The 56361-nt window shown below is 73.0% G+C and carries 52 protein-coding genes, 1 tRNA gene, 1 pseudogene and 1 riboswitch (1 of these 55 only partly in view); of the genes and pseudogenes, 27 read left to right on the top strand and 27 right to left on the bottom strand.

The window, feature by feature from the left end:
* Both ABZ354_RS07200 and ABZ354_RS07195 read left to right on the top strand, forming a co-directional pair.
* On the top strand, positions 1-1393 hold the 3' portion of the coding sequence (locus ABZ354_RS07200; RefSeq protein ID WP_358653855.1) for a helicase C-terminal domain-containing protein. It extends 1199 nt beyond the left edge of the window; the window shows 1393 of its 2592 coding nt (coding positions 1200-2592); its start codon lies off the left edge, out of view; its stop codon occupies positions 1391-1393.
* 288 nt (positions 1394-1681) lie between these two features.
* Entirely contained in the window at positions 1682-2065 is a 384-nt protein-coding gene (locus ABZ354_RS07195) for a cold-shock protein (RefSeq protein WP_358654323.1), read from the top strand.
* 26 nt (positions 2066-2091) lie between these two features.
* Here ABZ354_RS07195 and ABZ354_RS07190 read toward each other — a convergent pair whose 3' ends face one another.
* From ABZ354_RS07190 to ABZ354_RS07175, 4 genes are all read right to left on the bottom strand, one after another.
* Positions 2092-2955 (bottom strand): 1,4-dihydroxy-6-naphthoate synthase, encoded by an 864-nt coding sequence (locus ABZ354_RS07190; RefSeq protein ID WP_358653853.1) that lies wholly within the window; start codon positions 2953-2955, stop codon positions 2092-2094.
* Positions 2945-3682 (bottom strand): futalosine hydrolase, encoded by a 738-nt coding sequence (locus tag ABZ354_RS07185; RefSeq protein ID WP_358653851.1) that lies wholly within the window; start codon positions 3680-3682, stop codon positions 2945-2947. The genes ABZ354_RS07190 and ABZ354_RS07185 overlap by 11 nt, the downstream gene beginning before the upstream one ends.
* Entirely contained in the window at positions 3652-4125 is a 474-nt protein-coding gene (locus tag ABZ354_RS07180) for a DUF2771 domain-containing protein (RefSeq protein ID WP_358653849.1), read from the bottom strand. Before ABZ354_RS07180 ends, ABZ354_RS07185 begins: the two co-directional genes overlap by 31 nt.
* A 154-nt stretch (positions 4126-4279) precedes the next feature.
* Entirely contained in the window at positions 4280-5674 is a 1395-nt protein-coding gene (locus ABZ354_RS07175) for an MFS transporter (RefSeq protein WP_358653847.1), read from the bottom strand.
* 602 nt (positions 5675-6276) lie between these two features.
* Between ABZ354_RS07175 and ABZ354_RS07170 the strand changes: the two genes are divergently transcribed.
* Both ABZ354_RS07170 and ABZ354_RS07165 read left to right on the top strand, forming a co-directional pair.
* Complete coding sequence (locus ABZ354_RS07170) at positions 6277-7200, top strand: DUF3027 domain-containing protein (RefSeq protein ID WP_358653845.1); 924 nt, start codon at positions 6277-6279, stop codon at positions 7198-7200.
* A 426-nt stretch (positions 7201-7626) separates the two neighbouring features.
* Entirely contained in the window at positions 7627-9270 is a 1644-nt protein-coding gene (locus tag ABZ354_RS07165) for a DNA repair helicase XPB (protein WP_358653843.1), read from the top strand.
* 31 nt (positions 9271-9301) lie between these two features.
* Here the strand turns inward: ABZ354_RS07165 and ABZ354_RS07160 are convergent, their stop codons facing one another.
* Positions 9302-9487: a hypothetical protein gene (locus ABZ354_RS07160; RefSeq protein WP_358653841.1), complete on the bottom strand. Its 186-nt coding sequence runs from the start codon at positions 9485-9487 to the stop codon at positions 9302-9304.
* Positions 9488-9908: 421 nt separating this feature from the next.
* Between ABZ354_RS07160 and ABZ354_RS07155 the strand changes: the two genes are divergently transcribed.
* Positions 9909-11873: a UvrD-helicase domain-containing protein gene (locus ABZ354_RS07155; protein ID WP_358654321.1), complete on the top strand. Its 1965-nt coding sequence runs from the start codon at positions 9909-9911 to the stop codon at positions 11871-11873.
* 97 nt (positions 11874-11970) lie between these two features.
* Here ABZ354_RS07155 and ABZ354_RS07150 read toward each other — a convergent pair whose 3' ends face one another.
* Together ABZ354_RS07150 and ABZ354_RS07145 are read right to left on the bottom strand one after the other, a co-directional pair.
* The gene (locus ABZ354_RS07150) at positions 11971-12693 is read right to left on the bottom strand and encodes a copper homeostasis protein CutC (RefSeq protein ID WP_358653839.1); all 723 of its coding nucleotides are present in this window, start codon (positions 12691-12693) and stop codon (positions 11971-11973) included.
* Between the two features lie 86 nt (positions 12694-12779).
* Positions 12780-13457, bottom strand: a complete 678-nt coding sequence (locus ABZ354_RS07145; protein WP_358653837.1) for a maleylpyruvate isomerase family mycothiol-dependent enzyme — start codon at positions 13455-13457, stop codon at positions 12780-12782.
* 465 nt (positions 13458-13922) lie between these two features.
* Here ABZ354_RS07145 and ABZ354_RS07140 point away from each other — a divergent pair, with 465 nt between their 5' ends.
* The 3 genes from ABZ354_RS07140 (at position 13923) to ABZ354_RS07130 (ending at position 16597) form a co-directional block, all read left to right on the top strand.
* Complete coding sequence (locus tag ABZ354_RS07140; protein ID WP_358653835.1) at positions 13923-14468, top strand: hypothetical protein; 546 nt, start codon at positions 13923-13925, stop codon at positions 14466-14468.
* Positions 14469-14787: 319 nt separating this feature from the next.
* Entirely contained in the window at positions 14788-15477 is a 690-nt protein-coding gene (locus tag ABZ354_RS07135; protein ID WP_358653834.1) for a hypothetical protein, read from the top strand.
* A gap of 10 nt (positions 15478-15487) precedes the next feature.
* The gene (locus tag ABZ354_RS07130; protein ID WP_358653832.1) at positions 15488-16597 is read left to right on the top strand and encodes a GNAT family N-acetyltransferase; all 1110 of its coding nucleotides are present in this window, start codon (positions 15488-15490) and stop codon (positions 16595-16597) included.
* A 339-nt stretch (positions 16598-16936) separates the two neighbouring features.
* Here ABZ354_RS07130 and ABZ354_RS07125 read toward each other — a convergent pair whose 3' ends face one another.
* Positions 16937-17200 (bottom strand): DUF4031 domain-containing protein, encoded by a 264-nt coding sequence (locus ABZ354_RS07125; RefSeq protein ID WP_358653830.1) that lies wholly within the window; start codon positions 17198-17200, stop codon positions 16937-16939.
* A complete protein-coding gene (locus ABZ354_RS07120; RefSeq protein WP_358653828.1) occupies positions 17197-17619 on the bottom strand; it encodes a hypothetical protein in 423 nt (140 codons plus the stop codon). The genes ABZ354_RS07125 and ABZ354_RS07120 overlap by 4 nt, the downstream gene beginning before the upstream one ends.
* A 56-nt stretch (positions 17620-17675) precedes the next feature.
* Here ABZ354_RS07120 and ABZ354_RS07115 point away from each other — a divergent pair, with 56 nt between their 5' ends.
* The 3 genes from ABZ354_RS07115 to ABZ354_RS07105 all read left to right on the top strand — a co-directional run bounded on the left by ABZ354_RS07115 (position 17676) and on the right by ABZ354_RS07105 (position 20650).
* On the top strand, positions 17676-18629 hold the full coding sequence (locus ABZ354_RS07115) for a MurR/RpiR family transcriptional regulator (RefSeq protein WP_358653827.1): 954 nt from the start codon (positions 17676-17678) through the stop codon (positions 18627-18629).
* Positions 18630-18919: 290 nt separating this feature from the next.
* Complete coding sequence (murQ, locus tag ABZ354_RS07110; RefSeq protein WP_358653825.1) at positions 18920-19861, top strand: N-acetylmuramic acid 6-phosphate etherase; 942 nt, start codon at positions 18920-18922, stop codon at positions 19859-19861.
* Positions 19862-20080: 219 nt separating this feature from the next.
* Positions 20081-20650 (top strand): hypothetical protein, encoded by a 570-nt coding sequence (locus tag ABZ354_RS07105; RefSeq protein WP_358653823.1) that lies wholly within the window; start codon positions 20081-20083, stop codon positions 20648-20650.
* Positions 20651-20659: 9 nt separating this feature from the next.
* Here ABZ354_RS07105 and ABZ354_RS07100 read toward each other — a convergent pair whose 3' ends face one another.
* From ABZ354_RS07100 to thrC, 5 genes are all read right to left on the bottom strand, one after another.
* Complete coding sequence (locus ABZ354_RS07100; protein WP_358653821.1) at positions 20660-21793, bottom strand: NADH:flavin oxidoreductase; 1134 nt, start codon at positions 21791-21793, stop codon at positions 20660-20662.
* Positions 21794-22030: 237 nt separating this feature from the next.
* Positions 22031-23653: a chaperonin GroEL gene (gene groL / locus ABZ354_RS07095; protein WP_358653819.1), complete on the bottom strand. Its 1623-nt coding sequence runs from the start codon at positions 23651-23653 to the stop codon at positions 22031-22033.
* 389 nt (positions 23654-24042) lie between these two features.
* Entirely contained in the window at positions 24043-24246 is a 204-nt protein-coding gene (locus ABZ354_RS07090) for a cold-shock protein (RefSeq protein ID WP_010035953.1), read from the bottom strand.
* 414 nt (positions 24247-24660) lie between these two features.
* The gene (locus tag ABZ354_RS07085; protein WP_358653817.1) at positions 24661-24939 is read right to left on the bottom strand and encodes a MoaD/ThiS family protein; all 279 of its coding nucleotides are present in this window, start codon (positions 24937-24939) and stop codon (positions 24661-24663) included.
* Positions 24936-26225 carry a threonine synthase gene (gene thrC, locus ABZ354_RS07080; RefSeq protein ID WP_358653816.1) on the bottom strand — a complete coding sequence of 430 codons (1290 nt, stop codon included), beginning with the start codon at positions 26223-26225 and terminating at the stop codon, positions 24936-24938. The genes ABZ354_RS07085 and thrC overlap by 4 nt, the downstream gene beginning before the upstream one ends.
* Positions 26226-26243: 18 nt before the next feature.
* Positions 26244-26399: riboswitch (SAM riboswitch) on the bottom strand.
* Positions 26400-26577: 178 nt separating this feature from the next.
* Here thrC and ABZ354_RS07075 point away from each other — a divergent pair.
* The gene (locus ABZ354_RS07075; RefSeq protein WP_358653814.1) at positions 26578-27522 is read left to right on the top strand and encodes a glucosyl-3-phosphoglycerate synthase; all 945 of its coding nucleotides are present in this window, start codon (positions 26578-26580) and stop codon (positions 27520-27522) included.
* Positions 27523-27629: 107 nt separating this feature from the next.
* Positions 27630-29042, top strand: coding sequence for a trehalose-6-phosphate synthase (locus tag ABZ354_RS07070; RefSeq protein WP_358653812.1), 1413 nt, complete (start codon positions 27630-27632; stop codon positions 29040-29042).
* Between the two features lie 39 nt (positions 29043-29081).
* Here ABZ354_RS07070 and otsB read toward each other — a convergent pair whose 3' ends face one another.
* Both otsB and ABZ354_RS07060 read right to left on the bottom strand, forming a co-directional pair.
* Positions 29082-29951 (bottom strand): trehalose-phosphatase, encoded by an 870-nt coding sequence (gene otsB / locus ABZ354_RS07065; protein WP_358653810.1) that lies wholly within the window; start codon positions 29949-29951, stop codon positions 29082-29084.
* A gap of 27 nt (positions 29952-29978) precedes the next feature.
* Entirely contained in the window at positions 29979-30245 is a 267-nt protein-coding gene (locus ABZ354_RS07060; RefSeq protein WP_358653808.1) for a DUF3263 domain-containing protein, read from the bottom strand.
* Positions 30246-30448: 203 nt separating this feature from the next.
* Here ABZ354_RS07060 and ABZ354_RS07055 point away from each other — a divergent pair, with 203 nt between their 5' ends.
* The 3 genes from ABZ354_RS07055 to ABZ354_RS07045 all read left to right on the top strand — a co-directional run bounded on the left by ABZ354_RS07055 (position 30449) and on the right by ABZ354_RS07045 (position 33646).
* Positions 30449-31426 carry an ROK family protein gene (locus ABZ354_RS07055; protein WP_358653806.1) on the top strand — a complete coding sequence of 326 codons (978 nt, stop codon included), beginning with the start codon at positions 30449-30451 and terminating at the stop codon, positions 31424-31426.
* Positions 31426-32613: an N-acetylglucosamine-6-phosphate deacetylase gene (gene nagA, locus ABZ354_RS07050; protein WP_358653804.1), complete on the top strand. Its 1188-nt coding sequence runs from the start codon at positions 31426-31428 to the stop codon at positions 32611-32613. The genes ABZ354_RS07055 and nagA overlap by 1 nt, the downstream gene beginning before the upstream one ends.
* Positions 32614-32716: 103 nt before the next feature.
* Positions 32717-33646: a 1-phosphofructokinase family hexose kinase gene (locus ABZ354_RS07045; protein ID WP_358653802.1), complete on the top strand. Its 930-nt coding sequence runs from the start codon at positions 32717-32719 to the stop codon at positions 33644-33646.
* A gap of 217 nt (positions 33647-33863) precedes the next feature.
* Here the strand turns inward: ABZ354_RS07045 and ABZ354_RS07040 are convergent, their stop codons facing one another.
* Positions 33864-34841, bottom strand: a complete 978-nt coding sequence (locus tag ABZ354_RS07040) for a carbohydrate-binding protein (protein ID WP_358653800.1) — start codon at positions 34839-34841, stop codon at positions 33864-33866.
* Between the two features lie 121 nt (positions 34842-34962).
* The gene (gene cdgB / locus ABZ354_RS07035) at positions 34963-36624 is read right to left on the bottom strand and encodes a diguanylate cyclase CdgB (protein WP_358653798.1); all 1662 of its coding nucleotides are present in this window, start codon (positions 36622-36624) and stop codon (positions 34963-34965) included.
* Between the two features lie 455 nt (positions 36625-37079).
* Here cdgB and ABZ354_RS07030 point away from each other — a divergent pair, with 455 nt between their 5' ends.
* Positions 37080-37634, top strand: coding sequence for a flavin reductase family protein (locus ABZ354_RS07030; protein ID WP_358654319.1), 555 nt, complete (start codon positions 37080-37082; stop codon positions 37632-37634).
* Between the two features lie 178 nt (positions 37635-37812).
* On the opposite strand, the gene arfB is transcribed toward ABZ354_RS07030, so the two are convergent.
* Positions 37813-38241 carry an alternative ribosome rescue aminoacyl-tRNA hydrolase ArfB gene (gene arfB / locus ABZ354_RS07025; protein WP_358653796.1) on the bottom strand — a complete coding sequence of 143 codons (429 nt, stop codon included), beginning with the start codon at positions 38239-38241 and terminating at the stop codon, positions 37813-37815.
* 198 nt (positions 38242-38439) lie between these two features.
* On the opposite strand from arfB, the gene ABZ354_RS07020 reads away from it, so the two are divergent.
* Positions 38440-39015, top strand: a complete 576-nt coding sequence (locus tag ABZ354_RS07020) for a TerD family protein (RefSeq protein ID WP_358653794.1) — start codon at positions 38440-38442, stop codon at positions 39013-39015.
* Between the two features lie 201 nt (positions 39016-39216).
* Positions 39217-39717: a hypothetical protein gene (locus ABZ354_RS07015; RefSeq protein WP_358654317.1), complete on the top strand. Its 501-nt coding sequence runs from the start codon at positions 39217-39219 to the stop codon at positions 39715-39717.
* Between the two features lie 20 nt (positions 39718-39737).
* Here ABZ354_RS07015 and ABZ354_RS07010 read toward each other — a convergent pair whose 3' ends face one another.
* Positions 39738-40439: a pentapeptide repeat-containing protein gene (locus tag ABZ354_RS07010; RefSeq protein WP_358653792.1), complete on the bottom strand. Its 702-nt coding sequence runs from the start codon at positions 40437-40439 to the stop codon at positions 39738-39740.
* A 209-nt stretch (positions 40440-40648) separates the two neighbouring features.
* On the opposite strand from ABZ354_RS07010, the gene ABZ354_RS07005 reads away from it, so the two are divergent.
* The 4 genes and pseudogenes from ABZ354_RS07005 to ABZ354_RS06990 all read left to right on the top strand — a co-directional run bounded on the left by ABZ354_RS07005 (position 40649) and on the right by ABZ354_RS06990 (position 44716).
* Entirely contained in the window at positions 40649-41818 is a 1170-nt protein-coding gene (locus tag ABZ354_RS07005) for an NAD(P)-binding protein (protein WP_358653791.1), read from the top strand.
* Between the two features lie 365 nt (positions 41819-42183).
* A complete protein-coding gene (locus ABZ354_RS07000) occupies positions 42184-43716 on the top strand; it encodes an MFS transporter (protein WP_358653790.1) in 1533 nt (510 codons plus the stop codon).
* Positions 43717-43774: 58 nt separating this feature from the next.
* A pseudogene (locus ABZ354_RS06995) lies at positions 43775-44227 on the top strand (aminoglycoside phosphotransferase family protein); the annotation flags it as partial.
* A gap of 9 nt (positions 44228-44236) precedes the next feature.
* Positions 44237-44716, top strand: coding sequence for a GNAT family N-acetyltransferase (locus ABZ354_RS06990; protein ID WP_358653789.1), 480 nt, complete (start codon positions 44237-44239; stop codon positions 44714-44716).
* Positions 44717-44758: 42 nt separating this feature from the next.
* On the opposite strand, the gene ABZ354_RS06985 is transcribed toward ABZ354_RS06990, so the two are convergent.
* Positions 44759-44831, bottom strand: a tRNA-Thr gene (locus ABZ354_RS06985).
* A 670-nt stretch (positions 44832-45501) separates the two neighbouring features.
* Here ABZ354_RS06985 and ugpC point away from each other — a divergent pair.
* The 3 genes from ugpC (at position 45502) to ABZ354_RS06970 (ending at position 48157) form a co-directional block, all read left to right on the top strand.
* Positions 45502-46590, top strand: a complete 1089-nt coding sequence (gene ugpC / locus ABZ354_RS06980; protein ID WP_358653788.1) for a sn-glycerol-3-phosphate ABC transporter ATP-binding protein UgpC — start codon at positions 45502-45504, stop codon at positions 46588-46590.
* A gap of 295 nt (positions 46591-46885) precedes the next feature.
* A complete protein-coding gene (locus ABZ354_RS06975) occupies positions 46886-47338 on the top strand; it encodes a hypothetical protein (RefSeq protein WP_358653786.1) in 453 nt (150 codons plus the stop codon).
* 87 nt (positions 47339-47425) lie between these two features.
* Positions 47426-48157 carry a nucleotidyltransferase family protein gene (locus ABZ354_RS06970; protein WP_358653785.1) on the top strand — a complete coding sequence of 244 codons (732 nt, stop codon included), beginning with the start codon at positions 47426-47428 and terminating at the stop codon, positions 48155-48157.
* 109 nt (positions 48158-48266) lie between these two features.
* On the opposite strand, the gene ABZ354_RS06965 is transcribed toward ABZ354_RS06970, so the two are convergent.
* From ABZ354_RS06965 to ABZ354_RS06940, 6 genes are all read right to left on the bottom strand, one after another.
* Positions 48267-49976: a DoxX family protein gene (locus ABZ354_RS06965; RefSeq protein WP_358653783.1), complete on the bottom strand. Its 1710-nt coding sequence runs from the start codon at positions 49974-49976 to the stop codon at positions 48267-48269.
* A 139-nt stretch (positions 49977-50115) separates the two neighbouring features.
* On the bottom strand, positions 50116-51057 hold the full coding sequence (gene rlmB / locus ABZ354_RS06960; protein ID WP_358653781.1) for a 23S rRNA (guanosine(2251)-2'-O)-methyltransferase RlmB: 942 nt from the start codon (positions 51055-51057) through the stop codon (positions 50116-50118).
* Between the two features lie 98 nt (positions 51058-51155).
* A complete protein-coding gene (cysS, locus tag ABZ354_RS06955) occupies positions 51156-52556 on the bottom strand; it encodes a cysteine--tRNA ligase (RefSeq protein WP_358653779.1) in 1401 nt (466 codons plus the stop codon).
* 64 nt (positions 52557-52620) lie between these two features.
* A complete protein-coding gene (gene ispF / locus ABZ354_RS06950; RefSeq protein ID WP_358653777.1) occupies positions 52621-53142 on the bottom strand; it encodes a 2-C-methyl-D-erythritol 2,4-cyclodiphosphate synthase in 522 nt (173 codons plus the stop codon).
* Positions 53132-53884 (bottom strand): 2-C-methyl-D-erythritol 4-phosphate cytidylyltransferase, encoded by a 753-nt coding sequence (gene ispD, locus ABZ354_RS06945; RefSeq protein ID WP_358653775.1) that lies wholly within the window; start codon positions 53882-53884, stop codon positions 53132-53134. The genes ispF and ispD overlap by 11 nt, the downstream gene beginning before the upstream one ends.
* 363 nt (positions 53885-54247) lie before the next feature.
* Entirely contained in the window at positions 54248-54730 is a 483-nt protein-coding gene (locus tag ABZ354_RS06940; protein WP_003953493.1) for a CarD family transcriptional regulator, read from the bottom strand.
* A gap of 748 nt (positions 54731-55478) precedes the next feature.
* On the opposite strand from ABZ354_RS06940, the gene ABZ354_RS06935 reads away from it, so the two are divergent.
* Complete coding sequence (locus ABZ354_RS06935) at positions 55479-56171, top strand: DUF461 domain-containing protein (protein WP_358653773.1); 693 nt, start codon at positions 55479-55481, stop codon at positions 56169-56171.
* The last annotated feature ends 190 nt before the right edge of the window (positions 56172-56361 follow it).

Below are 56361 nucleotides of genomic sequence, written 5' to 3'. Positions count from 1 at the left end.
GGACGCGAAGGACCGCACCCTGTCGGCACTCGGCCCCGGCCTGGACCGCTCCGCGGCGCCCGAGGTACGGCACCGGGTGCTGACGCTGCTGGCCGGGCTGCCGGAGGGAGCCGCGGCGTCGGCCGGGTCGGTGCTGGCCCGGATGCACTGGGAGCGCCCGCCGCGCGGCACGCAACGCGACCACGACGACCTGCGCGCCCGCCTCGCCCGCTGGACCCTGACCGAGGCGGAACTCCTCGGCGTCACCGGCCGCGGCGCCCTGTCCGCCCAGGGCCGGGCCCTGCTGGGCGCGCCCCCGGCGCCGCAGGCCGGCGACCCGACCGGCGCCGGGGCACAGGACCAGGCCGGCGAGCCCGTAGGGCCCGGCGACAAGCTGCCCGTCCACCACCACAGGACGGTGGCCGCCGCCCCCGCCCCCTTCACGCCTCTGTCCTCCGCCGAACAGGCCGCGGCCACCGCCTCCGCCGCCCGCGTGCTGGCCCCGCTGCTGCCCGAACCCCTCGACCACGTACTGCTCCAGGCCGACCTGACGGCCGTCGCGCCCGGCCCGCTGCAACCGCCGCTCGCCGACATGCTGGACGTCCTCGCCGACGTGGAGTCCAAGGGCGGGGCGACCGTCTACCGGTTCACGCCGGCCTCCGTGCGCCGCGCGCTGGACGCCGGCCGGACCGCCGCCGACCTGCACGCCTTCCTCGCCGAGCACTCCCGCACCCCGGTGCCGCAGCCGCTGACGTACCTGATCGACGACGTCGCCCGCCGGCACGGGCATCTGCGGGTGGGCGCCGCCTCGGCGTACGTGCGCTGCGACGACGACGCCGCACTCAACGAGATCATGGCCGACAAACGCTCCGCCGGGCTGCGGCTGCGCCGCCTCGCGCCGACCGTGCTGGCCGCGCAGGCCGACCCGGCCGCGCTGCTGGAGGGCCTGCGCGCGATGGGGTACGCGCCGGCCGCCGAGTCGGCGGAGGGCGACGTGCTGATCGCCCGCGCCGACGCCCGGCGCACTCCGCCGCGCACCGCGCCGCAGCCGGTTCCGGAGGGCCCGCCGGTGCCCGACGAGGCGCTGCTGGCCGCCGCGTTGCGCGCCGTCCGGGCCGGGGACCTGGCGGCGACGGCCCCGCGCAAACCGGCCGACGGCGCCGCCCCCGGGGCGGGCGGCGACCTGCCGCGCACCGGTGCCGCCGAGACCCTCGCCACCATGCAGGCGGCCGTCCTCACCGGCGAGACCGTGTGGATCGGGTACGTCAACGCCGAGGGCGCCGCCAGCCAGCGCGTCGTCGCCCCGGTCCGCGTCGAGGGCGGCTACGTCACGGCGTTCGACCACACCGCCGACGAGGTCCGCACCTTCGCGCTGCACCGCATCACGGGCGTCGCCGAGCTGGCGGACGACTGACGCGACGGGACGGCACGACGAGCGGCCCATCGGGCACGGGCCGCGGCTCTCCCGGGACGTGACGAGTTGCCGGGGGCCACCGGGCATGTGCTGAGATGTGCCTGCCTGCCTCGCCCCTCGCGAGCACGTCCGCCGCCGACCGGGATGCTCTGCCCGGCTGGAGTGGGCGGGCTCGACGGAGGGTACAGAGCTGAGGAGGCTTCAGGGCACGGCGGGCAACAGCGAGCGCCGGATAGCCTGACCTGGGACTACAGTGGTTCGGCTGACTGGTGAGATGGGGTGCGTGCTTTGCCTACCGGCAAGGTCAAGTGGTTCAACAGCGAGAAGGGCTTCGGCTTCCTCTCCCGCGACGACGGCGGCGACGTCTTCGTGCATTCCTCGGTCCTCCCCGCCGGAGTCGAGACGCTCAAGCCGGGCCAGCGCGTGGAGTTCGGCGTGGTCGCCGGACAGCGCGGTGACCAGGCACTCTCCCTCACCCTGCTGGAACCGGCCCCTTCGGTCGCTGCGGCGCAGCGCAAGAAGCCCGACGAGCTGGCGTCCATCGTGCAGGACCTGACGACCCTTCTGGAGAACATCACCCCGATGCTGGAGAAGGGCCGCTACCCCGACAAGGCGTCCGGCAAGAAGATCGCCGGCCTGCTGCGGGCGGTCGCCGACCAGCTCGACGTGTAGGACAGCTGCCGGACGTCCTCCCGTTGTTACGGAAAGTCCAGCGCATCCCGGCCGAGGGGCGGCACCAGCCCCTCGGCCGCCGCACGTGTGAGCAGACCCCGCACGGCGGCGTAGCCGTTCGCGCCGAGGTCGGCGGTGAACTCGTTCACGTACAGCCCGATGTGCTGGTCGGCGACGGCCGGGTCCATCTCCTGGGCGTGCTCCATGACGTACGGGCGGGACGCCTCGGGGTCGTCCCAGGCGGCGCGCACGGAGGTGCGGACGGACTCGGTGAGCAGCCGCAGCGTGTCCTCGCCCAGCGAGCGGCGGGCGATGATCGCGCCGAGCGGGATGGGCAGCCCGGTGGTCCGCTCCCAGTGCTCGCCCATGTCGGCGAGCTTGTGCAGGCCGTAGTTCTGGTAGGTGAAGCGCGCCTCGTGGATGACGAGGCCGGCGTCGACCCCGCCGTCCCGCACGGCCGGCATGATCTCGTGGAACGGCATCACGACGATCTCGCCGACGCCGCCGGGCAGCGTGTCCGCGGCCCACAGCCGGAAGAGGAGATACGCCGTCGACCTCTCGCTCGGCACGGCGACCGTACGGCCGGTGAGGTCGACGTCGGGCTCGCGGGTGAGCACGAGCGGGCCGCAGCCCCGGCCGAGCGCGCCGCCGCACGGCAGCAGCGCGTACCGCTCCAGCACGTACGGCAGGACGGCGTACGACACCTTCAGCACGTCGAACTCGCCGCGCTCGGCCATGCCGTTGGTGATGTCGATGTCCGCGAACGTCACGTCGAGGGCGGGGGCGCCGGGCACGCGGCCGTGGGCGAGCGCGTCGAAGACGAACGTGTCGTTCGGGCAGGGCGAGTAGGCGATCCGCAGCGACGGCGCCTGCTGCTGCTCACTGGTCATGCGGCTTCCAACTCTCCAGTACGGGCGTGAGCTTCCCGAAGCCCTCCGTGAGCGCCGTGAGGGCGTCGCCGATGCGCCAGGCGGCGCGGTCGCGCGGGCCAACCGGGTTGGACACGGCGCGCAGTTCCAGCACGGGCACGCCGTGCGCGGCGGCGGCCTCGGCGACGCCGAAGCCCTCCATGGCCTCGGCGAGGGCACGGGGGTGGCGGGCGCGCAGTGCGGCGGCGCGGGCGGCGGTGCCGGTCACCGTGCAGACCGTGAGGACCGTGCCGGTGCGGGCTCCGGTGGCGTCGGCGACGGCCCGTACGAGGGGCCCGGGCGGGCGGTGGGTGACGACGCCGAAGCCGAGGTCGGTGACCGGCAGGAAGCCGTCGGCGGTGTCGGCTCCGAGGTCGGCGGCGGTGATCTCGTCGGCGAGGACGAGGCACCCGAGGGGCGCGTGCGGCGCGAATCCGCCGGCGATGCCCGCGCTGACGACCAGGTCGTAGGGGGCGCCCCGGAGGGCCGCGGCGGTGAGCGCGGCGGCGGTGTGGGCGGCGGCGCGCGCCGGGCCCACGCCGACGGCGAGGACGTCGGGGCTTACGGGCCCGTGGGCGATGCCGGGGGCGGGTTCGAGGGCGGGGAATGCCTGTGCCACCGCGTCCCGTTCGGGCGGGACCGCGGTGGCCACCAGGACACGGGGACCGGCGGACGTGGTCAGGAGTCCTTCTTCAGCTTGAAGGACCACAGGCCGGTCGCGTCCTTCTCGCCCTCCTTGATGGAGACCAGGGTCGAATTGCCCTGGGCGCCGTACTGGGCGTTGAAGAAGACGCTGCCCGGGATCGTGCGGTACGTCTTGGTGCTGGAGTCCGTGAGCGGCTGGCCGTTCATCAGGATGGTCCAGCCCTGGTCGGCGATGTCCGGGTCGACGCCGAAGCGGACGGTCTCGTCGGGGTCGACGGAGATCGACTCGATGCCCGTCTTCTTCAGGCACGTGGAGACGGCGTCGGTCTTCAGGACGTCGCCCGCGCCCCCGCAGGTGGCTTCCCCACTGACCGACGAACTGCCGACGGTCACCGTGGCCAGCGGGGTCGGCTTGTCACACGCCGAGAGGACGAGCAGTCCGGCGGATACGGCGCCGGCGGCGGCGACGGCGCGGCGGCGTCGCACAGCGGATTGCAACGAGGTCATGGGCGAAGGCTATCGGGCACACCCACCCGTCTCCCCACGAGGGGGCGGCGCGCCGCGTCCGGCGTGGGATTCGGGAGGCGCGCCGGGGACGGTTCGAGGCCGATCCGGGGGACGCGATCCCGGACGCCTCGCGAGAGGCGCCGGTCCCGTCCCGTCATACGACCCGGGCGTTCGAGGGGCCGCCTTGGCGTGCCGACGCGAGGAGGCCCCGTACGGTCGCCAGCCAGCCCGTGGCCACGATGGCCGCGGCGACCGACAGGCCCAGCGGGCCGACGAGCGGCAGGGCGATGCCGATGGCTCCGCCGAGCACCCACGACATCTGCAGCAGCGTCTCGGAGCGGGCGAAGGCGGAGGTGCGGACCAGTTCGGGCACGTTGCGCTGGATCAGCGCGTCCAGGGACAGCTTGCCGAGCGCCTGCGCGAAACCGGCGACGGCGGCCAGGCAGGCGACCAGGACCGCGCCGAAGAAGACGGCGGCGGTCACGGCCGCGCCGAGCACGAGCGCGACCACCGTCACGATGATGATCTCCGGCCGGCGGGAGCGCAGCCAGGCGCCCACGACGGTGCCGATGGCGTTGCCGGTGCCGGCGGCCACGCCCACTATGCCCAGGGACACGGCCGCGCTCTGGCCCGTCATGGGGTGTTCGCGCAGCAGGAACGCGAGGAAGAAGATCAGGAAGCCGGTCAGGCAGCGGATCGCGGCGTTGGCGGCGAGAGCGTGCGTGACGGCCGTACCGACCGTGCGCAGCCCCGGGCGCTTGACCGGCTTGAGATGCGGGCCGTGCAGATGCTCTTCGTCGGCGGCGAGCAGTGCGGTGTCCTCGCCCTTCGCGGAGTCCACCTTGGGCGGCAGCGTGAACGACAGAACGGTGCCCAGGACGAAGAGCACAAAGGCGCCGTAGAGGGGCCAGCGGGCGCCGACGTGTTGCAGCCCCGCGCCGACGGGTGCCGCGATGCCGGTGGCGAGCAGACCGCCGAGCGTGACCCGGGAGTTGGCCTTGACCAGGGAGAAGTCGGCGGGCAGCAGACGCGGTACGACGGCGCTGCGGACGACGCCGTACGCCTTCGAGGCGACGAGGACGCCCAGCGCGGCCGGGTACAGCTCGAGACCGCCGGTGACGACGGCGGCGGACAGGACGAGGGCGAGCAGGGCGCGGGCCAGCATGGCGGCGGCCATGGCCGCGCGGCGGCCGTGTGGGAGGCGGTCGAGCAGCGGGCCGATCACCGGGGCGAGCAGGGTGAAGGGCGCCATGGTGATGCCGAGGTAGAGCGCGACCCGGCCGCGCGCCTCGTCGGTGGGCACGGAGAAGAAGACGGTGGAGGCCAGGGCCACGGTGATCATGACGTCGCCGGCGCCGTTCACGCCGTGCAGTTCGATGAGTTTGCCCAGGCCCGACTCGCCCGCGCCGTGGGCGTGGGTGGCGCGGCGGATCTGGCGGGCGGGGCCGGTGACCGGGAAGTGCAGGGCACGGGCGACCGAACGGAACGGGCCACGCTCCCGGCCCGTACCGCCGACTCCGCCGCTCGCCCTGGTGCCCTTGACTGCCACCTCGTCATAGTGCCCCGAGAAGGCGGCGGGTAGTGCGGATACGGCGCGGATGGGGGTGTTGTCGCCGGTGATCCCGCCGCCGGGCCTGCTGGTGTGCGCCGGGGAGTGCCCGTCGGCGGGTGCTCCAGGGAGGGGGAGGGCGGCGGTGCACCCGGCGCGTCCCGACGGCCGGGCACCTCCGGCCGTCCCTGCACCCCCGCCCGCCCCTGCCGGCCGAGCCGGCCCCCTCGCCGGCCGGGTGGCGGGCTGACACCCGGACCGCTCGCGGCGGCCCCCGGGGCGGTTCTGGCGGTTTGGACTGCCCCGCCGGTGCCGGTGCAGGCGGCCCGGACCGGCCGTGGCGCGACGCCGGGGAAAGTCACGTACGGGTCGCCAACCGTCCCGTCGGTGTATGCCGAGCGCACGCGAACAGGTAGCGTGCCTGGTGCGCCGTGGTGAACGCTCTCGGCCGCGCGCCTGACGGCCATCCCGCAGAATGGATGACGGAGGTGCGCCCGAGCGCGATCGGGCGCGGACGTCGACGCGGCCCTTCGGTCCGCTCCGTCCGCTCCGCCGCCGGTGTGGCGCACCCGTGAGACGGCGTATGGAGAGAAGCGATACCTGTGAGCGCAGCGACAACGCGAAGCCGCACCCCTGACCGCCAGTGCGCCGAGGCCGTCGACCTCGCCCGCGCCGCCGCCGAGGAGGCCGCCGCGCCGGGCGTGGTCGGCGAGCACGTGGAGCTGGTCTCCGAGGGGGACCGGGTCGTCACGCACTTCTTCCAGTGCATGGAGCTCGGCTACCGCGGCTGGCGCTGGGCGGTGACCGTGGCCCGCGCGTCGCGCGCGAAGATCGTCACGGTGGACGAGGCGGTGCTCCTGCCCGGCCCGGACGCGCTGCTGGCCCCGGAGTGGGTGCCGTGGAGCGAGCGGCTGCGGCCCGGCGACATGGGTCCCGGCGATCTGCTGCCGACCGACGCCGAGGACCTGCGTCTGGAACCCGGCTGGTCCGGTGAGGACGAGCCGGTGGCGGACTCCGCCGTCTCGGAGGAGCTGGCGGAGCTGGCCGAGGCGGAGGACGCCGAGGTCACGGCCGGGCCTCCGGCGACGCTGCTGCCGCCCTCGCGCGGCTCGATCTCGGCCATCGCCGACGAATTGGGCATGGGCCGCGCCCGGGTGCTGTCCCGGTACGGGCTGCACACCGCCGCCGACCGCTGGGAGGAGGCCCACGGGCCCAAGACCCCCATGGCGCAGGCCGCCCCCGCCGCCTGTGTGAGCTGCGGTTTCCTCGTCCGGGTCGGCGGATCGCTGGGGCAGGCCTTCGGCGTGTGCGCCAACGAGTTCTCGCCCGCGGACGGCCGTGTCGTGTCGCTGGCGTACGGCTGCGGCGGGCACTCGGAGGCCGCCGTCATGCCCAGGCCGCCGCAGCCCGCGCCGCCCGTCATCGACGAGACCCGGGTGGACCCGTTCCCGCTGCGCCCCGCGTCCGACTCGGGGTCGGTGCCGGTGACGGAGGACCCCTCGACGGCGGAGCTCGGACACTCGTAACCCGGCGGGTCGCCCGGCGGGCAGCCGTACCGGCCCCTTCCCCGCGGGCGGCCTCGTGGGCCCTTGCCTGTGGGTGTCCCGTGGGGCTTCCTGGGGGCGTCTCGTGGCTTTCCCCTGCGCGTGTCCCGTGGGCCCTTCCCTGCGCGTGGCCGTGTGGGCGCTGCCCCCGCGAATGTCTCGTGGCCCCTTCCCTGCGGTAGCCGTGCGGGCTTTTCCCCGCGCGTGGCCGTGTGGGCGCTGCCCTGCGGGGTGGGCCTGTGGGGGCGGCTTTTCGGCCGGGCCCGGCGGCGGGGCGCCTCGGCCGGCCGCGCGGCGGCCCGTGCGCCTGTGGCGTACGCCCCATCGGGATCACCCACGGGTGGGGCACACTGGACGTTTGGCCGTTGGCCGTTTGGCCGTGCCGGGTATCCAGAAAGGCAGCCGCGCGTGAATGGTCCGCTCATCGTCCAGTCCGACAAGACCCTGCTCCTCGAGGTCGATCACGAGCAGGCCGGCGACTGCCGTCGGGCCATCGCCCCCTTCGCCGAGCTGGAACGGGCGCCGGAGCACATCCACACCTACCGGCTGACGCCGCTCGGCCTGTGGAACGCGCGCGCGGCCGGCCATGACGCCGAACAGGTCGTGGACGCGCTCGTGCACTACAGCCGGTACCCGGTGCCGCACGCGCTGCTCGTCGACATCGCCGAGACCATGGACCGCTACGGGCGGCTCAGCCTCGTCAAGCATCCCGCGCACGGCCTCGTGCTGAGCAGCACCGACCGGCCCGTCCTGGAGGAGGTGCTGCGCTCCAAGCGGGTCGCTCCCCTGGTCGGGAACCGCATCGACCCCGACACGGTGGCCGTGCATCCCTCCGAGCGCGGGCAGATCAAGCAGGTGCTGCTGAAGCTGGGCTGGCCCGCCGAGGACCTCGCCGGGTACGTGGACGGCGAGGCGCACGCGATCGACCTGAACGAGGACGGCTGGGCGCTCAGGCCGTACCAGAGGCAGGCCGTGGAGAACTTCTGGCACGGCGGTTCCGGAGTCGTCGTACTGCCCTGTGGCGCGGGGAAGACGCTGGTCGGGGCCGGTGCCATGGCTGAGGCGAAGTCGACGACGCTGATCCTCGTCACGAACACCGTCTCCGCCCGGCAGTGGAAGCACGAGCTGGTGAAGCGGACGTCGCTGACCGAGGAGGAGATCGGCGAGTACAGCGGGACGCGCAAGGAGATCCGGCCCGTCACCATCGCCACGTACCAGGTGCTGACGACGAAGCGGAAGGGCGTCTACCCGCACCTGGAGCTGTTCGACTCGCGGGACTGGGGCCTCGTCCTCTATGACGAGGTGCACCTGCTGCCCGCGCCCGTCTTCAAGTTCACCGCCGACCTCCAGGCGCGGCGGCGGCTCGGGCTGACGGCGACGCTGGTGCGGGAGGACGGCCGCGAGTCGGACGTGTTCTCGCTGATCGGGCCGAAGCGGTTCGACGCGCCGTGGAAGGAGATCGAGGCGCAGGGCTACATCGCGCCCGCCGACTGCGTCGAGGTCCGCGTCAACCTCACCGACTCGGAGCGCCTCGCGTACGCGACCGCCGAGACCGAGGAGAAGTACCGCTTCTGCGCCACCACCGCCACCAAGCGGAAGGTGACGGAGGCGATCGTCCGCCGCTTCGCCGGGCAGCAGATCCTCGTCATCGGCCAGTACATCGACCAACTGGACGAGCTGGGCGCTCACTTGGACGCGCCCGTCATCAAGGGCGAGACGTCCAACGCGCAGCGGGAGAAGCTGTTCGAGGCGTTCCGGCAGGGGGAGATCTCCGTGCTGGTGGTGTCGAAGGTCGCGAACTTCTCGATCGACCTGCCCGAGGCCACGGTCGCGATCCAGGTGTCCGGCACCTTCGGGTCGCGGCAGGAGGAGGCGCAGCGGCTCGGACGGGTGCTGCGGCCGAAGGCCGACGGGCACCAGGCGCACTTCTACTCGGTCGTCGCCCGCGACACGCTCGACCAGGACTTCGCCGCCCACCGCCAGCGCTTCCTGGCGGAGCAGGGTTACGCGTACCGGATCGTCGACGCGGACGAGCTGCTCACGGAGAGCTGAGCGGAGACGGGGCGGGCGGTGACCGCCGCGGTCACCTGGGGCGTACGCCCGCCTCCTCGCCGTACTCGCCGAGGACCACGACGTTGAACGCCGCGCCGACGAACACCCTGACGGCTCGCACGGCGTCGCCCAGACGGTGATGGTGGCTGCCCCGCAGTGCGGTGGCGCCGGAGGGACGGGAGCCTCCGGGAACGGGGGTGATGGTTGCTGCGCTCATGTCTCCATGGTGGGTTCGCGGGGGTGGCCCGGGCATCGGTCCCTGGACCGAACTCTCGGGGCCGTCCGTCCACCCGGGGACGGACGCCGCCCCCGGAGACGAGGAAGCCCCGACCCTTAGGGGTCGAGGGGCGAACGGGGGAAACTCGTTCGCCTCCCCCTCCGCCTCTGGCCTACAATCCCCGCTCTTGCCCGCCTCCTCCCACGGAGCGCCGCCGCCCGGACGGAAACCGGCCGGCACTTCCCGGCTGTCGTGCGGCCACGCGGCCCCACGCACGCGCTGCCGCACCGCCACACAGCCGGCCGCGACGTCATCCGAACCGCAGGCCCCCGGAGGCACCCCCTTGTCCACGCCCGTCGACGACGACCCCCTGTCCCGTGAGCGCCGGCACCTCGCCGCGTCCCGTGCCGCTCTGCGTGCCATGCGCGCGGACGTCGAGTCGCTCGACATCCGCGACGTCACCGCGAACTGGGTGAACGCGCAGATCCTCGAGCGGCAGATCCAGGACCGCATCAAGGCGCTGGCCGACCTCAGCGACACGCCCCTGTTCTTCGGCCGCCTCGACTACCTGCACGCGCCAGGCGCCGATCGGGCGGAAGGGGCGGAAGGGGAGCGCTTCTACATCGGGCGGCGGCACGTGCACGACGCCGACGGCGACCCCATGGTCATCGACTGGCGCGCACCGGTGTCGCAGCCGTTCTACCGGGCGTCCAGGAAGGACCCCCTGGACGTCGCGCTGCGCCGCCGCTTCGGCTACACGGGCGGCGACCTCACCGCGTACGAGGACGAGCGCCTGTCGGACCCGGCCGAGGCCGCCACCACGAGCAAGCTGCTCCAGCAGGAGATCGAACGGCCGCGCGTCGGCCCGATGCGGGACATCGTCGCGACGATCCAGCCCGAGCAGGACGAGATCGTCCGGTCCGGGCTGTCCGGCACGGTGTGCGTGCAGGGCGGCCCCGGCACCGGGAAGACGGCCGTCGGCCTGCACCGGGTGGCCTACCTGCTGTACGCGCACCGCGAGCGGCTCGCCCGCACCGGCACCCTCGTCATCGGCCCGAACAAGTCCTTCCTGCACTACATCGAGCAGGTCCTCCCGGCGCTGGGGGAGCTGACGGTGCAGCAGGCGACCGTGGACGACCTGGTGGCCCATGTGGAGGTGCGCGGCACGGACGACGCGACCGCCGCCGTGATCAAGGGCGACGCGCGGATGGCCGAGGTGCTGCGCCGGGCGCTGTACGCGCACGTGACGATGCCGGCCGAACCGGTCGTGGTCGTGCGCGGCTCCCGCCGCTGGCGGGTCCCCGCGTACGAACTGGAGGGCCTGGTGCGCCAGTTGCTGGACCGCGGCATGCGGTACGGCGCCGCCCGCGACGCCCTGCCGCAGCGCATCGCGCACGCGGTGCTGGTGCAGATGGAGCGGTCCGGTGAGGCACCCGACGACCGGGTGCAGGACGCGGTGGCCCGCAACGCCGCGGTGAAGGCGGCCGTCAAGGCGGTCTGGCCGGCCGTCGACCCGGCGAAGCTGGTACTGCGGCTGCTGACGGACGCGGACCACCTCGCCGAGCACGCGGACGGTGTCCTGACCGCCGAGGAGCAGAAGACGATCCTGTGGACGAAGCCGGTGCGGTCGGTCAGGGCGGCGGCGTGGTCACCGGCCGACGCCGTCCTGATCGACGAGGCCGCCGACCTGATCCGGCGCACGCACTCCCTCGGGCATGTGGTCCTGGACGAGGCGCAGGACCTCTCCCCCATGCAGTACCGGGCCGTGGGCCGCCGCTGCACCACCGGCTCGGCGACCGTCCTCGGTGACCTCGCGCAGGGCACGACGCCCTGGGCGACCCGGAGCTGGCGGGAGGCCCTGTCCCACCTGGGCAAGGACGACGCGGTGGTCGAGGAGCTGACGGCGGGTTTCCGCGTCCCGACGGACGTCATCGCGTACGCGTCCCGGCTGCTGCCGCACATCGCGCCGGGCCTGGCCCCGGTCGCGTCGATCCGCGAGAACCCCGGCTTCTTCGAGATCCGGGGGATCACGGGCACGGCCGAGACCGTCGCCGCCTGCGAGGAACTGCTGCGCCACGAGGGCTCGACGGCCCTGATCGCCGCCGACGCCCACGTCCCGGCGCTCGCCGAGGCCCTGACGTCGGCCGGGGTCCCGTACCTGGCCCCGGGCGAGGAGACGACTGCGGACGTCCGCCTGACCCTGGTCCCGGCGTCCCTCGCGAAGGGCATGGAGTACGACTACGTGGTCCTGGACGAGCCGCAGGCCGTGGTCATGGGCGAACCGGACGAGCCGACGGGCCTGCGCCGCCTGTACGTGACGCTGACCCGGGCGGTGTCCGGCCTGATCGTCACGCACAGGGCGCCGCTGCCGCCCCAGCTGGGCTGACGGAACCCGGGACCCTGGAGGTCCGGCCGCCCGGGGTCCGGGCCCCGGAAAGCCGGCCACCCAAAAGCCGGGGCACGGAAGGCGGGGCCTCCGGAGGTCAGGTCCCGTCCAGCAAGCGCCGCCACTGCGCCACGGCCTCGGCCGACACGGGGCCGTCCCAGCCGTCCGGCCGGGCGGCCCCGCCGATGTGGAAGCCGTCGATGCCCGCGGCCAGCAGTCGCGGCACGTGGTCGAGCCGCAGCCCGCCGCCCACCAGGAGCTGCTGCTCGTACCCCGGCTCCCCGCGCCGGGCCGCCTCGGCGAGCAGTGTGGGGAGCCCGTCGTCGACACCGGCCGGTGAACCGGCGGTCAGATATGTGTCGAGGCCGGGCTGGTCGGCGAGCTGCTTGCGCAGCGCGTCGCGGTCGGCGGCCCGGTCGATGGCCCGGTGGAAGGTCCACCGGCAGCCCTCCAGCGCCTCGACGACCCGTTCCAGAGCGGGCAGATCCACGTCGCCGTCCACGCCGCCCTCCGCGTCGGCCTCGCCGTCGGCGCGCAGGAACCCGAGGACGAACTCCTCGGCTCCCGCCGCCCGCAGCTCCCCAGCCACCGCCACGAGGCGCTCGACGTCCCCCGCCGCGAAACCGTCCGCGAGGCGCAGCATCACCCGCAGCGGGATGCCGACGGCCTCGCGGACGGCGGCGACGGTGCGGACCGGCGGGGTGAGCCCGTCGGCCGCCATGTCGGTGACCAGCTCGAGGCGGTCCGCGCCTCCGGCCCGGGCGGCGACGGCGTCCTCGACGTCGAGGGCGATCACCTCCAGGACTGCACGCTTGCTCATGGCACCCCATTCGTTGGACGGCCGATTCAAGGGACGACTACAGGTCTAGTCCAATTTAGACTACGCCGCCCGGCCGGAGATCGATTTCACCCCCCGTAGATGTTCAGCCGCGCCGCCTCCACCCCGGCCAGCTCGAAGCCGTCCCCGTCGACCGGCCGCCCCGTGCACAGCCGGACCAGCGTGGCGGCGCTGCCGAGGTAGCGGGCCGGCGGCCGCTCCCCGCTCGGCTCGCCCAGCAGCACCGGCTCGTCCGTGTCGTCCAGGTCGGCGTGCACGGCCAGATGTCCCCGCTCCCGCGTCACACGGGCCAGCAGCTCAAGCGCGTACGGCAGCCCCGCCCCGGTGTACGCCCCCGGCACCCCGAGGACGTCCCGCACGTCGCCGGCGTGCACCCATTCGCCGAGCGCGAGGCGGTCGAGCCGTCCGTCCCCCTTCGCGATGACCGGCCCGGCCCCGGTCATGCCGCGCTCCAGTTCGTCCACCACCCGCGCGTGGGTCCATCCGGCCCGCTCGGCGATGTCCCGGTCGTTCGACTCGGGCGAGAACACACCCGGTTCGAAACGGTTCTCCACCACCCGCGTCAGCGCGGCCGAACAGTGCGCGAGCACGTCCCGCACCGTCCAGCCGGGACACGCCCTGGTCATCCGCGCGAAGTCCGCGTCGCCCAGCGACCGCAGCCACGGAATCAACTCGTCACGCTCGACGGCCAGAAGCCGGCCGGGCAGTCCGGGGTCCCGTACGTCGTGCACGTCTGCAGAAGTCATGCGTTCACGCTAGAACACTCCTCCGGGCCCTCGCCCTCTCGCCACCGGCCCGGGGCACGGCACACGTCCGCGTCGACGGCCCGGCGCCGCCATCAAGCCACCGCGCGAGCCCGCCACCGACACAGAGACGCACGTCACGACCCGCCATGACCGGAATCCCGGCTTCCTTGTCCGAAAGCGCCGGTTGACGCACGTCGGGTCGCCGTCAGAATGGTTCAGAATCCGGCACCGGGTCCGCCCATGGCTTTCCCGGTGCGGCTCCGTTCGAGACGGCGAGGTTCGCCGGTCGCGCGTGGCGTTCCTGTGCACGTGCGCATGAGGTGACCCGGGAATACGGGTGCGGGCCCCTGTGGTGCGTTCGGGGCCGTCGGCATCCCGGGTCTTTCGGCACCAGGCATCGCGGCGGTACCCCTCGGCAGGTCATGCCGGAGCGGGTATGCGCCGCCCTCGACAAGGAGGATTGTCATGTTCACGCTAATACGCCGACTGGCGGGTGCCGCCGTGGCGGCGACCCTGGTCCTCGCGGTCCCGGTGACTTCGGCCGCCGCCGCCGGGAACGGTGACGTCCGCTCCGTCACCGCCCGGGCGACCCAGGCCGATACGCCGGTCGGCGGGTACCGGACCGGAGAAGACCCGAGCGCCAAGGAGCTTGCGCCCGCCCCCGAGGACGGCGGGGTCAGGGCATCCGCCTGGAACTACCACATCACCGCCTCCTGCGGCGGCCGGGAGAGCCAGATCCGCCAGGGCGCCAACTACTGGGGCGGCGCGGTCGAGACGGCCTCCAGCGGGACTCCGGTGGAGTGCACCGGCGGCTACGTCCAGGGCTGCGGCTCCGGCCTCGTGGTCGGCTGCAACTGGGGCGCGGGCGACAGAATCATGCTGTCCACGCTGGTGAACGACTTCGCGCTGCTCGCCGCGCACGAGTTCGGGCACAACTGGTACGGGCACTCCCCCGCCGGGTGCGCCAACTGGGCCAGCGCGTACGAGGTGATGCGCCCCACCATGTGCTGAGGCACGCCCTCACGACGGGCCGGCCGCGCGTGCGGCCGGCCCGTCCGGCGTCCCCGGCACGCGCCGCGGCGGTCGGGAACCGCCGCCGGGGCGACCCGGCCCGTCCGGCCACTGAGCGCCTTCGTCCGCACGCCACGTCGCGGCACACGGCACACGGCACACACGGCCGCATCGGCGGCCCGGCGCCGCCGCCGTCGGGCCACCGCGCGAGCCCGCCGCCGACCCCGCCACGCACGCCACGCCCCGCCGTGAGCGGAACTTCAACTTCCCTGTCTGCGAGGCGAGGCTCGCGGGAGCACACCGAGTGAACAATGGCCCCATGCCCGACCTCGACGCCCTCCGTACCCGTTTCGCCCGCGCCCTGGAAGGAGCCCGCGGGTCCGCCGACCGACTCGGCCCGCTCGGCCGGCACAGGGACCCGGACCCGGTGCCGTACGCCGACAACCTGCTGGAGCGCTGGCGGGAGCCGCAGCGCCGCTACCACACGCTCACGCACCTCACCGCCGTCCTCGATCACGTCGACGTGCTGGAGCCGTACGCGGACGACCCGGACCTCGTACGGCTCGCCGCGTGGTTCCACGACGCCGTGTACCGGCCCGAGCGCTCCGAGAACGAGGAGCGGTCGGCGCGGCTCGCCGAGCGCGCGCTCCCTGAGGCCGGGGTGTCCGCCGCGAAGACCGCCGAGGTGGCCCGGCTGGTCCGGCTGACCACCGGACACGACCCGGCGGACGACGACCGCGACGGCCAGGTGCTGTGCGACGCCGACCTGGCGATCCTCGCGGCGCCGCCGTCCGCGTACGCCGCCTACACGGCCGCCGTCCGCGAGGAGTACCACTTCGTGCCGAACGACGCCTTCCGCGCGGGCCGTTCCGCGATCCTGCGCCAACTCCTGGCCCTGCCCCGCCTGTTCCACACCCCGTACGGCCGGGAGAGGTGGGAAGTGACCGCGCGCCACAACCTCACCGCCGAGCTGGAAATCCTGTCGCCCGGACCGGAGACGGCCCCGTAACCTGCCCGGCATGGCAGACGCGGGCGGGAACACGGGCATGGCAACGGGCGCGGACCAGGTGGACGAGGCCGTCGCGAGCAGCGTGGCGCTGCTGCGGCGGGCGACGGAACAGGACTGGGCCGCGGTACGGGCCGGGCGCCTGGAGTGGGACTGCCGCCGCACGGTGATCCACGTCGCCGACGACCTGATCGCGTACGCGGCGAACCTCGCGGGCCGGGCGCAGTCCGCGTACGTGCCCTTCGAGCTCACCCCGGACGAGGGCACCGACAACGCCGGGCTCCTGGGCGTCGTCGAGGCGACGGGCGCCCTGCTCGCCGCCGCCGTGCGCACCGCCCCCCGCTCGGCGCGTGCCTTCCACCCCTATCCGTTCCGCAGCGCGAACCGCGAGGGCTTCGCCGCGATGGGCGTCGCCGAGGTCCTGCTGCACACGCACGACATGGCGCGGGGACTGGGTCTCGCCCACGAACCGCCCGCCGGCCTGAGCCGGTTCGTCCTCGAGCGGATCTTCCCGCACGTCCGTCCGGACGCCGACCCCTGGCAGACCCTGCTGTGGGCGACCGGCCGCGCCGACCTGCCCGGCCGCGAACCGGTCACCGAGTGGCGCTGGTGCAACAACCTCGTCGTCCCCGCCGACCGGCTCGCCCTGGAGGGCGTCACGCCCGCCTCCGCCGCCGATCTCGCCGCGGGCGGCACGGGCGGCTTCGACTGGCTCGGCGCGGGCCCGGCCGAGGGCACGCGCGTCGGTGCCGATCTCGTGGTGACCAAGCAGTACGCGACGGGCACGCACCGGCCCGAGTGGGGCATGTTCGCGCTCGTACGGCACGAGGACGACGTGGCGCTCGGCGCCCTCGGCTTCCACGGCGCGCCGGACGAGGCGGGCCGCGTCGAGATCGGCTACGACCTCGTGGAACCCGCCCGCGGCCACGGCTACATGACGGAGGCGGTGCGCGCCCTGTCGGCGTGGGCTCTCGCGCAGGACGCCGTTCGGGTGATCAGCGCCCAGGTCGGGGTGGGCAACCTGCCCTCCCAGCACGTGCTGGAACGCTCCGGCTTCCGGCGCCTGACGGAGGAGGAACACGAGGGGAACCACGCGTACGAGCTGCACGCCCTCTGCGGCTGAGGCCCGGCCCCGACCCGGGCCCGGCGGCCGGGCCGCGCACCGCATTGCAGGGGGAGTGGACAGATCACGGCCGCCTCGTCCACGGACGCCCCTACCCGTCAGAAGCCGAACGCCGCGAAGCATTCCCGCAGAGGACACGCATGCTCTCGCACTTGGCCGTGTTCACGGACATGGTCTCTGGCCCAACTGCAGACACCGTCTGTCGAGAACTGAGGTGATCCGCGCCGAGGCGAGGAGGACGCGGGGTCGAGGCGTGGCGCAACCCGGTCAAGGCCCCCGCCAAGCCCGCCGCCCCGCCGACCGCCCGCCGCCAGTCGCCCCGTCGGCCGGGGCCGGTCGCTAGGCCCGCCCCTTCGGTCTGCGCAGGCCCGCCCCGGTCAGCAGCCGCACCACGTCCCGGCTGCTGACCTCGACCGCGCCGGCGGCCACCGCGTCCGCGTACCGGTGCGAGGGGATGTCGTAGTGGTCCCGCTCGAAGGCGCGGCGCGGGACGGCGAGCCGTTCGGCGAAGGCGTGCAGTTCCGCGAACGACACGTCGCTGACCAGGTGGGACCACATCCGGCCATGTCCGGGCCAGGTCGGCGGGTCGATGTAGACCGTCACGAGGACGGCGTCCCGTCGGCGGACCCGCCGGACGCCCCGGAGGCGGCCGTCCCGCCCAGCGCGCCCACGGCGGCGACCTTCACGCCCGCCTTGTGACACACCCAGTGCGGGTCGGGCCCCAGCTCGGGTTCCACGTCCAGCGCGTGCGGGTCGCCCGAGCCGCACACCGGGCACAGCGGCCAGCGGCCGTACCGGTCGAGCAGCGCGTCCTGCACGTCCTGGGCGACCAGACCGGCCAGGTACGCCGAGCCGTCCGGCCACTGCTCGACCCACCAGCGCCGCTGCGTGACCGACTCCTCGACCAGGGAGACCACGTCCGCCTCGGCGACCTCCCGCGCGACCAGATCGGCGAGCACCAGGGCGCGTGCGGCGTGCAACGCCTGCTCCAAGGGTGTGACGGGGTTGCCGGTGGGGTTCATAGCACCCATTGTGCGCACTCTTGACCGGACCGCCGAACCGAAAATATCTTTCAGTGGTGACCCAGCATGTGAAGGAAATTTTCGCCACCGAGCGCGGCGGTCCCGGCGGTTCCGGTGCCAACCCGCCCGCACCCGCCGCCCTCGCCGCCAAGGTACGCACGCTGGCGCCGTCGATGACCCGCTCCATGCAGCGCGTCGCCGAGGCCGTCGCGAGCGACCCGGCCGGCTGCGCCGCGCTCACGGTCACCGGCCTCGCCGAGCTCACCGGCACCAGCGAGGCCACGGTCGTCCGCACCGCCCGCCTGCTCGGCTACCCCGGCTACCGCGACCTGCGCCTCGCCCTCGCCGGGCTGGCGGCGCAGCAGCAGTCCGGCCGGGCGCCCGCGATCACGACGGACATCGCGGTGGACGACCCGATCGCCGACGTGGTCGCCAAACTCGCCTACGACGAGCAGCAGACCCTCGCCGACACGGCGGCCGGTCTGGACACCGTGCAGCTCGGCGCGGCCGTCAACGCCCTGGCCGGGGCCCGCCGCACCGACGTGTACGGCGTGGGCGCCTCCGGGCTGGTCTCGCAGGACCTCACGCAGAAGCTCCTGCGGATAGGGCTGATCGCGCACGCGCACAGCGACCCGCACCTCGCCGTCACCAACGCGGTGCAGCTGCGCTCCGGGGACGTGGCCATCGCGATCACGCACTCCGGTTCGACGGGCGACGTCATAGAGCCGCTGCGGGTGGCCTTCGAGCACGGCGCGACCACCATCGCGATCACCGGCCGGCCCGACAGCGCCGTCACCCAGTACGCGGACCACGTCCTCACCACGTCCACGGCCCGCGAGAGCGAACTGCGTCCCGCGGCCATGTCGTCCCGGACCAGCCAGCTCCTCGTGGTGGACTGCCTGTTCGTCGGGGTGGCGCAGCGGACGTACGAGACGGCCGCGCCCGCCCTGTCCGCGTCGTACGAGGCACTGGCCCACCGCCACCTCCCGCGTGGCGGCGCTCAACGCTAGGGGGTGTCCGACACATGTCCGCGGCGGCCCGGTGACCGGCACGCACGCTCGCCGCGTTGCCGAACCGCCCGCACGGCTTCGTCACGAGGACGCCCCGGCGCCCTGCGACCGCAGGAACCGGGCACCGCTCCTCTGCCCGCGCTCACCTGTCAGACACCCCCTGGGCCGGGCCCGGCCGCGGGAGCGCACCCGCCCGGCCGGGCCCGCTCACCTCCCGCACCCCTGCTCGTCTCCCGCAACCCCTCACCCCCCGCCGTACGCACGAGAGACACGAGAGAGCCGCCGCTTTCATGACCTCCTCCACGTCCGACAACCACCACCTCAGAGCTCAGCTGGAGACGCTGCCGACCGAGGCGTTCCGTCCGGAACTCGCCGACATCGACCGGCTGCCCACCCTCGACATCACGCGCCTGATGAACGGCGAGGACGCCACCGTGCCCGCCGCCGTCGCCGAGCGGCTGCCGCAGATCGCCGCCGCGATCGACGCCGTGGCCGAGCGGATGGCGGACGGCGGGCGGCTGATCTACGCGGGCGCGGGCACGGCGGGCCGGCTGGGCGTGCTGGACGCCTCCGAGTGCCCGCCCACCTTCAACACGGACCCCTCGCGGGTCGTCGGCCTGATCGCGGGCGGCCCGTCGGCCATGGTGACGTCCGTGGAGGGCGCGGAGGACTCCCGGGAGTTCGCGCGCGCCGACCTGGACGCCATCGGGGTGAGCGCCGCCGACGCGGTGGTCGGCATCTCCGCGTCCGGGCGCACCCCGTACGCGGTCGGCGCCGTCGAGCACGCCCGCGCGCTGGGCGCCCTGACCATCGGCCTGGCCTGCAACCCGGACAGCGCGCTGGCCGCCGCCGCCGAGCACGGCATCGAGGTCGTCGTCGGCCCCGAGCTGGTCACCGGCTCCACCCGGCTGAAGGCCGGCACGGCGCAGAAGCTGGTCCTCAACATGATCTCGACGATCACGATGATCCGGCTGGGCAAGACGTACGGGAACCTGATGGTCGACGTCCGCGCCTCCAACGAGAAGCTGCGCGCCCGCTCCCGCCGCATCGTGCGGCTGGCGACGGGCGCCTCCGACGGCGAGATCGAGGCGGCCCTGACGGCCACCGACGGCGAGGTGAAGAACGCGATCCTGACGATTCTCGCCGACGTCGACGCCCCGACGGCGTCCCGCCTGCTGGCGGAGACGGACGGCCACCTGCGGCGGGCACTGGCGCACCCGGCGGCGGACTGACCCCACCCCGGACCGGGTCCGGCCCCCTGCCGGACCGGGCCCGGACGGGCGCCGGACCGTGTCCCGGACGGGCGCCGGGCCGTGTCCCGGACGGGCGCCGGGCCGTGTCCCGGACGGGCGCCGGATCGACAAACACGCCCGATGCGCGGAGTCTGGTGTCGCCCGCCACCGCGCCGGGCGCCGTAACGACCGTCAGCCCGAGGACGCAGCCGACCCGCCATGAACCACGCCCAGCTCACCGCCCTAGGCCGTGCTCTCCGTGTGCTCGGGGAGCACGGCGAGGCACTGACCGCCGACACGCCCGACGCCAAGCTGCACGAGGTCAAGGCCGACCTGCGGCGGGCGCTCGACCTGCTGGAGGAGAGCGTCACCGGTGGCACGCCCACCACCCGCTGCCCCGAGCACCCGAGCGGTCCCGTGGACACGGCCGCGCCCGACCTGTGCCTGCTGTGCGAGACGCGGCGCAGGGCGGCCCGCCGTGCCGGGTACGCCGGCGGCGCTCCGCAGGCCCGGCCCGCGGAGCCCGCGCAGTCCCGGTACGGCGTCCGCGCGGACCGGCCGCAGCCCCAGCAGCGCTGGCTGCCGGAGCTGTGGAACGGCCGCGAGTGGCAGCTGTGCGGCACCCCGCGCCGGGACCGCCGCGAGGCCGAGGCGTACATCGCCGCCCAGCGGCGCGCGCCCCGCGCGGCGACGGCGTACCGCCTCGTCCACGAGTTCACCGACTACGAGGTCGTCCGCGTGTGGGGCACGCCGGTACGGACCGACACCGAACCGATGGGCAACCTGTAGGGCCCCGCCTCAGCTCAGGGTCTTCAACGCCGCCGGGTCGTACGGCGCCAGCTCGTCCAGGCGCCCGTCGAGGACCTTGCGGGCCCACAGCGGGTCCTGGAGCAGGGCGCGCCCGACGGCCACCAGGTCGAACTCGTCGCGCTCCAGCCGGTCGAGCAGGTTGTCGAGGTCGCCCAGCTCGGCCCCCTGCCCCTGGAACGCCTTGATGAAGTCACCGTTGAGGCCGACCGAGCCGACCGTGAGGGTGGTCCGGCCGGTGAGCTTCTTCGTCCAGCCGGCCAGGTTGAGGTCCGAGCCCTCGAACTCCGGCTCCCAGTAGCGGCGCGTGGACGCGTGGAAGGCGTCGACACCGGCCGCGGTGAGCGGGGCGAGGATCGCCTCCAGCTCCTCGGGGGTCCCGGCCAGACGGGCGTCGTAGGCGTCCTGCTTCCACTGCGAGTAGCGGAAGAGGACCGGGAAGCCGGGGGAGACGGCACCGCGGACGGCGGCCACGATCTCCGCGGCGAACTTCGTCCGCGCCACCGGGTCGCCGCCGTAGGCGTCGGTACGGCGGTTGGTGCCCGCCCACAGGAACTGGTCGACGAGGTAGCCGTGCGCGCCGTGCACCTCGACGCCGTCGAAGCCGATGCGCTCGGCGTCGGCGGCGGCCTGCGCGAAGGCGCCGATCACGGCGTCCAGGTCGGCCTGGGTCATCGTCCTGCCGGTGGGCTCGACGGCGCCGATGCGCAGCCCGGACGGGCCGACGGCCGGGGCCTCGGGGTACGGGGCCTCGCCTTCGCTGCGGACCATGCCGATGTGCCACAGCTGCGGCACGATCGTGCCCCCCGCCGCGTGCACCGCGTCGGCGACCTTCGCCCAGCCCGCGAGCTGCTCCTCGCCGTGGAACCGCGGCACGCGGTCGCTCTGCCCGGCCGACTCGTGCCCGACGTACGTCCCCTCGGTGATGATCAGGCCGACACCGGCGGCGGCGCGGCGCCCGTAGTACGCCACGACGTCCTCGCCGGGCACGCCTCCCGGGGAGAACATGCGGGTCATGGGTGCCATCGCGATGCGGTTCGGGACGGTCAGGCCGTTGATGCCGACCGGGCGGGAGAGGATCTCGGCGGCGCGGGAGGCGGTGGTCTCGGTGGCGGGGGTGGCCATGTGGGGACTCCTCGGATGTCGACGCCGGTGCGGCCCGGAGACAGGGCCGGACCGACTGGTATGTGCACACGCATACAATGGCACACTGCCCTCAACCGACACCCCGGGGCACGGCATTCCACCACCCCGCCGGGCACCCCGTGATCCGGAACACGCCCGAGGGCGGCACCCCCCTGACGTACGGGGAGTGCCGCCCTCGGTCGTGAGACGAACGGACGGGTCCGATCCTCGGAAGGATCAGAAGTCCATGTCACCGCCCGGCATGCCGCCACCGGCGGGCGCGGCGGCCTTCTCCGGCTTGTCGGCGATGACGGCCTCGGTGGTGAGGAACAGCGCGGCGATGGAGGCGGCGTTCTGCAGAGCGGAACGGGTCACCTTCGCCGGGTCGATGATGCCCTCGGCGATCATGTCGACGTACTCACCGGTCGCGGCGTTCAGACCGTGGCCGACGGTGAGGTTGCGGACCTTCTCCACGACGACGCCGCCCTCGAGACCACCGTTGACGGCGATCTGCTTCAGCGGGGCCTCCAGCGCGAGCTTCACGGCGTTGGCGCCGGTCGCCTCGTCACCGTCGAGCTCCAGCTTCTCGAAGACCTGGGAGGCCTGCAGCAGGGCCACGCCACCACCGGCGACGATGCCCTCCTCGACGGCCGCCTTGGCGTTGCGCACGGCGTCCTCGATGCGGTGCTTGCGCTCCTTGAGCTCCACCTCGGTGGCGGCACCGGCCTTGATGACCGCGACGCCGCCGGCGAGCTTCGCCAGGCGCTCCTGCAGCTTCTCGCGGTCGTAGTCCGAGTCGCTGTTCTCGATCTCGGCGCGGATCTGGTTCACGCGGCCCTGGACCTGGTCGGCCGAGCCCGAACCGTCGACGATGGTGGTCTCGTCCTTGGTGATGACCACCTTGCGGGCCTTGCCCAGCAGGTCGAGGGTGGCGTTCTCCAGCTTGAGACCGACCTCCTCGGAGATGACCTCGCCGCCCGTGAGGATGGCGATGTCGCCGAGCATGGCCTTGCGGCGGTCGCCGAAGCCCGGGGCCTTGACGGCGACGGACTTGAAGGTGCCGCGGATCTTGTTGACGACCAGCGTCGACAGGGCCTCGCCCTCGACGTCCTCGGCGATGATCAGCAGCGGCTTGCCGGACTGCATGACCTTCTCGAGGAGCGGCAGCAGGTCCTTGACGTTGCTGATCTTCGAGTTGGCGATCAGGATGTACGGGTCGTCGAGGACGGCCTCCATACGCTCCATGTCGGTGGCGAAGTACGCCGAGATGTAGCCCTTGTCGAAGCGCATACCCTCGGTGAGTTCCAGCTCCAGACCGAAGGTCTGGGACTCCTCGACGGTGATGACGCCTTCCTTGCCGACCTTGTCCATGGCCTCGGCGATGAGCTCGCCGATCTGGGTGTCGGCGGCGGAGATGGAGGCCGTGGAGGCGATCTGCTCCTTGGTCTCGACGTCCTTCGCCTGCTCCAGCAGGGCGGCGGAGACGGCCTCGACGGCCTTCTCGATACCGCGCTTCAGGGCCATCGGGTTGGCACCGGCCGCGACGTTGCGCAGGCCTTCCTTGACCAGGGCCTGCGCGAGAACGGTCGCGGTGGTCGTACCGTCACCGGCGACGTCGTCCGTCTTCTTGGCGACTTCCTTGACCAGCTCGGCGCCGATCTTCTCGTACGGGTCCTCGAGCTCGATCTCCTTGGCGATGGACACACCGTCGTTGGTGATCGTGGGGGCGCCCCACTTCTTCTCGAGGACGACGTTGCGGCCCTTGGGGCCGAGCGTCACCTTGACGGCGTCCGCGAGCTGGTTCATGCCGCGCTCGAGGCCGCGCCGCGCCTCCTCGTCGAACGCGATGATCTTGGCCATGTGAAGTGGTCCCTCCAGGACTGGGGGTGATTCCTTCGGACCGCGCCCGCGCCCGCGACGGACGGCTCGCCGGCCTGGTGGTTCCTTCCCCACCCGGCCTGCGGGCCTCACCGACCCGGTCCTTACGTTGTCACTCTCACCTTCAGAGTGCTAACGCCAATGATTAGCACTCGACCCCCGAGAGTGCAAGGTGCGCTCGCGCGGCGGGTGCTTGTCGAAGGTGGCGGTCGGGTGACGGGGGCGCGAGCACGGGGGGATCCCGGGAGGGCGCTCGGCCGCGCGCACGGCGCACGCACGACCCCCGGCCGGTTCCGGGCACGACGAAGGGCCCGTACCCGGAGGTACGGACCCTTCGTCGTGAAGACCGGTGTGCGGTTGGTCGCGCGCGTTCAGGCAGAGACGCGGACCATGTCGGCCTGCGGGCCCTTCTGACCCTGCGAGATCTCGAACTCGACCCGCTGGCCCTCTTCCAGGGTGCGGTAGCCGTCCATCTGGATCGCGCTGTAGTGGACGAAAACATCCGCACCACCGTCGACCGCGATGAAGCCGTACCCCTTCTCCGCGTTGAACCACTTGACGGTGCCCTGAGCCATGCCTAACTCCCCTATTACTGGCCCTTGCACAGATCCGCACTTCGCGAACCCGGGTCAGACCTCACCCGCCACGGTGGGGGTGTGCGCCGGAACGCGTCGACCGCGGCCGAATGTATCTGCACAACTGCCGTCTGCAACAGGTCAATCGGACGAGAAATCTGGACGGCCGCGGTCCGGAACTAAGGGAGAATCCATCCGCATTCAGGGCAAGTCGGGCCACACAAAAGGCGCGAAAGTTACAAAGAAACCACACACTTTGGCTACTTCTTATCGCCTGCGGAACCGGGGCACATATGCACTTGGCATAAGAAGCACAGCCGGTTCCCCAACTCTACCGTGTTCAACCCTCCAGAATTGCCCTCTCCGTTTCTCCTTGCGGAGAGGGCAATTCTGGGAACGGGACGTGAGCGGGGCTCAGCAGCCGCCGGCCACCGCCGGGATGATGGAGACGCCGACGCCGTCGGGCGTGGCGGTCTCCAGGCCCTGCTCGAAGCGGACGTCGTCGTCGTCGACGTACACGTTCACGAAGCGGCGCAGCCTGCCCTTGTCGTCGAGGACGCGGGCGGCGATGCCGGTGTGGTTCTTCTCCAGGTCGGTGATGACCTCGCCGAGGGTGGCGCCCTCGGCGGCGACCTCGGCCCGCCCGCCGGTGTAGGTGCGCAGGATGGTGGGGATGCGAACGGTCACGCTCATGCGAGGCCAGCCTCTCGGAAGGAGTCCAGGTTCGGGCGGATGGTGGCGGTGAGGCCGGTGCCGGCCACCGCGTCGAGGGTCTTGAGGCCGTCGCCGGTGTTCAGGACGACGGTCGTCAGCGCCGGGTCGAGGACGCCGTTCTCGATCAGCTTGCGGGTGACTCCCACGGTCACGCCACCGGCGGTCTCCGCGAAGATGCCCTCGGTGCGGGCGAGCACCTTGATCGCGTCGACGATCTGCTCGTCGGTGACGTCCTCCACGGCCCCGCCGGTACGCCGCGCGATGTCGAGGACGTACGGCCCGTCGGCGGGATTGCCGATGGCGAGGGACTTGGCGATGGTGTCCGGCTTCTGCGGGCGCACGACGTCGTGCCCGGCCTTGAAGGCGGCGGACACCGGCGAGCAGCCCTCGGCCTGCGCGCCGAAGATCTTGTACGGCTTGTCCTCGACGAGCCCGAGACCGATGAGCTCCTTGAGTCCCTTGTCGATCTTCGTCAGCTGGGAGCCGGAGGCGATGGGCACGACGAGCTGGTCGGGCAGCCGCCACCCGAGCTGCTCGCAGATCTCGTACGCGAGGGTCTTGGACCCCTCGGCGTAGTAGGGCCGCAAATTGACGTTGACGAAGCCCCAGCCCTCGCCGGCCGGGTCGCCGATCAGCTCGGAGCAGAAGCGGTTCACGTCGTCGTAGTTGCCCTCGATGCCGACGAGCTCGCCGCCGTAGACCGCGGCCATGACGACCTTGCCCTGCTCCAGGTCGTGCGGGATGAACACGCAGGACCGGAAACCGGCGCGGGCGGCGGCGGCGCCGACGGCACCGGCGAGGTTGCCGGTGGAGGAGCAGGACAGCGTGGTGAAGCCGAAGGCGCGGGCGGCCTCGATGGCCTGGGCGACGACGCGGTCCTTGAAGGAGTGGGTCGGGTTGCCGGAGTCGTCCTTGACGAAGAGCTTGCCGGCGTCCACGCCCAGCTCGCGGGCGAGGTTGTCGGCCCGGACGAGCTTGGTCCAGCCGGGGTTGATGTTCGGCTTGTCCGCCACGTCGGCGGGGACGGGCAGCAGCGGGGCGTAACGCCAGATGTTCGCGGGGCCCGCCGTGATGCGCTTCCGCAGTTCCTCGGTGTCGTACGCCGAGAAGTCGTAGGCGATCTCCAGCGGGCCGAAACACTCCTCGCACGCGAATACCGGGCCGAGGGGCACGCGGTGGCCGCACTCGCGGCAGGACAGCGCGGCGGCGGGGCCGAGGTCTACGGCGGCGGAATTCGTGGTGCTCGCGACAGTTTGCACAGCCATGTGAGGCGAGGCCCTTTCTCCTCATCTTCCTCACGGCGCATCTCGCCGTGAGACGGATTTGGCACCTTCCCTAGCCGGGAGCCTCGCGGTGGCGATCGACAATGATCTACGAGACCGGCTGGAGGGTTGCCGGGGCTTCATCGGGCCGTTTCCCTCTGCCCCTCTGGATGAGCAATATGTGGTTGTTGATCACGCGGACGACGGGTGGGATGACCCCGGTATGCGATGGTCATCCGCGTTGTTCAAGACTGTAACCGACAGCCCGGATGATCGAGACAGTCGTCCGCACCGCGAGATGGATCACCGAGCTCGCCGACCGAATGCCGAGAGAACGCGAAGGAGCCTTTCGACCGTGCTGGAAGAAGTCGAGCGCTGGCTGGCCGCACGCTCCTGGTCCGCCGCCGATCGCCCGCTCCACCGGCTGCTGGCCGCGAAGCGTGCCACGGGCCAGACGGTCAGCGTGGTCCTGCCCGCGCTGAACGAGGAGGAGACGGTCGGCGAGATCGTGACGACGATCCGCCGTGACCTGATGTGTGAGGCACCCCTCGTGGACGAGGTCGTCGTGGTCGACTCGGCCTCCACGGACCGCACCGCGCAGGTGGCGGCACGGGCGGGCGCGCGGGTCGTCCACCGCGACGAGATCCTGCCCCGCGTCCCGGCGGTGCCCGGCAAGGGCGAGGTGCTGTGGCGCTCGCTGCTCGTGACGCGGGGAGACATCGTCTGCTTCGTCGACGCCGACCTCAGGGACTTCTCCCCGGACTTCGTGTCGGGCACCGTCGGCCCGCTGCTCACGGACCCCGGCGTGGACCTGGTCAAGGCGATGTACGACCGGCCGCTCGGCGCGGCGGACGGCCAGGGCGGCCGGGTCACCGAGCTGATGGCGCGCCCGCTGCTGAACATGCACTGGCCGCGGCTGGCGGGCTTCGTCCAGCCACTGGGCGGCGAGTACGCGGCCCGCCGCGCCCTCCTGGAACGACTGCCGTTCCCCGTCGGCTACGGCGTGGAACTGGGCATGCTCGTCGACGCCCTGCACCTGGTGGGCCTGGACGCGCTGGCACAGGTCGACGTCGGCGTCCGCAGGCACCGTCACCAGGACGGCCGGGCCCTGGGCCGCATGTCGGCGGCGATCTACCGCACGGCCCAGCTCCGCCTGACCCGCGGCCACCTGGTCCGCCCCGTGCTCACCCAGTTCGAACGGGGCGAGGACGGCTTCGAGCCGCGCACGTTCCCGGTCGACACGGAGGAGCGCCCGCCGATGATCGAGATCCCGGAGTACGCGGAACGCCGGGTCGCGTGACGGCGCCCGGAGGCCGGGCACGGGGCCGTGCACGGCATCCGTACACGACGAGCCACGCGGCCGAACCGTACGTTTGAGCGTTTCCCGGCCGGGCTAGGTTGAGGCTTATGGCTTCACCGCAGACTGCTGCTCAGGGTGCCCGGGTGCTGGTCGCGTCGAACCGCGGCCCGGTCTCGTACGACGTGGGCGAGGACGGTTCGCTTCGGGCGAAACGCGGTGGCGGCGGGCTGGTCTCCGGCCTGTCCGCGATCGGCTCCGACGCGGACGCGCTGTGGGTGTGCTCGGCCCTGTCCGACGGCGACCGCGAGGCGGTACGACGCGGGGTGGGCGAGCCGGGCGTGCGGATGCTGGACATCGCGGCGGACGTGCACGCCGACGCGTACAACGGCATCGCGAACTCGGTGCTGTGGTTCGTGCACCACATGCTCTACCAGACCCCGCTGGAACCGGTCTTCGACGCGGAGTTCCGCCGCCGCTGGACGTCGTACGAGACGTACAACCGGGCCTTCGCCGAGGCGCTGGCGCAGGAGGCGGCGCAGGGGGCGTCGGTGGTGGTCCAGGACTACCACCTCACCCTCGTGCCGGGTTTGCTGCGCGCACTGCGCCCGGACCTGAGGATCGGCCACTTCTCGCACACGCCGTGGGCGCCCCCGGAGTACTTCGGGATGCTGCCGGACGACATCGCCGCCCAGGTGCTGCGGGGCATGCTGGGCGCCGACCGCCTCGGCTTCCTCACGCACCGCTGGGCGGACGCGTTCACGGCGTGCTGCGAGGCGTTCGCCGGCGGGACCGGGGGCACCCGGATCGGCGTGCACGGCCTGGGGGTCGACGCGGACTTCCTGCGCGGGCGAGCCCACGAGGCGGACGTCGAGGAACGTCTTCGGGGACTGCGCGAGGAGATCGGCGCGTCGCCCGACGGCACGCCGCGCCGCACGATCGTCCGGGTGGACCGCACGGAACTGTCGAAGAACATCGTGCGGGGCCTGCTGGCCTACCGGCAGTTGCTGACGGACCACCCGGAATGGCGGGAGCGGGTGGCGCACGTCGCCTTCGCGTACCCGTCGCGGCAGGACCTCGCGGTGTACCGGGAGTACATGGCGGAGGTGCGGCGGGTGGCCGACGAGATCAACTCGTCCTTCGGCACGCCCGGTTGGACACCGGTGGTCCTGCACCTGAAGGACGACTTCGCCCGCTCCCTGGCGGCCTACCGGCTGGCCGACGTGGCCCTGGTGAACCCCATCCGGGACGGCATGAACCTCGTGGCGAAGGAGGTCCCGCTGCTGTCCGACGGCGGCTGCGCGCTGGTGCTGTCGCGGGAGGCCGGGGCGTACGAGGAGCTGGGCGAGGACGCGATCGGGGTGAACCCGTACGACGTGGTGGGAACGGCGGGGGCGCTGCACGAGGCGTTGACGATGCCGGTGGGTGAGCGGGGGGAGCGGGCGAAGCGGTTGTCGGCCGCGGCGACGGCGCTGCCGCCCACGCGGTGGTTCCTGGACCAGCTGGAGGCGTTGCGGGGCTGAGCCGGGCGGGGCCGTCCACCGAGCCGAGGCGGCCCGGCGTCACGCCAGGCGCGCCGCCAGTGACCCCAACAGCCCCACCACGCCCGCCGGCCCGTCCACGACCACGTCCGCACGCCGCCGAAGCTCGGGCGCCTCGTCGCTGCCGCTGCACACCAGAAGCCCCGGAGTGCCCGCCTCCCGGAGCCGGTCGACGGCCGAGAACGCGGGCAGGTCCCCCAGGTCGTCGCCCCCGTACAGCACGGACTCCGCCCCGATGGACCGCACGTAGTCGGTCAGCGCCACGCCCTTGTCCATCCCCGGCGGCCGAAGCTCCAGCACCAGACGCCCCGGCTCCACGATCAGCCCGTGCCGGGCCGCCAGCCCGGCCAACGGCGACCGCAGTGCCTCGAACGCCGCCTGCGGACGGTCGGCCCGCCGCGTATGAACGGCCACGGCGTGCCCCTTCTCCTCGACTCCGGCGCCGTCGGCCACCGCCACCCCCGCCAGCAGCGCCGGCAACTCCTCCAGCGCCCTGCCGACTCCGGGGTGCGGCTCGGGCGCGAGGAGTTCTCCGCTCGCGGCCTCCCAGCGCTCGGCGCCGTAATGCCCGAGCACCACGAGGTGCTCCAGCCCCGCGACCCCCGCGAAACCCCCGTAGCGCACGGCGACCTCCGCGGGCCGCCCGGTGATCACCGCGACGGCTGCCAGCTTCGGCGCGAGCGCGGCCAGCACCGGCACCGCGTCCGGGTGCGCCCTGGCCTGCTCAGGGTCGGCGACGATCGGCGCGAGCGTCCCGTCGAAGTCGAGGGCGACGACGGCCTTGCCGGGCCGCTTGAGGATGGCGTCGAGGCCACTGCGCCCGGCCGCGGTGGCGGGCGTCGGCAGGGGCCGAGCGGGGTCGGTTTCCGTGAAGTCCGTAGAGCTGCCCATACGGCGACCCTAACCAGGAGGAGCCTGTCACCGCTCGGCGCGCCGAGCGTCCCGTACGCGTCTCAGCCGGTTCACGGTCACGGGGTCGAGGGCCAGCGCGCGCGGATCGTCGAGCAGGGCGTTGAGTAGCTGGTAGTAGCGGACGGGCGCGAGCCCCAGCTCTTCCCGGACGGCCCGCTCCTTCGCGCCGGGCCCGGAGAACCCCCGCCGCTCCAGCGCGAGAATGTCCTGTTCCCGGGTCCCCAAGCCGACGTCCCTCCCCACACCGTCGTCCCTTCCGGAGCCGTCATCCATGCGGCCCACGCTAACGCGAGGCACCGACACGGCGGCCTTCAGAGGTCCGGCCGCGGGCAGGCCGCACGGCCGCACATGGGCGTACGGCCGCACACGGGCCGCACGGGCCGTACCGGCCCCCTGGTGAGGATTGCCGACAGCGCACAAGGTCTCCACACGAAAGTGGACTAGACCTCTTGCGGGTAGGGGGCCACACTGTCCCTGTGAGACATGTCATCGCCCTCGACGTGGGCGGCACCGGGATGAAGGCCGCCCTGCTCGGGGCGGACGGCGAGCTGCTGCACCGGGCCCGCCGGGCGACCGGCCGCGAGCGCGGAGCGGACGCGGTCGTGGCCGGCATCCTCGACTTCGCCGCCGAACTGCACGCGTACGGCACCGAACACCTCGGCGGCCCCGCCGCCGCGGCCGGTGTCGCCGTTCCCGGCATCGTGGACGCCGCGAACGGCGTCGCCGTGTTCGCGGCCAACCTCGGCTGGCGCGACGTACCGCTGCGCGCGCTGCTCGCCGAGCGGCTCGGCGGGGTGCCCGTCGCCCTCGGGCACGACGTGCGCACCGGCGGTCTGGCCGAGGGCCGGGTCGGGGCGGGCCGGGGCGCGGACCGGTTCCTGTTCGTGGCGCTGGGCACCGGCATCGCGGGCGCGATCGGCGTCGAGGGCCGGGTGGAGGCGGGCGCGCACGGCTTCGCGGGCGAGATCGGCCATGTCGTCGTACGGCCGGGCGGCCTGGACTGTCCGTGCGGTCAGCACGGCTGTCTGGAGCGGTACGCGTCGGCCGCGGCGGTCAGCCAGGCCTGGGCCGAGACGTCCGGGGACCCGGACGCGGACGCCGCCGGCTGCGCGAAGGCCGTCGTGGCCGGCGACGAGCGCGCCGTACGGGTCTGGCAGGACGCGGTGGACGCGCTCGCCGACGGCCTGGTCACCGCGCTCACCCTGCTGGACCCGCGCACGCTGATCGTCGGTGGCGGGCTGGCCGAGGCGGGGGAAACCTTGTTCTCACCCCTGCGGGACGCGGTCCGGCGTCGCGTCACCTTCCAGAAGCTGCCGGAGATCGTCCCCGCCGCGCTGGGTGACACGGCGGGCTGCCTGGGCGCCGGGCTGCTCGCCTGGGACCTGCTCGGCACGCGAACTCCCGCGACCACCACCGTGACAGCGACCGCGACTCCCCCGGAGGTAACCACCTGATGGCCGCAAGCAAGGTTCTCGCCGGTGCCCGGGTGGTACTGCCCACCGGGACCGTGGACGACGGCCGCGTGATCGTGGACGGCACGCGCCTCTCGGACACGGCACCGCCCGGGGCCGACGTGCTGGACGTGAGCGGCCACTGGCTGGTCCCCGGCTTCGTCGACATCCACAACCACGGCGGCGGCGGCGCTTCGTTCGCCGGCGGCACCGCCGAGGACGTCCTGAAGGGCGTGCACACCCACCGCCTGCACGGCACGACCACGGTGGTCGCCTCCGCCGTCACCGGCGAGCTGGACTTCCTGGCCCGGCACGCCGGGATGCTCGCGGAGCTGGCCCAGCAGGGCGACATCGCCGGCATCCACTTCGAGGGACCGTTCATCTCCCCCTGCCGCAAGGGCGCGCACAACGAGGAGCTGCTGCGCGAGCCCGACCCGGCCGAGGTGCGCAAGCTGATCGACGCGGCGCACGGCCACGCCCGGATGATGACCCTGGCCACCGAACTGCCGGGCGGCCTGGACTCCGTACGGCTGCTCACCGAGCACGGCGTGATCGCGGCCGTCGGGCACACGGACGCGACGTACGAGCAGACGCTCGCGGCGATCGACGCGGGCGCCACGGTCGCCACCCACCTGTTCAACGCGATGCCGCCGATCGGCCACCGCGCCCCCGGCCCGATCACCGCCCTCCTGCAGGACGAGCGGGTCACGGTCGAGCTGATCAACGACGGCACGCACCTGCACCCCGCGGCCCTGCGGCTGGCCTTCCACCACGCGGGCCGCGACCGCGTGGCCTTCATCACCGACGCGATGGACGCGGCCGGCTTCGGCGACGGCCGCTACATGCTGGGTTCGATGGAGGTGGAGGTCGCGGACGGCGTGGCCCGGCTGGTGGAGGGCGGTTCGATCGCCGGCTCCACACTCACCCTGGACCGCGCGTTCAAGCGGGCGGTGACGGTGGACGGGCTGCCCGTCGGGGACGTCGTCGCGGCGCTCTCCGCGAACCCCGCCCGCCTGCTCGGCCTCGCCGACCGGACCGGCTCCCTGGAACCCGGCAAGGACGCCGACCTCGTGCTGCTGGACGACGCCTTCGACGTGGCGGGCGTCATGCGGCGCGGCGCATGGGTGGTGGAGCCCCGGCTGGACCGGCCGGCGACCGCGGCGACCGCGGAGGCCGGACGACCACGGTGAACGCCCGGCGGGGTCTGGGAGGACAGCCGTGACTTTGGCATGATCGTGGACCGGCAACGGCACGGATTCGGCATCGGCACGCACGAGCGGGAGGTCGGCCCGGGTGATCCTCACGGTCACGCTGAACACCGCTCTCGACATCACCTACCGGGTCCCGGCGCTCACGCCGCACGCCTCCCACCGGGTCTCGGAGGTGACGGAGCGCCCCGGCGGCAAGGGCCTGAACGTGGCCCGGGTCCTCGCTGCCCTCGGGCACCGGGCGACGGTCACGGGTTTCGCGGGCGGCGCCACCGGGCGCGCGGTGCGCGAGCGGCTGGCCGGGACGGCGGGCGTGCTGGACGAGCTGGTGCCGGTCGCAGGGACGACGCGCCGCACGATCGCCGTCGTGGACGGCAGGGCGGGCGCCACGACCCAGCTCAACGAGCCGGGCCCGGCCGTCTCACCCGCAGAGTGGTCGGCCCTCCAGGCCACCTACGAGCGTCTCCTGGCGTCGGCGTCGGCCGTGGCCCTGTGCGGCAGCCTGCCGCCGGGCGTGCCGGTCGGCGCGTACGCGGGTCTGGTGCGCGCGGCCAGGGCCGCGGGCGTCCCGGTCCTGTTGGACACCGGCGGCGCACCGCTGCGCAGGGGCGTGGCGGCCCGGCCGGACATCGTGAAGCCGAACGCGGAGGAGCTGGCCGAGCTGACCGGCTCGCACGAGCCGCTGCGGGCCACGCGGGACGTCCGGCGCCGCGGTGCGCGCACCGTGGTCGCGTCGCTGGGCGGGCGGGGTCTGCTGGCGCTGACCGACGAGGGCCGCTGGCGTGCGGCTCCGCCGGCTCCGGTGCGCGGCAATCCGACGGGCGCCGGCGACTCGGTCTGCGCGGGACTGCTGTCGGGGCTGGCGGAGGGCCTGTCCTGGCCGGACCGCCTGACACGCGCGGTGGCCCTGTCGACGGCGACGGTCCTGTCCCCGACGGCGGGCGACTTCGACCGGCGCGCCTACGAGGAGCTGCTGCCCCGGGTGTCGGTGACACGGGAGGCCGACGCGGCGTAGGGCCTGTCGTTTGGACCGGGCCGGCTGTAAGACAGGGTGCTTCGCGGCCGACCCGAGCGGGGTCTGGTGCGTGCGGCTGCAAGGCGGAGGAGGGCGTCGACGCGGAGCGTCGGCAACCGACGACAACGCGGCAGATGTGCGTGCCGGACCCCGCGACACCGGGGTGATCCAACCGGCAGCCCCTGGCCGCCCGGAGTCGCTGCGGCGGCCCTGGGGCCTACTTCTCGACCTTGCCGGCCTTCAGCCACATCTGGTCCAGCAGGACGTTGCACTTGTCGCCGGCCTGGCAGGACAGGGAGATCGTGTTGGTGCCCTCGGTGAGGGTCGGCCACGCGAAGGTCTGGGTCCAGCCCTTGGCGAAGTCGCCGTCCTTGGCGTGGGCGAAGTTGCTCAGATTGAGTTTGCTGCCGAACGGCTTGCCGTTGACGGTGAGGCTCATGGACTGGTCGTCGTCGGCGGTGCTGTACCGGGTGAACAGCGTGTAGACGCCGTTCTTGGGGATGCCGTCGACGGTCCAGGTGACCGTGGAGCCGGGCTGGTTGAGGTTCGTGACGTAGAAGCCGCCGTCGGACTGGGCGCCCTCGACGTCCGAGGCCGTCACGGCGCCGCCGTCCAGGCGGAGCGCCTTGGCGTCGACCGGCGCCGGCACCTCTGTCTCGTTCTCGCCGTTCTTGCCGGCCGTCTCGCTGGGCCCGGCGCTCTGCTCGGCGGTCGGGGCCGTCGACGGCCCCCCGTCGGCCTTGCCGTCGTCGCCGTCGCTGGAGGTCATGGCGATGCCGATGCCGACGACGACCGCGGCGACGACCGCGACGGCGCCGATCAGCAAACCCTTGGTGTTGGGCCCGCGGCCCCGCCCGCCGCCGCCACCGGGCGACGGATGCTGGACGGTGGGGGCGCCGCCGGGGAAGGTCTCCGGTGCCGCGTAGTGCGCGCTGGGCCTGCCGTGCGCGCCCTGCTGCTGCGGTACGGGGCCGCCGGGCGCCGGCTGCTGCTGGCCGTACTGGCCGTACTGGCCGACTGCGGGGGACTGCTGGCCGTACTGGCGTGTGCCGACAGGTCGCACCCGGTTGACCGAGTTCGGGTAGCCGTACCCACCGGACGGCGGCTGGGCTCCGTTGGCCTGCCCGTCGGCGTACAGGTAGCCGAACGGGTCGTCGTCCTCGGGCGTGCTCGCGCCGTTGTTGCCGGGCGTCATCCCTTGGTCTCCTCAAAACAGGTGCGGTGCGGATGCGGTACGAGTCGTTGATGAGCGAGCCTACCCGCTCCCCATGGCCCGAACGGGTGACTCGCGTCGCATCCTCTCGCCGACCCGGGGGTCAGCCGGCGCGTCGCTGTTGTTTGGGACGAGATCGTTTCTCGACGTACATCCGCTCGTCGGCGGACTTCAGCACTTCGTCCGCCGTCATGCCGCAATGCGCCCAGCCGATGCCGAAACTGGCGCCCACGCGCACCGCCCGGCCCTCCGCCCGGATGGGCTGGATGATCTCGTTGCGCAGCCGCACGGCGAGGTCCTGGGCGTCGGCCCGGCCGAGCCCGTTGGCGAGAATGACGAATTCGTCACCCCCGAGCCGCGCGACCGTGTCACCGTCGCGCACGCCGCGTGACAGTCGCCGGGCGACCTCGATGAGGACGGCGTCGCCCGCGTTGTGCCCGAAGCGGTCGTTGATGGACTTGAAGCCGTCGAGGTCGCAGAAGAGGACCGCGAGCCCCTTGGCCCCGTCGTCGTGGTCGTCCTCGGGGGCGACCGTGTGCACGTGGTGGTCGAAGGCCTCGTACGTCTCCGCCGCCGCCCCGTAGTCGAAGCCGTGGCTGGGGGTGTCGTAGGCGCTGGGGTGGCCGTAGGCCGCGTCGATGGAGTCGGCCATGTCGGCGGACTGCAGCGACTGCGGGCGCCGGCAGAGCCGGGCGGCCAGCCGGGAGCGCAGTTCGGCGGAGTTGGGCAGGCCGGTCAGGGAGTCGTGGGAGGCGCGGTGGGCGAGCTGGAGCTCGCGGCGCTTGCGTTCCTCGATGTCCTCGACGTGGGTGAGCAGGAAGCGCGGCCCGTCCGCGGCGTCGGCGACCACGCTGTTGCGCAGCGACACCCAGACGTACGTGCCGTCGCGGCGTCCGAGGCGCAGTTCGGCGCGCCCGCCCTCGGCGGAGGTGCGCAGCAGGGTGCCGATGTCCTCGGGGTGGACGAGGTCGGAGAAGGAGTAGCGGCGCATCGCGGAGGCGGGGCGGCCCAGCAGGCGGCACAGGGCGTCGTTGGTGCGCAGGATGCGGCCGTGCTGTTCGCCGCCCATCTCGGCGATGGCCATGCCGGAGGGCGCGTACTCGAAGGCCTGCCGGAAGCTCTCCTCGCTGGCGCGCAGGGCCTGCTGTTCGCGCTCGAGGCGGACGAGGGCGCGCTGCATGTTGGAGCGCAGCCGGGCGTTGCTGATGGCGATGGCGGCCTGGAAGGCGTACATCTGGAGGGCCTCGCGGCCCCAGGCGCCGGGCCGGCGGCCGTTGCGCGGGCGGTCCACGGAGAGCACGCCGAGGAGTTCGCCGCTGGAGCCCCCGGGGCCGGGCGAGTACATCGGGGCGAAGAGGCGGTCGGCGGGGTGCCACTCGTCCTCGAAGCGCGGCGCGGGTCCGTCCGTGTACCACTGGGGGACGTCGTCGTCGTCGAGAACCCAGCCCTCGGTGTGGGGTATGAACACCAGCTCACCCCAGCGCTCGCCCATGTTCAGGCGGCGGTTCCACGAATCGCGGGAGCCGACGCGGCCGGTGATGAGGGCTTCTGCGGCGGGGTTCCCGGCGAAGGCTGCGACGACGAGGTCGCCGTCGGGACGGACGAGGTTGACGCACGCCAGCTCGTATCCGAGCGCGCCGACGGCGCCGTCGGCGACGGTCTGCAGCGTGTCCGCCAAACTACGTGCCGTGTTCATCTCGGCCATGCCGCGGTGCAGCTGTCGCAGGGACGCAAGGCGGACATACGGCTCCGACTCGGTCTCCATGCTCGCCCTCCCCCCGAGACCTCGCAGCGAATCAAGGGTTTCTCTTCGGCGTATCGAACTGGCAGCTTCCCCCGCCACTGAATCACAGCGCGCTGCCCACTCGGTACACAGGGTCAACAATTCTCCGCCCTTGTGACCCAAGTCACAGGTCAGGATGAACAATTGGGTGACGTTTCCCCGTTCCTCGTGACTGTTTACTGAGCGCATTTATGCGTGTGCAGTGGCTTTTTTCCCTGCTTTCCGCCGACCGCCCCGCCCCCGCCCCCGCGCACGCCCCCTCAGGGCGCGGAGCGCTCGGGGCCGCACGGCGCGACACTCTCCGTCACCACTCCCGCGACTCGGTCCTCGGTCCTAGGTCCAGGGCGGTCTCGAACGGTCCCCGGGTCCGATGTGGGGCGTACCGGGCGGAGGCTAGCGTTTCCGGCGTGCCGAAGACTTCCCCCGCCCTGTCCCCGATGATCCCCGCGCCCGCCTCCGGGCATCCTGAGGGGGTGACCAACGACGAGTTCCGCGCCGCCATGTCCCGGCTCGCGGCGGGCGTGGTCCTGGTGACCGCGCAGGAGCCGCCGCTCGACGCCGGTGATCCGCAGGCGCCGGACGCCGAGGACGTCGGCATGACGGCGACCGCCTTCGTGTCGGTGTCCCTGGACCCGCCGCTGGTGCTGGTCAGCCTCCGCCTGGGCTCCCGCATGGACGACCTGCTGGACGAGCAGCCGCACTGGGGGGTATCCGTCCTCGCCGAGAGCCAACGTCACATCGCGGGCCGCTTCGCGATGAAGGGCCGCCTCAGCGACCGCCTGCTGTTCGCGGACATCCCGTACGCACGCGGCGAGGTGACCGGCGCGCCCCTGGTGGGCGGCGCCCTGGCCACCCTGGAGTGCCGTACGGAGCAGCGTGTGACCGCCGGTGACCACGTCCTGGTGGTCGGCCGGGTCCTGACGGCCCACCTGCCGAGCGCGGAGGGCGGCCCGCTGCTGTACTTCCGCGGACGCTACCGGCACCTGGGCTGACGCGACGGGCCGGGCGCCCTCCCGGCCGGGCGCCGCAGCGTGCCTCGCGACGGACTGCACACCGCAGACCCGGCGACGGACGGCACCGGAGTCCCGGAGACGGGCGCCGCGACGGACACGGCGACCGGCGCGGCACCGGGCCGCTCGACGGGCGCCGCACCCGGCGGCTCCCGTCCGGCTACGACCAGTTCTTCGGGGAGCGGCCCCGCTTCGTCTCCCCGCGCTGCTTCTTCTCCCGCAGCCGCCGCTCGTTGATGCCGCGCGGGATGCGGGTGGCCCTGCGCGGCCGGGGCGGCGGCGCGGTGGCCTCGGCGAGCAGGGCGGCCAGGCGGACGGCCGCCGCCTCGCGGTTGCGCCACTGGGAGCGGTGCTCGCAGGCGCGGACGGTGACGACGCCGTCGGTCAGGCGCCCGGCCAGCTTCTCCAGTGCCCGCCGCTTCCACACCTCGGGCAGCGCCTGCGTCTTCGCGAGGTCGAAGCGAAGCTCCACCGCGGTGTCGGTGGTGTTGACGTGCTGCCCGCCCGGCCCGGACGAGCGCGAGAAACGCCACAGGAGCTCGGCCTCCGGGAGGGAGACGGAGCCGCGGATGACATGGGGCCCGGACATGCCTCCATGTTCCCGTTCCTGTCCGGTCCGCGTCACCCCGTTTTCGGACCGACAGGTAAAAAAGGTAAAGCCGCTCGGAACCTTCGGTACCCCACGCGGCGTTCATAGAGGTAGCTGTAGCTTCGTGCCGTACGCAAGCGGTACGCGTACGAAGTCCGAACGCATCGCGTACGCAACGAGGGAAGGGACTCCCGAACAATGGCTGTAAGCCTGTCCAAGGGCGGCAACGTCTCGCTCACCAAGGAAGCTCCGGGCCTGACCGCCGTCACCGTGGGGCTCGGCTGGGACGTCCGCACCACCACCGGCACGGACTTCGACCTCGACGCCTCCGCGATCGCGGCGAACGCGCAGGGCAAGGTCTACTCGGACGCCCACTTCGTGTTCTTCAACAACAAGCAGACGCCGGACAGCACCATCGTCCACACCGGCGACAACCGCACGGGCGAGGGCGCCGGCGACGACGAGGCCATCAACGTCAACCTGGCCGGCCTCCCGGCGGAGATCGACAAGATCGTCTTCCCGGTCTCCATCTACGACGCCGAGAACCGCAGCCAGAACTTCGGCCAGGTCCGCAACGCCTACATCCGGATCGTCAACCAGGCCGGCGGCGCGGAGATCGCCCGCTACGACCTGTCGGAGGACGCGGCCACCGAGACGGCCATGGTCTTCGGCGAGCTCTACCGCAACGGCGCGGAGTGGAAGTTCCGCGCGGTCGGCCAGGGCTACGCCTCGGGCCTGGTGGGCATCGCCCAGGACTTCGGCGTGAGCGTCTGAGTCGTCACCGAGTCGTCTCCGACTCACCGCCGGGCCCGGCCCGGCGCACCGGTGAAGCCCCCGGCCGCCCGTCCGCGGCCGGGGGCTCCGCCTTTCCCCGCTTCCCGGGGGTACTTTCCCCGCGTGACCCTCGAGAGGGCGGTGACGGCCCGGGGACAGGGCGGTGCGGTGGCACCGGCGGGCCGTGACACCATCGCCCTCGTGCTCGACATCGGCTACGCCCTCTCCCACCGGTTCCCGGACCCCCCGCAGACCGACTACCGGCGCGCGGACGTCCACGCCCTGCGCCACGACCTGTTCTGCGGTGACGTCTACCTCGCCGACACCGCGTCGGATAGGGAGCTGTCCACAGCCTGGGGATGGGTGCCGGTGCTGGACTTCGCGTGGGCGCTGTGCGACATCGTCGAGCGGATCGACCAGGACCCGGCGGGCTCCCGCGCCTCCCGCCCGCAGCGCGCGGAACTGGACTTCACCGAATCCACCGACCGCATGCTGTTCGAGCGCCGGTTCGGCTGGGTGGACGTGGAGGCGGACTGGATGCCGGCCGAGGAGGCGCCGCTCTCCTTCTCCCACGCCGCGCTCCGCCGCGAGGCACGGGACTTTCTGCAGGACCTGATCGCCGACCTGTGCGACCTGCACGAGGACCTGGCGGAGAACCCGGCGGTCTGGACCCTCCAGGCCCGCTTCCCCCGGCTTCCCTGAGGACGTCCCCGAAGGCCCCGTCACTCCACCCTGAGCCCCAGCGTCGCCGCCAGCTCCCCCGCCAGGTCGATCAGCTGACCCGGGCTGATCACCGCCCCCGACAGCCGGTCCACCCCCCGGGCGATCTCCAGCGGAGCGGCCCCGCGCAGATCGACGTGCGTCAGGGTCGCGGCGTGCAGGTCGGCGCCCTTCAACGCGCAGTCCACGAACTCGACGCGCTCCAGGCGGGCACCCCCGAAATCCGGCTCGATCAGGACGCAGCTCTCGAAGACGACGTCCCTGAGACGGGCCGTGCGCAGGTTCAGGAAGTCGAGCTTGCCGCCCCGGACCACCACCCGCTCCAGCACGGCACCGTGCAGTTGCGTACCCCCGAGGCGGGCGTCGGTGACTTCCACGTCGCGCAGGGTCGCCTCGGCGAGGTCGGTGCCCACGCCTCGTATGCCGGTGAGGCGGGAGTCGAGGAAACGGGCGTGCGGCAGCCGCGTCCCGTCCAGGGCGCAGCCGCTCAGCGCGCAGTCCAGGAAGCGGGCGCCCGTGCCGTCCTGGCCCGCGAGGTCCGTCTCCCGGAACTCCAGCCCGTCGTAGTCCCCGTCGGGCGCCAGCCCACCGCCGTCGTACGGCTCCAGCGGCGGCAGCCGCACCTCGGGGCGGCGCGCCGCCCGGACCGCCGTACCGCCGTCCCCGGGACGTCCGCCCAGTCCGCCCGCCGCTCTCCTCGCCATGTCCCCATCCTGCACCCCGCCACCGACAAGCCCCCCGACCCGCCGACACCCCGCCGCCCCGGCACCCGTGTCACATTCCTGGCCGCCCGCGTGTCTTGGTCACAGAACAGTCGGCCGCAGAACCGGTCACAGACCGGCGGAGACCGGTCAGGAGCCGGTCAGAGACTCGCAGACCCATCAGGGAACACACGTCAGAGGGAGACCCCGACATGCACCGCATCACCGTCGTCGGCGGCGGGTTCGCCGGACTCACCGCGGCCATCACCGCCGCCGAAGCGGGCGCCAAGGTCACCGTGTACGAGGCCCACCGCACCCTGGGCGGCCGGGCCCGCACCGCCCCGGGCCCGTACCGCACCAACGAGGGCCCGCACGCCCTCTACCACGGCGGCCCGCACTGGTCATGGCTGAAAAGGCGCGACCTGATCGGCCCGCTCGCCCCGCTGCCGCCGCTGGAGGCCACCCGGTTGCGGCTGCGCCACCGGGGCACGCTGCGCCGCACGCCGCCCCTGGCCATGCTGAAGCTGCTGCGCCGGGGACTGCCGCCGGCACCCGTCGACGTCGACTTCCTGACCTGGGCCACCGGCATCGCCGGCCCGGAGGGCGCCCGGGCCGCCGCGCACTACTCGGCGGTCGCCCTGTTCCACCACGACCCGGGCGCGCTGTCGGCGGCGTTCGTGCACGAGCGGCTGCGCCGCGCCACCAGGCTGCCGCCCGAGGCGCACTGGCCGCGCGGCGGCTGGGGCGGCCTCATCGACCGGATGGCCGCCCACGCCTGGGACCTGGGCGTCCGGGTGGAGACGTCGGCCCGCGTCGACACGCTCCCCACGGACACCCCGGTCGTCGTGGCCACCTCCCTGGACGCCGCCCGCCGGCTGCTGAAGGACGACACCCTGACCTGGACCAGCGGGCGTACCGCGCTGGTCGACCTGGCGGTGCGGACGCGGCGCGGCGACGCCTTCGCCGTGTCCGACCTGGACGCGCCGGGCTGGATCGAACGGTTCACCGCGCAGGACCGTACGCTCGCGCCCGTCGGCGAGCAGCTGATCCAGGGGCAGATCCCGGTCGGCCCCGGCGAGACGAAAGCCGACGGCGTCGCCCGCGCCGAGCACCTGCTCGACCTCGGTTTCCCGGGCTGGCGCGGGCGCGTGACCTGGCGGCGGGAGGCCGTCGCGGGCGGCCGTACCGGAGCGGTGGACCTGCCGGGCACGAGCTGGCGGGACCGGCCGGCCGTGAACCGGGGCGACGGCGTGTACCTCGCCGGCGACCAGGTCGCCGCACCCGGAGTGCTCTGCGAGGTCTCCTTCAACAGCGCGCTGACGGCCGTGTCGTCGGCACTCGGTCACGTCGGCCTGGAACCCCTTGGGCTCGAGCACGCTTGAGGCTGGGCACGGTCAAGGCCGGGCACGGTCAAGGCCCAGCACGGTCGCGGCCGAAGAGTGGGTCCAGTGCGGACCGGCCGCTCGGCAAGCGCACTCGCGAATTCCCGTGCCGATCGGCCGCTCGGCCAACGCACACGCACTATTCGTGCCGAGTCGGCCACGCGGCACACGCACACGCACTGGTCCGCGGTCGCGGAGCAGCGGTCGCGGAGCACGGCTTCACACCGGTCGTCTCCCGCAGCGGAACGCGTGCACGCCGCAGGCCCGCACGCGTGCGGACCGGCCGAGAGCCGGGTCCTCGTGCGGGATGCGAGGACCGGCAACGAAAGGATGCGATACACCCCGATTCATGTTCTTCTGGCCAGATGGGTGTCACGCGCGCCCCCGGTGCATCAGAACCTCCCGTAGGTCCCACGGGTCGGGGTCCGGCGGAGGCAGTCGACCCGCGCCGCTGGTGGGCCCTCGTCTTCATCGCGCTCGCCCAGCTGATGGTCGTCCTCGACGCGACCATCGTGAACATCGCGCTCCCCTCCGCGCAGCGGGCCCTGGACATCTCCGACGGCAACCGCCAGTGGGTCATCACCGCCTACAGCCTGGCCTTCGGCGGCCTGCTGCTGCTCGGCGGGCGCGTCGCCGACCTCGTGGGCCGCAAACGCACCTTCGTCATCGGGCTCGTCGGTTTCGCCGCCGCCTCCGCGCTCGGCGGCGCCGCCACCAACTCCGTCATGCTGTTCGGCGCCCGCGCACTGCAAGGCGTGTTCGCCGCGCTCCTCGCGCCCTCCGCCCTGTCCCTGCTCACGACGACCTTCACCGACCCCAAAGAACGCGGCAAGGCCTTCGGCATCTACGGCGCCCTCGCCGGCAGCGGCTCCGCGATCGGCTTCGTCGTCGGCGGCATACTCACCGAGTACCTGAACTGGCGCTGGTGCCTGTACGTCAACGTGCCCATCGCGATCGTCGCCGTCACCGGCGCCCTCGCCCTGCTCCACGACCACCCCGGCCACGCCGAAGCCCGCCTCGACGTGCCCGGCGTCCTGCTCGGCTGCGGCGGACTCGTCGCCCTCGTCCACGGCTTCAGCGAGGCCCAACCCCGCGGCTGGAACGACCCCTACGTCCTGGCCATGTTCGCCGCAGCCGTCGTACTCCTCACGGTCTTCGTGTGGTGGCAGAACCGCGCGCCCAGCCCACTGCTGCCGCTGCACATCGTCAAGGACCGCGACCGCGCCGGCTGCTTCCTCACCATGATGCTGGCCGTCATCGGCCTGTTCGGCCTGTTCCTCTTCCTGACCTACTACTTCCAGGTCGTCCTCGGCTACTCGCCGCTGCACACCGGACTCGCCTTCCTGCCGCTCACGGGCGCCATCATCATCGGCTCCACACAGATCTCCGCCCGGCTGCTGCAACACGTCCCGCCCCGCGCGCTCATGGTCCCCGGCATGATCTTCTCCGCCGCCGGCATGCTGCTCCTGACCCGGATGACCGTGCACTCGTCGTACACGTCCGAGATCCTGCCCGCCCTGATCCTCATGGGCCTCGGCATGGGCCTCACCTTCATGCCGGTCTTCGCGACCGCCACCGCGGGCGTCGCCCCGCGGGACGCCGGCGTCACCTCCGCGACCGTCAACACCTCGCAGCAGGTCGGCGGTTCCATCGGCACGGCGCTGCTCAACACCCTCGCCACGACCAGCAGCACCGGCTACATCGCGGCCCACCTCACCAACCCCGCGCAACGCGGCATGGTCATCAGGGAGGGCGTCGTCCACGGCTACACCGTCGCCATCTGGTGGGCCGCCGGCGTCATGCTGCTGGCCGGCCTGGTCGCGGGCCTGATGGTGACCGCCAAGGCCCCCAAACACGGCAACCCGGCCGACGCGCCACTCCCGGAACCGGTGGCCTGAGAGGCGCGCGGAGAGAGCACGCACGTCCGCTTCGTACGGCCTTCCCCGCCCCACCACCCTGGGCGACCTGGCGCAGGCCAGGCTCGACCGGACCCTCGCGGTCCTGCCCCGCGTCCCCGACCGGGACGACCGGCGCCTTCTCGCCGACTGCGCCGCCGCCCTGCGCGAGGTCGCCCCCGAGCCCGGTGACCGCCTCCCGCACTGGGACCTGCACTACGACAACGTCCTGGCCGCCGCCCGTTCCCCCCGGCCGGCCGTCGACCGCAAGCCCCTGGCGGGCGAGCCGGGCTTCGGACTGCTCCCGGCCCTCCACAACCGCTACGACCCCGCCGAGACCCGCCGGCGCTCGGACGCCATGCCCCACACCCTCGGTCTCGACCGCGCCAGGGCCCGCGCCCGGACCCTCGCCCGCGTCCTGCAGAACCGCCTCTGAAACCTGGAGGAGTCCCGCCCCGTACGCCGGGAACACCTGGCCGTCGCCCGCACCCTGCGCGACGCGGGCGGCAACTAACCTCGCCACATGATCCGCACCGCGACGCCTGCCGACATCCCCGTCATCCACACCCTGATCCGCGAGCTCGCCGAGTACGAGAAGGCACCGCACGAGGCGAAGGCCACTCCCGAGCAGCTCCACGAGGCCCTCTTCGGGGACAGCCCGGCCGCCTACGCCCACCTCGCCGTGGACGACCGCACCGGCATGCCCGTCGGCTTCGCGCTGTGGTTCCTGAACTTCTCCACGTGGCGCGGCGTGCACGGCATCCACCTGGAGGACCTCTACGTCCGCCCCGCGGCTCGCGGCGCCGGCCACGGCAAGGCCCTCCTGACCGAACTGGCCCGCCTCTGCGTCGACCGCGGCTACCAGCGCCTGGAGTGGTCCGTCCTGAACTGGAACACCCCGTCGATCGCCTTCTACGACTCCCTCGGCGCCCTCCCCCAGAACGAGTGGACGGTGTACCGCCTGACGGACGAGGCCCTCACCGCACTCGGCGAACGGGCATGAGAACGCCCGGACCGGAAAACGTCCCGGCCCGGGCTGCACACGAGCCCCCTGTCGGATTCGAACCGACGACCTTCGCTTTACAAGAGCGGTGCTCTACCAGCTGAGCTAAGGAGGCGCCGTGCGGGCGCGCTGCCCTGCACGGAGGCTGCTCCACTGTACACAGGGCCCGTTTACCGCGACCACGAAGTTCCCCGGCACGAACGCGGCCCGGAACGCCCGCACCCGCATGGCCCCGCACGGACCCGGACGAACACAGCCCGCACCCGCCCGGGACCCGCCCGGCCCTGCACGGACCGACGAACGCAGCCCGCCCCCGGACGAACCCGGCACGAACCCGGCACGGGCCCTGCACGGATTCGGCTCGGGCCCTGCACGGATTCGGCCCGGACCCGGCCCGGCCCGGCCCCGACACGCACCCACACCGCGGGCCGGACCGGCCGACCGCGGCCAGGCCCGGCCGACCGCGGCACCGGAACCGACCGCGGCCCCCGGACCGGCCGGCCCCGCCCCCGGACAGCCCGACCCGGCATGACCCGGCACGGCACGGGCCGACCCCGGCACCGGGTGAAAGAATTCCGGTGAAGTTCACACAGCGTGAAGTGCTGACAGACCAGGTGAACCCCAGGTACCGTCCAGAGCCAGTTCACCTGCGTGGACTACACCACACGGACACCACGACGGAATCCACCGGAAACCTACGGAATCCAACGGACTCACGTCGTGGCACCGCCTTCCTACAACGGATCGTCCGGCACGTTCCTGCCGGTAGAAGGGGGCCTTTCACCATGGCCACTGTCACGTTCGACAAGGCGACCCGGGTCTACCCGGGTTCCACCAAGCCCGCCGTCGACGCCCTGGACATCGAGATCGCCGACGGCGAGTTCCTCGTCCTGGTCGGCCCGTCCGGCTGCGGCAAGTCCACCTCGCTGCGCATGCTCGCCGGTCTCGAGGACGTCAACGGCGGCGCCATCCGCATCGGCGACCGCGACGTCACGCACCTGCCGCCCAAGGACCGGGACATCGCCATGGTGTTCCAGAACTACGCGCTCTACCCGCACATGTCGGTCGCCGACAACATGGGCTTCGCCCTGAAGATCGCCGGCGTCAACAAGGCGGAGATCCGCGCGAAGGTCGAAGAGGCCGCGAAGATCCTCGACCTCAGCGAGTACCTGGACCGCAAGCCGAAGGCGCTCTCCGGCGGTCAGCGCCAGCGTGTCGCCATGGGCCGCGCCATCGTGCGTGAGCCGCAGGTCTTCCTCATGGACGAGCCGCTGTCCAACCTGGACGCCAAGCTCCGTGTCTCGACGCGTACGCAGATCGCCTCGCTCCAGCGCCGCCTGGGCATCACCACCGTCTACGTCACCCACGACCAGGTCGAGGCCCTGACGATGGGCGACCGCGTGGCGGTCCTCAAGGACGGTCTGCTCCAGCAGGTCGACACCCCGCGCAACATGTACGACCGGCCCGCGAACCTCTTCGTCGCCGGCTTCATCGGCTCGCCCGCCATGAACCTGGTCGAGGTGCCGATCGCCGACGGCGGTGTGAAGTTCGGCAACAGCGTGGTGCCGGTGCAGCGCGAGGCGCTGTCCTCCGCCACCGACAAGACCGTCACCGTCGGTGTCCGCCCCGAGCACTTCGAAGTCGCGGGCGCCGACTCCGACCAGGGCGTCGCGGTCGTCGTGAACGTGGTCGAGGAGCTCGGTTCCGACGCCTTCGTCTACGGCACCGCCACCGTCGGCGGCGAGTCGAAGGACCTCGTGGTCCGTGTCGGCGGCCGTGACGTCCCGGAGAAGGGCAGCACGCTGCACGTCGTCCCGCGCGCCGGCGAGACCCACGTGTTCTCCACCTCCACGGGTGCGCGCCTGTCCGACTGATCCGGAGCCGGACCGGCCTGATCCCCGATCGGACCGTGCCGGACCCGCATCGGCGCGGCGCGCGGCGCCACCCGGCACGGACGAGAAGGGCCCCGCAGGCTACTGCGGGGCCCTTTTCCGCTCCTTCTGGTGGTTTCGCGGCCTTCCCGACCCTCCACTCACCCGCACAAATCCCGCCACAGCGGATTTTTCGATCCGTGTACGTCAACCCGCTACCCCCGTGAGGACACTTCCCCTTCCCCCGTATTGGTGACTAAATGTCGCCAAATCATCACCGGACGCTACTCTCACACGCGTGAAGCACTCCACTACCCCACAGACGCGAAGCGGCCGTGGCCCCGCCCGGCGGATCGGCCGCACCCTCGCCTTCGTCCTGCCCGTCGTCCTGGTGCTCTCCGGGACCCTCGCGGTCACCCGCGTCAACTGGTCGGGGAACTCCTCGCACCCGGTACTCACCGCCGCCGACGCCTCCGTGTCCGGGACCACGCGCACCGTGCGCCGCGCCCCGCAGGACGTACTGCGCGACAAACTGCTCACCGAGCTGCAGGAGGAGAACCCGGGCGTCGCCCTCACCCACCTCCAGCAGGCCGTCAACGGCCGCCCGACGCTGGCGCGGCACTGCGGGTCGATCGCCCGCGCGCTGGGCAGGGCGGCGGTCCGGGTCTACGGCCCGACCCGCGCCCAGTCGTACGCCCGCCCCGTCTGCGACACCTCTTTCGCCACGGGGGTCGCCGCGGCACACCGTTGAACCGCACGCACTCGCGCCCGCCTTCGCCCTCACCGCCTCCCCAGCGGTCCCCGACGGCGGCAGCGGGACGCCACGTAAAGTTCGGTCATGACCGATCCGAGCGCTGCGTCCCGCCCCGTCCAAGCCGTCGTCCTGGCCGGTGGTCAGGGTTCCCGGCTGCGTCCCTACACCGACGACCGGCCCAAGCCGATGGTCGAGATCCCCGGCACGGGGACGCCGATCATCGGCCATCAGCTTGCCTGGCTCGCCGAGGAAGGCGTGCGGGACGTGGTGGTCTCCTGCGGCCACCTCGCCGAAGTCCTCCAGAAGTGGCTGGACTCCGCCGACCTGCCGGTCTCCGTCACCACCGTCGTGGAGACCGAGCCCCTCGGCCGCGGCGGCGGCCTGAAGTACGCCGCCGCGCACCTCCCCCACCCGGACAAGCCGTGGTACGCCACCAACGGCGACATCTGGACCCGTTTCTCGCTGCGCGACATGGCGGACTTCCACGCCGAGCGCGACGCCGTCGCGACGCTCGCCCTGGCCCGCCCCCGGCTGCCGTGGGGCGCCGTGCAGACGGACGGCTTCGGCCACATCACGGACTTCATCGAGGCCCCGCCGTCGACGTTCGAGATCAACGCGGGCGTGTACGTCTTCTCCCCCGGCTTCGCCGACCTGCTCCCGGCGCGCGGCGACCACGAGCGCACGACGTTCCCGCGCCTGGCCCGCGAGCACAAGCTCGCCGGGTTCCCCATCCCGCAGGGCTCCTACTGGCGCGCCATCGACACCGCGAAGGACCTGACGGAGGCGGCGAGGGAACTGGCGGCCCAGAACCGCTGAGACGCGGCCCTCATACGCCCATACGCCGACGGGGTCCCGCACACCGAGTGTGCGGGACCCCGTCGTTGCCGGCCGGGTGTCCTCCCGAGGAGGCCGCCCACCGGCTCGGCTACCCCAACAGGCCTCCCACGAAGCCGGGCTGCGAGGTGGAGCCCCCGCTGCCGTCGCCGCTCGAGTCGCCGCCCGTGGGCCCGCCGGAGGCCGGCCCGGTGCTGGTGCTCGGCTGCCCGCCCGGGGCGGACTGCTGCGGCGGCGCCTGGCCCACGGTGCCCTGTGTCTCGGTGGGCTGCGTACCGGCGGTGGTGCCGCTGGTGGTGCCGTCCGTCGTGCCCTGTGTGGGCGAGGAGCCGCCGCTCGGACCGGCCGGCCCGGACGTGGCGCCCTGCGTGGGCGAGCCGGACGCCGACGGCGAGCCCTGCCCCGTACCGGAGTCGTCGGGGAGGGGCGAGCCCGGCAGTTCGTTGCGCGGGGCCTCGCCGGGACCGGGGACGACCACCCGGTCGGCGTCCCGGACGGCACCGCCGAGGACCGAGCCGATGAGCAGCGTGAGCCCGACGGCGAGGGTCGTGACGAGGGCGCCGCGGCGCAGCACGTAGCGGCGCAGGTCCCAGAGGGGGGCGCGGGGCCCGAGGCGCCGCCAGGCACCGGCGGCGAGGCGGCCGTCGACCGAGTAGACGGGAGCCCCGGCGATGATCAGCGGGGACCAGGCGGCGAGGTAGATGATGTCGGGCGCGTCGTAGGCGGGGACGCTCTTCCAGCTGACGGTGACGAGGAGCGCCGCGGACAGCAGCGCACCGACCACGGCGGCGACGCGCTGCCAGCAGCCCAGGATCGTCAGGACACCGACGATGACCTGGACGAAGGCGATGACGAGGCCGGAGCCGACAGGGTGTTCGAGGGCGAACTGCCGCAGTGGTTCGGCCACTTCCCAGGGGTGCAGGGTGTTGAGCCACTTCACCATGGAGCCGCGCTTGCCGCCGTCGAAGTAGTGCGGGTCGCAGAGCTTGCCCATGCCGGCGTAGACGGAGATGAACCCGAGGAAGACGCGCAGCGGGAGCAGCACGACGCCGAGGTTCATGCGGCGGCTCGGGTAGTAGGCGTGCCGGGCGGGGTCGTCGGTGTGGCGGCGGGCGCGCCGCCCGGCGGCACCCGGGTCGTCGAACTCCTCGTCCGCGTAGCGGGAGTCGCCGTAGCCGGGATCGCCCGGGCCCGGCTCGCCGTACCCGGGTTCGTCGTAGGCGCTGCCGACGGTACGCATGTGCGGCAGGAGGCGGGTGCCGCCGGTATCGTGCGCAGCGTGGTCGCCGGGGCCCCGCGGGGCGCCCAGCACGGGCGTCTCGACGGTTCCCGCGAGGGCATCGTCGTCGTGGCCGTAGCCGTCGTAGCCGTTGCCGGCCGGGACGCCGTCGACGGCTACGCGGGGGACGATCCGGGAGCCCCCGGCGCCGGGCCTGAGGCGGGGCTCCTCGACGCGGCGGAGGCCTCCGTTCCGCACAGCTTGGAGGAGCCGGTGGGCGCCAGTGTCGTCGGGGGCGGACCGGCCGCTCCACACGACGGGGCGGCGACGGGCGCCGGCCGGGCCGGTCAGGCCGACGACGGGCGTCGGGGCCGTGTCCTGGGTGGCGCTCAAGTGTCGTGCGATGCGCGGGGATCGGGCGTACCGCTCCGAGCCGCCCAGCTGCACGCGGAAACTCGCGTGACTGACGACGACCTGCGCCGGATCGCTCGGCACCTTCACCATGCTCAGCGCGGGAGCGTCGTCGAATCCAGACGAGCGGTCCCCCGTGGGAGTGCGGGGTGTTCTGGTGTCCACACTCATCTAACCGAGTGACGTGTGGTTAGGACACTGCCTCGCCCTGCCTGATCTGTCCGGACCGCGTCAAGCTTGTCCTGGTCGTCGGTATTGCCCCGGTCAGGCGACGGCATGGACGCCCGTTCGAGCGTCCATGCCGTGTGCGTCAGACGCGCCTGCGGGACGCCTCGTACAGCACGATGCCCGCCGCGACACCGGCGTTGAGGGACTCCGCGCCGCCGGGCATCGGGATCCGCACCCGGTAGTCGCAGGTCTCGCCGACCAGCCGGGACAGCCCCTTGCCCTCGCTGCCGACCACCACGACGACGGGCCCGCCCAGGGACTCCAGCTCGCCGAGCTCCGTCTCACCGTCGGCGGCGAGCCCGACGACCACGATGCCGGCCTTCTTGTACGCCTCCAGGGCGCGCGTCAGGTTCGTCGCGCGCGCCACCGGCGTACGCGCGGCGGCACCCGCGGACGTCTTCCAGGCGCCGGCCGTCATGCCGGCGGCACGCCGCTCGGGCACGACGACGCCGTGGCCGCCGAAGGCGGAGACGGACCGGACGACCGCGCCGAGGTTGCGCGGGTCGGTCACGCCGTCGAGGGCGACGATCAGCGGGTCCACGCCGTCGTCGTGGGCGGCGGCGACGAGGTCCTCGGGGTGGGCGTACTCGTAGGGCGGGACCTGGAGGACGAGGCCCTGGTGGTTCAGGCCGTTCGTCATCCGGTCGAGCTCGGGGCGCGGGGCCTCCATGAGGTTGATGCCGCCGCGCTCGGCGACGAGCTGGAGCGCCTCGCGCACCCGCTCGTCGTTGTCGATGAACTGCTGCACGTACAGCGCCGACGCGGGGACGCCGCCGCGCAGTGCCTCGACGACCGGGTTGCGGCCGACGACCAGTTCCGAGGCGGACTTGCCGCCCCGGCCGCGCGCGGCGGGCCCGCGCGCGGCCTGCCTGGCCTGGGCGGAGGCGATGCGGTTCTTCTTGTGTCCCTTGCGCATCTCGGCGGGAGGCGTCGGGCCCTTGCCCTCGAGGCCCCGGCGCCGCTTTCCGCCGCTGCCGACCTGCGCGCCCTTCTTGCCGGACATGCGGCGGTTGTTCGCGGCCATGAGCTACCCGTCTCCGTGAGTTGCGTACGTACGTGTTCATGCAGTGTGCCGCCCGGAAGGCCGGGCGGCACAGTCGATCTTCGAGGCCGCGGGGGGCCTCAGCCCTTGCCGAGGCTCCAGCGGGGGCCCTGCGGGCCGTCCTCGACGGCGAGTCCGGACTGCTTGAGCTGGTCGCGGATGGCGTCCGCGGTCGGCCAGTCCTTGCGCGCCCGCGCGGCCTCGCGCTGGTCGAGAACGAGGCGTACGAGGCTGTCGACGACGCCGTGCAGGTCGTCGCCGCGGTCGGACTCGCCGGCCCAGTACGCGTCGAGCGGGTCCAGGCCGAGGACGCCGAGCATGGCCCGCACCTCGGCGAGGCGCGCGACGGCGGCCTCCTTGTCGTCGGCGGCCAGCGCGCTGTTGCCCTGCCGGACCGTGGTGTGCACGACGGCGAGCGCCTGCGGGACGCCCAGGTCGTCGTCCATGGCCTCGGCGAAGGCGGGCGGCACCTCGGCGGCCGGCTCGACGGCGGTGCCGGCGAGCTCCACCACGCGCTGCGCGAAGCCCTCGATGCGCGCGAACGCCGACTCGGCCTCGCGCAGCGCCTCCTCGCTGTACTCGATCATCGAGCGGTAGTGCGGGGTGCCCAGGTAGTAGCGCAGCACGATGGGCCGCCACCGCTTGACCATCTCGCTGACGAGGACCGAGTTGCCCAGCGACTTGGACATCTTCTCGCCGCTCATGGTGACCCAGGCGTTGTGCACCCAGTACCGCGCGAACTCGTCGCCGTAGGCCTTGGCCTGGGCGATCTCGTTCTCGTGGTGCGGGAAGATCAGGTCGAGGCCGCCGCCGTGGACGTCGAAGGCGGTGCCGAGGTACCGGTGCGCCATGGCGGAGCACTCCAGGTGCCAGCCCGGGCGGCCCCGGCCCCAGGGCGTCTCCCAGCTCGGCTCGCCGGGCTTGGCCGCCTTCCACATGGCGAAGTCGCGCGGGTCCCGCTTGCCGGTCTCGCCGGTGCCGGAGGGCTGCTGGAGGTTCTCCAGCTCCTGGTTCGACAGGCTCAGGTACTCCGGGAAGGACTTCACGTCGAAGTAGACGTTGCCGTGGGCCTCGTAGGCGTGGCCGCGCTCGATCAGACCGCGCATCATCTCGACCATCTCGGTCACGTGCCCCGTGGCGCGCGGCTCGTAGGTGGGCGGCAGGCAGCCGAGCGCGCGGTAGCCGTCGGTGAAGGCGCGCTCGTTCTCGTAGCCGATGGACCACCAGGGGCGGCCCTGCTCCGCCGACTTGCTGATGATCTTGTCGTCGATGTCCGTGACGTTGCGGATGAACGTGACGTCGTAGCCGCGGTACGCGAACCAGCGGCGCATGATGTCGAAGTTGAGCCCCGAGCGGATGTGCCCGATGTGCGGTGCGGCCTGCACGGTGGCGCCACACAGGTAGATCGAGACACAGCCCGGGGTGAGGGGGGCGAAGTCACGGATCTGCCGGGCGCTGGTGTCGTACAGGCGAATGGTCACCCCACCAGGGTAGTGGGCGCGGACCCGTGCCTCACGCCCTTCCCCTCCGTATCCGGGCCGTCCCCTACGCAGTCCCCGGGCCGTCCCCGACCACCAGCGCCGTGGCGATCGCCATGAGGCCCTCGTCACGGCCCGGGAAGCCCAGGCCGTCCGTCGTGGCGCCCGAGACGGTCACCGGGGCGCCGGCCGCGTCCGACAGGATCTTCTGGGCCTCGTCGCGACGCCTGCCGATCCTGGGGCGGGGCCCGACGACCTGGACGGCGACGTTCCCGATCCGGAACCCCGCCGCGCGCACGATCCGCGCGGCCTCCGTCAGCAGCGTCACCCCGGACGCGCCGGACCACTCGGGCCGCCCGGTGCCGAAGTGCTGCCCGAGATCGCCGAGTCCGGCGGCCGAGAACAGCGCGTTGCACGCCGCGTGCGCGACGACGTCCGCGTCGGAGTGCCCGGCCAGCCCCGGCCCCTCGCCCTCCCACTTCAGGCCCGCGCACCACAGCTCGCGGCCCTCCTCGAAGGCGTGGATGTCGGTCCCGATGCCGACCCGCGGCAGCGGGACGCCCGGACCCGAGTACGTCTCAGAAGACATCGTTGAGCCTCCTGCGCGCCAGGACCGCCTCGGCCAGGACCAGGTCGAGCGGGCGCGTCACCTTGAAGGCCTCCTCGTGCCCGGGGACGGTCACGACCGTCAGCCCGAGCTGCTCGACCATGCCCGCGTCGTCGGTGACGTCGCCGGTCACCGTCTCGTGGGCCCGCGCCAGCGTCGCCCGGTCGAAGCCCTGCGGGGTCTGCACCGCGCGCAGCCGCGCGCGTACGGGCGTCGCCACCACCGGCTCGGCCGCGCCGGGGGTCGCCGCCGGCTCGACCTCCTTGACGGTGTCGGCGAGCGGCAGCGCCGGGACGACGGCGGGCGCGCCGTCGCGCACCGTCTCGATCACCGCGTCGACCGTCTCGACCGGGACGAGCGGCCGGGCCGCGTCGTGGACGAGCACGATGTCGTGCCCGGGCGGCAGCGCGTCGAGCCCGAGCCGTACGGACTCCTGCCGCGTCGCGCCGCCGGGCACCACGAGGAAGTCGGTGCGCTCGGGCAGGGCGTGCGCGTCGAGCATGCTCTTGACCTCGGCCGCGCCGTCGGGCGGTGCCACGACGACGACCAGGGAGACGGCCCGCGAGGCGGCCATCGCGCGCACGGCGTGGATCAGCATGGGTGTGCCGCCCAGGGCGCGCAGCGCTTTGGGGGCTCCGGGACCGAGCCGTACACCCCGGCCGGCGGCCGGAATCACGGCGGCCGTGCGGGCGCGCGCGGGCGTGGGACGCGAAACGTCAGACATCGGTTCCTGTCAGGTTTGTGTGCTCGACCTAGGTGGGTATGGCCTCACCGTGCCGGGCGCGAGCCTCGACCGGACCCTTCCGTGACAGCGGTCGAGACAGCTGCCCGGGCCCGGCACCATCAGTACCGGAGCACCGCATTATGGGTGCACCGTCCGTACCGGGGGCACCCGGGGGCCTCGTTCCGGGCTTACGGCTCGAGAGGGATTCGAGGCGTAGGCGTACGGCATGAGCGCGGCGTACGGCACAGCCGTGCCGGGAGACGAACATGCCGCAGCGCCCGGCGACAGGAGAAGTGTCATCGGGCACCGCGGCATTTCACTGCACCGTGCTGGGAGCTGAACGGGCCGGCTGCCTGCTGTGCGTCAGGAGGCGAGAACCTCGTCGAGCAGCGCCTCGGCCTTGTCCTCGTTGGTGTTCTCCGCGAGAGCGAGCTCGCTCACCAGGATCTGGCGGGCCTTGGCGAGCATGCGCTTCTCACCGGCGGAGAGTCCGCGCTCGCGCTCACGACGCCACAGGTCACGCACGACTTCCGCGACCTTGATGACATCGCCCGAGGCGAGCTTCTCCAGGTTTGCCTTGTATCGACGGGACCAGTTCGTGGGCTCCTCGGCGTACGGCGCGCGCAGCACCTCGAAGACCCGGTCAAGCCCGTCCTGACCGACCACATCACGCACGCCGACGAACTCCGCATTGTCCGCTGGCACACGTACCGTCAGGTCGCCCTGGGCGACCTTCAGCACCAAGTAGGTCTTGTCCACGCCTTTGATCTGGCGAGTTTCGATTGCCTCGATCAGCGCGGCCCCGTGATGGGGATAGACCACGGTGTCGCCAACCTTGAACGTCATGTGACAGGTACCCCTTCCGTGGCTATCCAGGGTAACACGGATACGGCGTCTTCTGAATGGCGTTTCCGCAGGTCAGGGCATATCTCGGGGCTTGACAACTGCAACACGAACGTGCTGCGACGGGCGGGCGGAAGCAGGTATTCGCAGGTCGGAGCGGTTCTTCGACGCGAGGGAAACGTGGTCGTGACACATCCCGGAAGGCCCCGCCAGTTGACTGAACGTCCCCATATGTCCGCCCGCGTGTGCTCGACTTTCGCTACTTCGTTCGGTTGCCGAAGCGGGCTTCCGGACGTTTCCAGAATTGATCACCGGGCCGCGCGGACGGCGCCGGAGATCTCTCCTGGCGGCCCGCGGAGATCTCCCCCGTGATCAATTCTCCGCCGGTCCGCGCATTCTTCACGGAAATCCCGCGGGACATCCGAGTGGGAGTTATGTGAATGCCGGGCGAGGGTGGGACCAAAGTGGCCCGGTGGCCTTCCGGACGTGCCCGGCAGGGATCCGGGAGCGGCCGGGGGCGGCGCGGGGCCGGACCGGCGGCACGCCGGCACAACGACGCGCGCACGCGGGCGATGCCCGTGCGGGGCGGGTGCCGGGGCGCGCCTCGCGGCGGCTTCGTTGGGTTGGGCCGCGCTCTGAGGGAGGGTCGGGTGTGGTGGCGCGGGAACGGCTCGGTAACCTAAGGCCGCTGACAGACACTTAAGGGTGGCTTTTCCGGCCGCCTCGCTCGAGTCAAGGAGTTTCCGCCGCCGTGAGCAGCAGCCTTCGACGCGGCGCCCTCGCCGCCGCCGTCACCGCCCTCTCGATCGCCTCGCTCGCCGCGTGCGGCGCCGGTCAGGACGCCCAGACGCTTGAGATCAAGCCGGACAACGCGGCCACGACCGTCGGCAACCTCAAGATCCAGAACGCGATCGTGGTGACCCCCGCCGACAAGGAGTCGGCCGGTGCCGCGGCGGTCTCCGCGACCATCTTCAACAGCGGCCGCCACGCCGAGACGCTGGAGTCCATCAGCGTGGCCGGCGCGGGAGCGGCCAGGCTGACGCCGGCCAAGGACAAGAGCCTGAGCGTCCCGGCGGGCGGCTCCATCATCATCGGCGGCAGGGACAACGCCTCGGCGGTCCTGACCGGCGGCGAGGGCCTGGTCGACGGCAACGCCCAGAAGGTCACCTTCACTTTCAGCACGTCCGGCGGCGTGTCCCTGCGCGCGTACGTCGTCCCGGCCGAGGGCCACTACGCGGCGTGGGGCCCGACCGAGGCTCCGGTCACGCCCTCCGCGTCCGCATCCGTGAAGCCGGGCGACCACGCGTCCGGCAAGCCCTCCGAGGGCGCGTCGGCCACCCCGGGCGGCTCCGCCTCCCCCTCCGACGCCGCCACGCCGACGGACGCCGCTTCCGCGAGCGCGCCGGCCGGCGGGTCGGAGGCACACGCATCGGCCGGTCACTGACGGGTCGACGAGTCCCGTACGGCCGTACGGGACTCGTACGGTCCGCGCGACCGTGCCGGCCGGGCGCGGCAGCCGGACACAGCGGTAACGGCGGCAGGGGCGGAACCTCCTCGGAGGTTCCGCCCCAGGCCCCGGTTACGGTGGCGCGCCGGGGCTTAGGGGCGAACTTTTTTGGCACGCCGCGGTGCCG

It is taken from the genome of Streptomyces sp. NPDC005925 (assembly GCF_040638805.1).
Classification (GTDB): domain Bacteria; phylum Actinomycetota; class Actinomycetes; order Streptomycetales; family Streptomycetaceae; genus Streptomyces.
This window is presented reverse-complemented; position numbering and strand designations above follow the sequence as displayed.

Excerpts from the sequence above, each read along its gene's own strand:
- ABZ354_RS06970 (WP_358653785.1), top strand. The coding sequence starts at position 47,426 with ATGACCGATCCGAGCGCTGCGTCCCGCCCCGTCCAAGCCGTCGTCCTG.
- ABZ354_RS06990 (WP_358653789.1), top strand. The coding sequence starts at position 44,237 with ATGATCCGCACCGCGACGCCTGCCGACATCCCCGTCATCCACACCCTG.
- ABZ354_RS07150 (WP_358653839.1), bottom strand. The coding sequence starts at position 12,693 with ATGAGCAAGCGTGCAGTCCTGGAGGTGATCGCCCTCGACGTCGAGGAC.
- thrC (WP_358653816.1), bottom strand. The coding sequence starts at position 26,225 with ATGGCTGTGCAAACTGTCGCGAGCACCACGAATTCCGCCGCCGTAGAC.
- ABZ354_RS07040 (WP_358653800.1), bottom strand. The coding sequence starts at position 34,841 with ATGACGCCCGGCAACAACGGCGCGAGCACGCCCGAGGACGACGACCCG.
- ABZ354_RS07130 (WP_358653832.1), top strand. The coding sequence starts at position 15,488 with ATGGCAGACGCGGGCGGGAACACGGGCATGGCAACGGGCGCGGACCAG.
- ABZ354_RS07160 (WP_358653841.1), bottom strand. The coding sequence starts at position 9,487 with ATGAGCGCAGCAACCATCACCCCCGTTCCCGGAGGCTCCCGTCCCTCC.
- cdgB (WP_358653798.1), bottom strand. The coding sequence starts at position 36,624 with ATGGAGACCGAGTCGGAGCCGTATGTCCGCCTTGCGTCCCTGCGACAG.
- groL (WP_358653819.1), bottom strand. The coding sequence starts at position 23,653 with ATGGCCAAGATCATCGCGTTCGACGAGGAGGCGCGGCGCGGCCTCGAG.
- ABZ354_RS07000 (WP_358653790.1), top strand. The coding sequence starts at position 42,184 with ATGGGTGTCACGCGCGCCCCCGGTGCATCAGAACCTCCCGTAGGTCCC.
- ispD (WP_358653775.1), bottom strand. The coding sequence starts at position 53,884 with ATGTCTGACGTTTCGCGTCCCACGCCCGCGCGCGCCCGCACGGCCGCC.
- ispF (WP_358653777.1), bottom strand. The coding sequence starts at position 53,142 with ATGTCTTCTGAGACGTACTCGGGTCCGGGCGTCCCGCTGCCGCGGGTC.
- ABZ354_RS07105 (WP_358653823.1), top strand. The coding sequence starts at position 20,081 with ATGAACCACGCCCAGCTCACCGCCCTAGGCCGTGCTCTCCGTGTGCTC.
- ABZ354_RS07090 (WP_010035953.1), bottom strand. The coding sequence starts at position 24,246 with ATGGCTCAGGGCACCGTCAAGTGGTTCAACGCGGAGAAGGGGTACGGC.
- ABZ354_RS07190 (WP_358653853.1), bottom strand. The coding sequence starts at position 2,955 with ATGACCAGTGAGCAGCAGCAGGCGCCGTCGCTGCGGATCGCCTACTCG.
- ABZ354_RS07030 (WP_358654319.1), top strand. The coding sequence starts at position 37,080 with ATGATCCCCGCGCCCGCCTCCGGGCATCCTGAGGGGGTGACCAACGAC.
- ABZ354_RS07005 (WP_358653791.1), top strand. The coding sequence starts at position 40,649 with ATGCACCGCATCACCGTCGTCGGCGGCGGGTTCGCCGGACTCACCGCG.
- otsB (WP_358653810.1), bottom strand. The coding sequence starts at position 29,951 with ATGGGCAGCTCTACGGACTTCACGGAAACCGACCCCGCTCGGCCCCTG.
- ABZ354_RS07060 (WP_358653808.1), bottom strand. The coding sequence starts at position 30,245 with ATGGATGACGGCTCCGGAAGGGACGACGGTGTGGGGAGGGACGTCGGC.
- ABZ354_RS07180 (WP_358653849.1), bottom strand. The coding sequence starts at position 4,125 with ATGACCTCGTTGCAATCCGCTGTGCGACGCCGCCGCGCCGTCGCCGCC.
- ABZ354_RS07145 (WP_358653837.1), bottom strand. The coding sequence starts at position 13,457 with ATGACTTCTGCAGACGTGCACGACGTACGGGACCCCGGACTGCCCGGC.
- ABZ354_RS07070 (WP_358653812.1), top strand. The coding sequence starts at position 27,630 with ATGGCTTCACCGCAGACTGCTGCTCAGGGTGCCCGGGTGCTGGTCGCG.
- ABZ354_RS07135 (WP_358653834.1), top strand. The coding sequence starts at position 14,788 with ATGCCCGACCTCGACGCCCTCCGTACCCGTTTCGCCCGCGCCCTGGAA.
- nagA (WP_358653804.1), top strand. The coding sequence starts at position 31,426 with ATGGCCGCAAGCAAGGTTCTCGCCGGTGCCCGGGTGGTACTGCCCACC.
- ABZ354_RS07140 (WP_358653835.1), top strand. The coding sequence starts at position 13,923 with ATGTTCACGCTAATACGCCGACTGGCGGGTGCCGCCGTGGCGGCGACC.
- ABZ354_RS07010 (WP_358653792.1), bottom strand. The coding sequence starts at position 40,439 with ATGGCGAGGAGAGCGGCGGGCGGACTGGGCGGACGTCCCGGGGACGGC.
- arfB (WP_358653796.1), bottom strand. The coding sequence starts at position 38,241 with ATGTCCGGGCCCCATGTCATCCGCGGCTCCGTCTCCCTCCCGGAGGCC.
- ABZ354_RS06965 (WP_358653783.1), bottom strand. The coding sequence starts at position 49,976 with ATGAGTGTGGACACCAGAACACCCCGCACTCCCACGGGGGACCGCTCG.
- ABZ354_RS07085 (WP_358653817.1), bottom strand. The coding sequence starts at position 24,939 with ATGAGCGTGACCGTTCGCATCCCCACCATCCTGCGCACCTACACCGGC.
- ABZ354_RS06940 (WP_003953493.1), bottom strand. The coding sequence starts at position 54,730 with ATGACGTTCAAGGTTGGCGACACCGTGGTCTATCCCCATCACGGGGCC.
- ugpC (WP_358653788.1), top strand. The coding sequence starts at position 45,502 with ATGGCCACTGTCACGTTCGACAAGGCGACCCGGGTCTACCCGGGTTCC.
- ABZ354_RS07120 (WP_358653828.1), bottom strand. The coding sequence starts at position 17,619 with ATGAACCCCACCGGCAACCCCGTCACACCCTTGGAGCAGGCGTTGCAC.
- murQ (WP_358653825.1), top strand. The coding sequence starts at position 18,920 with ATGACCTCCTCCACGTCCGACAACCACCACCTCAGAGCTCAGCTGGAG.
- ABZ354_RS07155 (WP_358654321.1), top strand. The coding sequence starts at position 9,909 with ATGCGCGCGGACGTCGAGTCGCTCGACATCCGCGACGTCACCGCGAAC.
- ABZ354_RS07100 (WP_358653821.1), bottom strand. The coding sequence starts at position 21,793 with ATGGCCACCCCCGCCACCGAGACCACCGCCTCCCGCGCCGCCGAGATC.
- rlmB (WP_358653781.1), bottom strand. The coding sequence starts at position 51,057 with ATGGCCGCGAACAACCGCCGCATGTCCGGCAAGAAGGGCGCGCAGGTC.
- ABZ354_RS07020 (WP_358653794.1), top strand. The coding sequence starts at position 38,440 with ATGGCTGTAAGCCTGTCCAAGGGCGGCAACGTCTCGCTCACCAAGGAA.